The organism is Candidatus Eisenbacteria bacterium (genome assembly GCA_035577985.1).
In the GTDB taxonomy this organism is placed as follows: Bacteria; Desulfobacterota; Binatia; order DP-6; family DP-6; genus DATJZY01.
The window spans coordinates 1-55,368 of record DATJZY010000104.1 but is presented as its reverse complement, the minus strand read 5'-3'; the positions used below and the strand labels follow the sequence as shown (position 1 = coordinate 55,368).

46 protein-coding genes are annotated in these 55,368 nt (G+C 69.4%); 28 read left to right on the top strand and 18 right to left on the bottom strand.

Annotated elements, in window-relative coordinates; all coding sequences use genetic code 11:
- Positions 1 to 454 precede the first annotated feature (454 nt).
- Both VMS22_14620 and VMS22_14615 read left to right on the top strand, forming a co-directional pair.
- Complete coding sequence (locus VMS22_14620; GenBank protein ID HXJ35263.1) at positions 455 to 3,178, top strand: response regulator; 2,724 nt, start codon at positions 455 to 457, stop codon at positions 3,176 to 3,178.
- Positions 3,179 to 3,238: 60 nt separating this feature from the next.
- Complete coding sequence (locus tag VMS22_14615; GenBank protein HXJ35262.1) at positions 3,239 to 4,192, top strand: hypothetical protein; 954 nt, start codon at positions 3,239 to 3,241, stop codon at positions 4,190 to 4,192.
- A gap of 353 nt (positions 4,193 to 4,545) precedes the next feature.
- Here the strand turns inward: VMS22_14615 and VMS22_14610 are convergent, their stop codons facing one another.
- Both VMS22_14610 and VMS22_14605 read right to left on the bottom strand, forming a co-directional pair.
- Complete coding sequence (locus VMS22_14610; protein ID HXJ35261.1) at positions 4,546 to 5,211, bottom strand: alpha/beta family hydrolase; 666 nt, start codon at positions 5,209 to 5,211, stop codon at positions 4,546 to 4,548.
- Complete coding sequence (locus VMS22_14605; protein HXJ35260.1) at positions 5,208 to 5,678, bottom strand: YetF domain-containing protein; 471 nt, start codon at positions 5,676 to 5,678, stop codon at positions 5,208 to 5,210. The genes VMS22_14610 and VMS22_14605 overlap by 4 nt, the downstream gene beginning before the upstream one ends.
- A gap of 84 nt (positions 5,679 to 5,762) precedes the next feature.
- Here VMS22_14605 and coaE point away from each other — a divergent pair, with 84 nt between their 5' ends.
- Together coaE and VMS22_14595 are read left to right on the top strand one after the other, a co-directional pair.
- The gene (gene coaE / locus VMS22_14600; GenBank protein HXJ35259.1) at positions 5,763 to 6,365 is read left to right on the top strand and encodes a dephospho-CoA kinase; all 603 of its coding nucleotides are present in this window, start codon (positions 5,763 to 5,765) and stop codon (positions 6,363 to 6,365) included.
- Entirely contained in the window at positions 6,344 to 7,264 is a 921-nt protein-coding gene (locus VMS22_14595; GenBank protein HXJ35258.1) for a hypothetical protein, read from the top strand. Before coaE ends, VMS22_14595 begins: the two co-directional genes overlap by 22 nt.
- A 10-nt stretch (positions 7,265 to 7,274) precedes the next feature.
- Here VMS22_14595 and VMS22_14590 read toward each other — a convergent pair whose 3' ends face one another.
- Entirely contained in the window at positions 7,275 to 7,406 is a 132-nt protein-coding gene (locus VMS22_14590; GenBank protein HXJ35257.1) for a hypothetical protein, read from the bottom strand.
- Positions 7,407 to 7,431: 25 nt separating this feature from the next.
- Here VMS22_14590 and VMS22_14585 point away from each other — a divergent pair, with 25 nt between their 5' ends.
- Together VMS22_14585 and VMS22_14580 are read left to right on the top strand one after the other, a co-directional pair.
- Complete coding sequence (locus tag VMS22_14585; protein HXJ35256.1) at positions 7,432 to 8,604, top strand: MFS transporter; 1,173 nt, start codon at positions 7,432 to 7,434, stop codon at positions 8,602 to 8,604.
- Between the two features lie 8 nt (positions 8,605 to 8,612).
- A complete protein-coding gene (locus VMS22_14580; protein ID HXJ35255.1) occupies positions 8,613 to 10,019 on the top strand; it encodes a sigma-54 dependent transcriptional regulator in 1,407 nt (468 codons plus the stop codon).
- Here the strand turns inward: VMS22_14580 and VMS22_14575 are convergent.
- The 3 genes from VMS22_14575 to VMS22_14565 form a co-directional block, all read right to left on the bottom strand.
- Positions 9,987 to 12,407 carry an MMPL family transporter gene (locus VMS22_14575; GenBank protein ID HXJ35254.1) on the bottom strand — a complete coding sequence of 807 codons (2,421 nt, stop codon included), beginning with the start codon at positions 12,405 to 12,407 and terminating at the stop codon, positions 9,987 to 9,989. The two genes, VMS22_14580 and VMS22_14575, sit on opposite strands and share 33 nt — an antisense overlap.
- A gap of 232 nt (positions 12,408 to 12,639) precedes the next feature.
- Entirely contained in the window at positions 12,640 to 14,187 is a 1,548-nt protein-coding gene (locus VMS22_14570; protein HXJ35253.1) for a hypothetical protein, read from the bottom strand.
- A gap of 44 nt (positions 14,188 to 14,231) precedes the next feature.
- Positions 14,232 to 16,307 (bottom strand): ATP-binding protein, encoded by a 2,076-nt coding sequence (locus tag VMS22_14565; protein ID HXJ35252.1) that lies wholly within the window; start codon positions 16,305 to 16,307, stop codon positions 14,232 to 14,234.
- 172 nt (positions 16,308 to 16,479) lie between these two features.
- Here VMS22_14565 and VMS22_14560 point away from each other — a divergent pair, with 172 nt between their 5' ends.
- On the top strand, positions 16,480 to 17,970 hold the full coding sequence (locus VMS22_14560; GenBank protein HXJ35251.1) for a D-aminoacylase: 1,491 nt from the start codon (positions 16,480 to 16,482) through the stop codon (positions 17,968 to 17,970).
- Between the two features lie 77 nt (positions 17,971 to 18,047).
- Positions 18,048 to 19,073 (top strand): fatty acid desaturase, encoded by a 1,026-nt coding sequence (locus VMS22_14555; GenBank protein ID HXJ35250.1) that lies wholly within the window; start codon positions 18,048 to 18,050, stop codon positions 19,071 to 19,073.
- On the opposite strand, the gene VMS22_14550 is transcribed toward VMS22_14555, so the two are convergent.
- The gene (locus VMS22_14550; protein ID HXJ35249.1) at positions 19,070 to 19,837 is read right to left on the bottom strand and encodes a hypothetical protein; all 768 of its coding nucleotides are present in this window, start codon (positions 19,835 to 19,837) and stop codon (positions 19,070 to 19,072) included. The genes VMS22_14555 and VMS22_14550 overlap by 4 nt on opposite strands.
- 91 nt (positions 19,838 to 19,928) lie before the next feature.
- Between VMS22_14550 and VMS22_14545 the strand changes: the two genes are divergently transcribed.
- The 3 genes from VMS22_14545 to VMS22_14535 are packed head-to-tail and all read left to right on the top strand — an operon-like array spanning position 19,929 to position 21,741.
- Positions 19,929 to 20,870 carry an SDR family oxidoreductase gene (locus VMS22_14545; protein HXJ35248.1) on the top strand — a complete coding sequence of 314 codons (942 nt, stop codon included), beginning with the start codon at positions 19,929 to 19,931 and terminating at the stop codon, positions 20,868 to 20,870.
- Positions 20,867 to 21,358, top strand: a complete 492-nt coding sequence (locus tag VMS22_14540) for a hypothetical protein (protein HXJ35247.1) — start codon at positions 20,867 to 20,869, stop codon at positions 21,356 to 21,358. Before VMS22_14545 ends, VMS22_14540 begins: the two co-directional genes overlap by 4 nt.
- A gap of 2 nt (positions 21,359 to 21,360) precedes the next feature.
- Entirely contained in the window at positions 21,361 to 21,741 is a 381-nt protein-coding gene (locus VMS22_14535; protein HXJ35246.1) for a hypothetical protein, read from the top strand.
- Positions 21,742 to 21,747: 6 nt separating this feature from the next.
- Here the strand turns inward: VMS22_14535 and VMS22_14530 are convergent, their stop codons facing one another.
- The 3 genes from VMS22_14530 to VMS22_14520 are packed head-to-tail and all read right to left on the bottom strand — an operon-like array spanning position 21,748 to position 23,206.
- The gene (locus tag VMS22_14530; protein ID HXJ35245.1) at positions 21,748 to 22,404 is read right to left on the bottom strand and encodes a DedA family protein; all 657 of its coding nucleotides are present in this window, start codon (positions 22,402 to 22,404) and stop codon (positions 21,748 to 21,750) included.
- A 54-nt stretch (positions 22,405 to 22,458) separates the two neighbouring features.
- Entirely contained in the window at positions 22,459 to 23,016 is a 558-nt protein-coding gene (locus tag VMS22_14525; protein HXJ35244.1) for a hypothetical protein, read from the bottom strand.
- Entirely contained in the window at positions 23,003 to 23,206 is a 204-nt protein-coding gene (locus VMS22_14520; protein ID HXJ35243.1) for a hypothetical protein, read from the bottom strand. The genes VMS22_14525 and VMS22_14520 overlap by 14 nt, the downstream gene beginning before the upstream one ends.
- A 91-nt stretch (positions 23,207 to 23,297) precedes the next feature.
- On the opposite strand from VMS22_14520, the gene VMS22_14515 reads away from it, so the two are divergent.
- The 3 genes from VMS22_14515 to VMS22_14505 are packed head-to-tail and all read left to right on the top strand — an operon-like array spanning position 23,298 to position 26,709.
- Positions 23,298 to 24,338, top strand: a complete 1,041-nt coding sequence (locus VMS22_14515) for a rhodanese-like domain-containing protein (GenBank protein HXJ35242.1) — start codon at positions 23,298 to 23,300, stop codon at positions 24,336 to 24,338.
- A gap of 53 nt (positions 24,339 to 24,391) precedes the next feature.
- Positions 24,392 to 25,639, top strand: coding sequence for a cytochrome P450 (locus VMS22_14510; protein ID HXJ35241.1), 1,248 nt, complete (start codon positions 24,392 to 24,394; stop codon positions 25,637 to 25,639).
- Positions 25,636 to 26,709 carry a type III polyketide synthase gene (locus VMS22_14505; protein ID HXJ35240.1) on the top strand — a complete coding sequence of 358 codons (1,074 nt, stop codon included), beginning with the start codon at positions 25,636 to 25,638 and terminating at the stop codon, positions 26,707 to 26,709. Before VMS22_14510 ends, VMS22_14505 begins: the two co-directional genes overlap by 4 nt.
- Before the next feature lie 13 nt (positions 26,710 to 26,722).
- Here the strand turns inward: VMS22_14505 and VMS22_14500 are convergent, their stop codons facing one another.
- The 4 genes from VMS22_14500 to VMS22_14485 all read right to left on the bottom strand — a co-directional run bounded on the left by VMS22_14500 (position 26,723) and on the right by VMS22_14485 (position 31,906).
- On the bottom strand, positions 26,723 to 27,766 hold the full coding sequence (locus VMS22_14500) for a Fic family protein (protein ID HXJ35239.1): 1,044 nt from the start codon (positions 27,764 to 27,766) through the stop codon (positions 26,723 to 26,725).
- Positions 27,767 to 27,977: 211 nt separating this feature from the next.
- Positions 27,978 to 28,709, bottom strand: coding sequence for an ABC transporter ATP-binding protein (locus tag VMS22_14495; GenBank protein ID HXJ35238.1), 732 nt, complete (start codon positions 28,707 to 28,709; stop codon positions 27,978 to 27,980).
- Positions 28,706 to 31,267 (bottom strand): ABC transporter permease, encoded by a 2,562-nt coding sequence (locus tag VMS22_14490; GenBank protein ID HXJ35237.1) that lies wholly within the window; start codon positions 31,265 to 31,267, stop codon positions 28,706 to 28,708. The genes VMS22_14495 and VMS22_14490 overlap by 4 nt, the downstream gene beginning before the upstream one ends.
- 3 nt (positions 31,268 to 31,270) lie before the next feature.
- Entirely contained in the window at positions 31,271 to 31,906 is a 636-nt protein-coding gene (locus VMS22_14485; GenBank protein ID HXJ35236.1) for a PadR family transcriptional regulator, read from the bottom strand.
- 483 nt (positions 31,907 to 32,389) lie between these two features.
- Here VMS22_14485 and VMS22_14480 point away from each other — a divergent pair, with 483 nt between their 5' ends.
- From VMS22_14480 to VMS22_14445, 8 genes are all read left to right on the top strand, one after another.
- Positions 32,390 to 33,061, top strand: coding sequence for a CerR family C-terminal domain-containing protein (locus VMS22_14480; GenBank protein HXJ35235.1), 672 nt, complete (start codon positions 32,390 to 32,392; stop codon positions 33,059 to 33,061).
- A gap of 2 nt (positions 33,062 to 33,063) precedes the next feature.
- A complete protein-coding gene (locus VMS22_14475; GenBank protein ID HXJ35234.1) occupies positions 33,064 to 34,242 on the top strand; it encodes an MdtA/MuxA family multidrug efflux RND transporter periplasmic adaptor subunit in 1,179 nt (392 codons plus the stop codon).
- On the top strand, positions 34,239 to 37,349 hold the full coding sequence (locus tag VMS22_14470) for an MdtB/MuxB family multidrug efflux RND transporter permease subunit (protein ID HXJ35233.1): 3,111 nt from the start codon (positions 34,239 to 34,241) through the stop codon (positions 37,347 to 37,349). The genes VMS22_14475 and VMS22_14470 overlap by 4 nt, the downstream gene beginning before the upstream one ends.
- Positions 37,346 to 40,456, top strand: coding sequence for a multidrug efflux RND transporter permease subunit (locus VMS22_14465; protein HXJ35232.1), 3,111 nt, complete (start codon positions 37,346 to 37,348; stop codon positions 40,454 to 40,456). The genes VMS22_14470 and VMS22_14465 overlap by 4 nt, the downstream gene beginning before the upstream one ends.
- An 11-nt stretch (positions 40,457 to 40,467) precedes the next feature.
- Positions 40,468 to 40,683 carry a hypothetical protein gene (locus VMS22_14460; protein ID HXJ35231.1) on the top strand — a complete coding sequence of 72 codons (216 nt, stop codon included), beginning with the start codon at positions 40,468 to 40,470 and terminating at the stop codon, positions 40,681 to 40,683.
- A 78-nt stretch (positions 40,684 to 40,761) separates the two neighbouring features.
- Positions 40,762 to 42,267 (top strand): AAA family ATPase, encoded by a 1,506-nt coding sequence (locus VMS22_14455; protein HXJ35230.1) that lies wholly within the window; start codon positions 40,762 to 40,764, stop codon positions 42,265 to 42,267.
- 161 nt (positions 42,268 to 42,428) lie between these two features.
- A complete protein-coding gene (locus tag VMS22_14450) occupies positions 42,429 to 43,016 on the top strand; it encodes an HdeD family acid-resistance protein (GenBank protein ID HXJ35229.1) in 588 nt (195 codons plus the stop codon).
- A gap of 18 nt (positions 43,017 to 43,034) precedes the next feature.
- Positions 43,035 to 43,874, top strand: a complete 840-nt coding sequence (locus VMS22_14445) for an aldo/keto reductase (GenBank protein HXJ35228.1) — start codon at positions 43,035 to 43,037, stop codon at positions 43,872 to 43,874.
- 4 nt (positions 43,875 to 43,878) lie between these two features.
- On the opposite strand, the gene lon is transcribed toward VMS22_14445, so the two are convergent.
- Complete coding sequence (lon, locus tag VMS22_14440; protein HXJ35227.1) at positions 43,879 to 46,161, bottom strand: endopeptidase La; 2,283 nt, start codon at positions 46,159 to 46,161, stop codon at positions 43,879 to 43,881.
- A 250-nt stretch (positions 46,162 to 46,411) separates the two neighbouring features.
- Here lon and VMS22_14435 point away from each other — a divergent pair, with 250 nt between their 5' ends.
- A complete protein-coding gene (locus VMS22_14435; GenBank protein ID HXJ35226.1) occupies positions 46,412 to 46,834 on the top strand; it encodes an OsmC family peroxiredoxin in 423 nt (140 codons plus the stop codon).
- 67 nt (positions 46,835 to 46,901) lie between these two features.
- Positions 46,902 to 47,696, top strand: coding sequence for an outer membrane lipoprotein-sorting protein (locus tag VMS22_14430; GenBank protein ID HXJ35225.1), 795 nt, complete (start codon positions 46,902 to 46,904; stop codon positions 47,694 to 47,696).
- 336 nt (positions 47,697 to 48,032) lie between these two features.
- Here the strand turns inward: VMS22_14430 and VMS22_14425 are convergent, their stop codons facing one another.
- Entirely contained in the window at positions 48,033 to 48,578 is a 546-nt protein-coding gene (locus VMS22_14425) for a thioredoxin family protein (protein HXJ35224.1), read from the bottom strand.
- A gap of 3 nt (positions 48,579 to 48,581) precedes the next feature.
- Positions 48,582 to 50,408 (bottom strand): glutamine--fructose-6-phosphate transaminase (isomerizing), encoded by a 1,827-nt coding sequence (glmS, locus tag VMS22_14420; protein HXJ35223.1) that lies wholly within the window; start codon positions 50,406 to 50,408, stop codon positions 48,582 to 48,584.
- A gap of 245 nt (positions 50,409 to 50,653) precedes the next feature.
- Between glmS and VMS22_14415 the strand changes: the two genes are divergently transcribed.
- The 4 genes from VMS22_14415 (at position 50,654) to VMS22_14400 (ending at position 54,443) form a co-directional block, all read left to right on the top strand.
- Positions 50,654 to 51,121, top strand: coding sequence for a hypothetical protein (locus VMS22_14415; GenBank protein ID HXJ35222.1), 468 nt, complete (start codon positions 50,654 to 50,656; stop codon positions 51,119 to 51,121).
- A gap of 205 nt (positions 51,122 to 51,326) precedes the next feature.
- Positions 51,327 to 52,634, top strand: a complete 1,308-nt coding sequence (locus VMS22_14410) for a cytochrome c peroxidase (GenBank protein ID HXJ35221.1) — start codon at positions 51,327 to 51,329, stop codon at positions 52,632 to 52,634.
- Between the two features lies 1 nt (position 52,635).
- On the top strand, positions 52,636 to 53,754 hold the full coding sequence (locus VMS22_14405) for a metallophosphoesterase (GenBank protein ID HXJ35220.1): 1,119 nt from the start codon (positions 52,636 to 52,638) through the stop codon (positions 53,752 to 53,754).
- A gap of 11 nt (positions 53,755 to 53,765) precedes the next feature.
- Positions 53,766 to 54,443, top strand: a complete 678-nt coding sequence (locus VMS22_14400; GenBank protein ID HXJ35219.1) for a hypothetical protein — start codon at positions 53,766 to 53,768, stop codon at positions 54,441 to 54,443.
- A gap of 87 nt (positions 54,444 to 54,530) precedes the next feature.
- On the opposite strand, the gene VMS22_14395 is transcribed toward VMS22_14400, so the two are convergent.
- A partial coding sequence (locus VMS22_14395) for a hypothetical protein (GenBank protein ID HXJ35218.1) occupies positions 54,531 to 55,368 on the bottom strand: 838 nt, incomplete at its 5' end.

The following is a 55,368-nucleotide window of genomic DNA, read 5'->3' as shown; positions in this document are numbered from 1 at the left end:
GCCTGCGTCGCCAGGTCGGCCGCGGTGGGCTCGGCGAAACACGGCCGACCGAGCAGGAGCAGGCACACACCCAGCAGAGTGGCGCGCACGAGCAGGCGCTGGCGCATGTGAGGGCGGAATCATGCAAGACCGTCGCCGGGGAGTCAACGCGGGTCGGGCGAGGCCGGGAAAAGCTAGACCCGGCGAGACAAAATCGGCGCCGATACCGCCTCGAAGCGCCACATTGCTGACGCAAGCGAGCCGGATCACGTTCACTTTTCGCCAGCGGTGACGATCCGAAAGCGCTGATCCTCCGGCCCTGCGTCGGCCGATCGTCGGCACGGGGGTTGCTGCCTGTCCTCCGAGGCCCATGGCACTTTTCCGCAGGCACCGCCGTCATCGGTCCAACGACGCCTCGAAGGGGAACCGCCGGGAGACCCGCCCCAACCCGCCGACGACACCCCTGCTGGAGCAGTTGCGTGCCATCTCGGCTGCGGCGGCGGTCCCCGAGGACGCCCTCGAGCCGGCCCTGCGGGCCATCGTCGACTCGACCAGCGCAATCGCCGGGGCGCTGTGCCTCTTCGATCAGCGTCATCAGGTGCTGCGGCTCTCGGCCGAGGTGGGGTTGTCGGACGAGGGGTGCCGGAAGCTGCGGACGATCCGGCGTGCCGATCCGAGCTGCTGGGACATTCCTCTGCACGGCGTCGTCAACCGGCGCGCGTATCTGATCGAGAACGCGTCCCAGAACCGGTACGTTCCGCCGCTGCTCGGCAAGCAGGTCGCGATGCGCACCATCGCCTGCATCCCGGTGCACGTCGGGCTGACCCCGCTCGCCTCGGTGGTGCTGGTCACGACACCGCCGCGCGCGTTCGCCGAGCGCGACATCACGATGCTGTGGAAGCCGCTCCGCGAGCTCGCCGCCATGATCGAGCGAGTGCGGCGGCAGGCCGGACCGGGGGACACGCCGAGCGAAGCCGCGGCGCACGTCCCGCTCGACGTGCTCGCGCTCTCCGCCGAGCGCGATCGCCTGCGGGCGGAGCTGGCGGGTCGCGCCGCGGAGTTCGAGCGCCTCACCACCATGCTCGGGGCGAGCCGCGAGGAGATCGCGCGCATCAGTACGGCGCTCGACACGGCGGTCGCCGAGCGTGGGGAGATCGCGCGCGACCTCGAGCGGCTGCGGACCCAGACCGAGGAGACGAGCACCCTCGCGCAGGCGCTGGCGGAGGCGGAGCGCGAGCGGCAGCGGCTCGTCGAGTCGCTCGAGACGTCGGCGCGCGACGCCGAGGCGCGCGAAGCACGCGCAATCGCCCAGGCGCGCCGGGACGCGGAGAGCGCCGGGGCGGCGCGGGATGCCGAGTGGGAAGCGGCCCGGCGCACGCACACCGAGCAGCTCGCCGCGGCGGCACGCCTGGCCGAGGAGCGGGCGCACGAGATCGCGCGCCTGTCGGCGCGCGTCAGCGAGCTCGAGACGGGGGCGGTGGCGGAGCGGGGCGGCACGCATCGGCGCGACGGGGAGATTGCGCGCCTGACGGCCGCTCTCGAGGCCGCAGCGTCGCGGGAGACGGACCTCCGCGCGCGCCTGGCGGCCCGGGAGGCGGAGCGTCTCGCATCGTCGGACCCGGAGCTGGCGACGGCGCGGGAGGCGCTCGAGGCAGCCGAGGCCGCGCGGGCGCGTGCCGAGGAGCGCGCGGCGAGCGTCGATGCGGAGCTGGCGGTCGCCCGCAGCTCGGTCGACGAGTTGCAGGCGGAGCTCACGTCGGCGCGCGAGGAAGTGGCGCGGCTGCGCGAATCCGAGCGGACGGCGACGGCCGAGGCGGAGCGGCACTCGGCTTCGCTCACCGACGCGCAGAGCCACGAGGCCGAGCTGCGCGCCCGCCTCGAGGTCGCCGAGCGGGTTCTCAGCGACGTCACCGCCGAGCGGGACCGGGCGAACGAGGAGGCACGGGGACACCAGAGCGCGATCACGCACGTGGAGGTGCGGCTCGAGGCGATCGCGGCCGAGCGGGATCAGCTCCGCGAGGCGCTCGCGCGCAGCGAGGCCGAGTGCGCGCGCCTGCGCTCCGCGCTCGAGTCGGCGCGCTCGGAGGACGCCCGCGTGGAGTCGCTGCTGTCGCAGGAGCGCAACGAGCAGGCGCGGCTGGGCGAGCGCCTCGCCGAGGCAGAGGCCGCCGTCATCCGACTGGAGGCGATCTCCAACGAGCAGCGCAGCGAGCTCGCCGAGCGGGAAGCGGAGATCGTCCGCCTCACGGCCGACAACGCGCAGCTCCTGATCGAGCGCGATCAGCTCCTGTCCGACCGCGAGCACGTGACCGAAATCGCGGTCGACACCGTCGACCTCGAAGCCGCGGCGATCGTCGCGCCGGACGCCGCGACCGTGACCCGCACGGACGCCGTCACCGTGATCAACGTGCACGCGACCGAACCCGAGCCCGAGTTCGTCGCGACCGGCCAGCCGGTCGTGGTCGTCATCGACTCGGAACGCACGTGGAGCGGGATCGGCATCACCGGGCACGACGTCGCCGTCATCCGGCCGGGCGCGAACTCGGTGAGCAGCGTGACCGAGCTCTCGCCGGTTCGCATCATCGCGAACCTGGCGGCGCCGGGCGCGATCACGGCGCTGCTCGCCCTGCGAGCCGGCGGATCGACCACCCGCTTCTGGGGCTGCATCGCGGACGCCTCGAGCGATCGCGCGATCGCCCTCGGCGCGATCGAGCCGGTGGTCGGGCCGATCGATCCCGACGCCGTGGTGGCGGCCCTCGGCTCGTACGCCGGGCGCGACGGGCGCATCGTCACGACCGGCGCCGACGTCGACGCCCTCATGAGCCTGCGCCAGGCGCTGTCGCGCCGGCGCGCCTCGGTGTCGATGGCGTGGGACGCCAAGCAGGCGCGCGAGATGCTCGGTGTGGTGCGACCGCACGCGGTCGTCGTCGACATGAGCATGCCGAAGCGCGACGGCTGCGCGATCGTCTCGGCCCTGGCCGCGCTCGACCCGCTGCCGCTGGTCGTGCTCGTCGCCGGCCAGAACGACCCCGCGCTCGACTTCACGCAGCTCCTGGCCGATCCGCCTCGCGACACGCAGATCTCGCGCATCCGCGAGGTGGTGACGAAGCTGTCGAACTGCAGCGAGGAATCGCTGCCGCAGCTGGGTGCTCCTGCAAAGCCCGCGCAAAAGGTCGCGAACACGCGCTGGGTCGGGTAGCTCCGACGGTTTGACAGCCCGCGGACCAGCCCGTACCGTGCGCCGCAGCACGGAGCGGTGATGCTGGCGAGACGAGCGAGCCCGCAAGCACTTCTCGACGAGCTGCAGGCGGCGGAGGCGGCGGGGGCGGACGCCCTGGGCCATTGGCTGGCGACGTGCAGCGACCCCGCGCTGCGCGGTGGCCTGCGGGTGATCCAGGCGCGCGACGCGGCCCACGCACGGATGGCGCAGCGGCGCCTCGCGGCGCTCGGTGCGACGCCCCGGCAGGAGGTGAGCCGGCAGCTCGCGCAGCTCTGCGGCGTGCTCGCCGCCCCGGACGTGTCGAACCGATCGAAGCTGGCGATCCTCCTGTCCCGCTTCCCGTCGGAGAAGAGCGACCCCGTCTCGACCCTCCTGCACGAGCTCGACGACGACGAGACCCGCGCCCTCCTGGAGACGATCCGGGACGACGATCGCGCGAGCGTGCGCTGGCTCCACGACGTGGGCGCGATGCTCGGCACCGGCGAGGAACCCGCGCTGCCGTCGCCAACCGCGTCGCTGCTGCGCTTTCTCGATGCCTATCGCGCCGCCGAGGAAGCCGGGGCCGCGGTGATCGGCGCGTGGGGCGGCGTGTGTGCCCTCCCCGGTCTGCGTGGCGGCCTCGATACGATCGCCGAGCGCGAGGCGACCCATGCGGCGCTGCTCGCCGCGCGCCTCGAGGAGCTGGGCGGCGTCGTGCTGATGAACCTGCGCGACGACGTGCTCGACGCCGCGCACGCGCAGCTCGCCTCGCGCGACGTTCCCGATGAGGAGAAGCTCGCGACGGTCCTGGCGCGCTTCGCGGACGACGATCTCGTGGCGCGCCCCGTGCGCGAGGTCGCCGACGCCCTCGACGACGACCCGGAGACGCGCGAGATGCTGCGCGTGATCGCGGCCGGCGAGGCCGCGACGTTCTCGTGGCTGCGGTCCTACCGGCGCGCGATGAGCGAACAGCCGCGCGGCGTCTCGCTGCGCGTGCTGGACGGAGGACGGTAGAAATCCGCCCCGAGCTACAGCTCGGGGCGGGAGAGGACGCGAGGGTGGAGCGGGGGTGGTACGCGCGACCGGTATGCCGCGGCCAGCGAAGCTGGCGCGGCACCCGAGGCACGCACGCCGCGGCGCTCGGTCCGCTCGCGCCCACACCATCTCGGGCACCTGACGCGCATCCGGCTCGATGACCCATCGCCAGGGTGGGCGAGGGCGCCGGGTGGGTGCGGGCGATCTCCGCAGCGCGGTGGGCGGCAGTGCGGCGGAGCGGGGGTGCGCGAGGACCGTGAGCCCGCACCCACCCGGCGCCCTCGCCCGCCCGCGCATGAAGGGCTCGCCGGAGGCGGTTCGGGTGGCGCGGATCAGCGCGTGTGCGTCACCCAGCGCCCGATGACCTCGGCGACGTCCGCCAGCACCTGGGCATCGGTGCGGCCGGTGCGCTTGGGGACGTGGAAGCCGTGGTCGGCGTCAGGGATCGCGTGCAGGGTGGCGGCCGGGAGGTGCGAGAGCACGCCTTCGAGGAGATCCCATTGCGCGAAGGTGTCGCGGGTGCCCTGCACGAAGAGCATGGGCGGAACGATCTTCGCCAGGTGGGCCGCGCGGCTCGTGCCGGGTTTGCCCGGCGGGTGTAGCGGAAACGCCAGGAAGACGAGCCCGTCGACGGCCGTGCCGGCGGCGGCGACGTGGGAGGCGACGCGGCCACCCAGCGAGCGCCCGCCGATCGCAAACGGGCGCGGCGCGCCGGCGCGGACGGCGTCGATCACGGCCGTGTACGCCGCGACCAGAACGGGCATCCGGTCCGGCGCGCTCGGCCGGCCGCGCGCGCGGTACGGAAAGTTGAACGTCACGGCGACGAGCCCTGCCGTCGCGAGGAGGCCCTGCAAGCGTACCAGCGCCGGATGATCCATGTCGGCGCCGGCGCCATGCGCGAGGACGAGCGTGCCGCGCGGCGGCGTCGCCCGGGGCGGCGCGACGACGCGAACGGGCAGCACCGTCCCGTCCGGCAACGCGACGCGATCGACGCTCATGTCGTGTGCATCGCGCCGGCCGTGATCCGCCCCGTGCTCTCGAGCATCGCGAAGCGCGCCTCGGTGACGTGCGGAATGCCCGCTTCGCGTAGCGCGGCGCGAAGCTCGGCGTGGGTCACGAGCTCCTTGCGCATCGCGGCCTCGTCGATCTTCCCGTCGTGGACGAGGCGCGTCGCCTCGCCTTCGATCAGGCGCTCCAAGCGACGGCTCTTGAACGTGAGCCAGGCGAGCGCGCCGTTCATGACGAAGATCGTGAGCGCGCCGATGACGCCGCCGGTCACCGAATTGTCCGGGCCGATCATGGCGTTCTGGAGCACGTTGCTGATGATCAGGAGCACGACGAGGTCGAACGGCGTCAGCTGGCCCACCTGGCGCTTGCCGGAGATCCGGAACGCGACCAACAGGAAGAGGTAGCCGATGGCGCCGCGCGCGACACGCTCGAGCACCGAGACTTCGGGAACCCACATGTGCGATGTCCTCCCGCCGCCGTGCGTAGCAGAGAAGCCGCGCTGCCTCGACTTGCGGGGTCGATTGCGGTAGCGACGGCCGCGATGACGAACGGCCCGCTGATCGGGCTCACCGGTGGAATCGGGTCGGGCAAGAGCACCGTGGCGACCATCCTCGCCGACCTCGGCGCGCACGTGATCGACGCCGACAAGATCGGGCACGAGGTCTATCTGCCCGGCACCGAAGGCTGGGAGCGCGTCGTCGGAGCCTTCGGGCGCGGGATCGTCGCACCCGACGGCACCATCGACCGCAAGCAGCTCGGGGCGCGCGTCTTCGCCGATCCGGCGGCGCTCCGACGCCTCAACGCGCTCGTCCATCCGCTGATCGGCGAGGAGATCCGGCGGCGCATCGCGGCGGCCCGGGCGAATGCCGACGGCCGTCCGATCGTGGTCGAGGCCGCGATCATGCTGGAGGCCGGGTGGCGCTTCTTCGACCGGATCTGGGTGGTCGTGGTCGAGCGCGACACGGCCGTCGTGCGCTGCACGGCGTCGCGCGCGCTCACCCGCGAGGACGTCGAGCGGCGGATCGACGCCCAGATGTCGAACGCGGAGCGCCGTCAGGCCGCCGACCTCGTCATCGACAACAACGGATCGCTCGCCGAGCTGCGGGCGCAGGTGGAGAAGGCATGGCACGCATTGCGGGCGTGATGGGCGTCGTCGCCGTCCTCGGGATCCCGGCCGCGTTCGCGGCGAATCCGTGCGACGAAGGGCGTGAGCGCACGGGGATCGGCGTGGCGGTACGCGACGGCGTGCTCGTCGTCGATGCGGTCGACGCCGGCTCGGCGGGCGCGACCACGAGCGCCCGCGCCGGCGACCTCGTGCTGCAGGTGAACGGCGTCGTGCCGCGCTCGTGCGCCGAGTACGCCCGCGCGGTTCGGGACGCGCGCGACGGCGACAAGGCGCTCCTCCTGCTCGTCGGGCGTGCCGACGGCGAGGTGGCGCTGGCGCTCGGGCGCCGCACGTGGGGCGGACCGGGAGGCGCACCCGCAGCCGTCGCCATCCTGCCGACGCCCGCCGTCGCGGCGCGCCGCCCCCCTCTCCCGGAAGCGCCACCGCCCTTCCCGCCCGACGTCGCGGTGTCGGTCGACTCGGTCGTGACCGACCTGGGCGCCCTCGTGGGGCAGACGCGCGCCGGGCTCGGACGCTATCGCGAGGCGGTGACGAATGCGCGCCGCGGTGTCGAGACCCTCGCCGTGCGCAAGGACGCGACGCCCGAGACCATCACGACCCTGCGTCGCGTGGCGCGCCTGCACGAGGTGGCGGTCATCGCGTGGGGCGACATGGACAAGATCCGCGAGCGCAACGGAATCCCGCAGCGGCTTCCCATCCCCGATGCGATGACGGCGCCGTTCTTCTCGGGATCGCCCGAAGAGCAGGCGATCGACGAGTTCGAGTTCCTGCGCGAGACGGTGGCTTCCGAGCCGAGCGGGGGCCGCTTCAGCGAATCGTCCGGCGAGTGGCGCCCGACGGTGGCGCGACGGCTCGCGTGGGAGCAGGCGGGCGGAACGCTGGGCGGCGTGGCGTCGACGCTCGCGACGGCGCCGTAGGGGGGCCGGCTCAGCCCCGGCCGCTCTTGCGGGTGGCGCGCTCCTTGCGCACTTCCTTCGCGCGCTCGCGGGCGGTGACCTTGCGCCGTTCCTTCCGGCGCTTGCGCCGGCGTCGAATCTCCCGCTGACGTTCGGATCCCATCGGGGGCCATGTATATTGCACCGCCGTGGGCGGCAAGTCGGATGCGAAGCTTCTCTCACCCGCCTTCGTCCGCCTGACGGTCGCGAACTTCTGCTTCTTCCTCACGTTCGCGTCCTTCTTCCTGCTGCCGCTCCACGTGCGCGCGCTCGGCGGAACGGAGCGGACCGTCGGCTTCGTCATGGGAACGAACGGGGTCGCGGGCCTCGTGAGCCTCTTCCTGCTGGGACCCGTGCTCGACCGCTTCGACCTGCGCTTGTTCCTGCGCGGCGGCCTCGCGCTCATGGCCAGCGCGACGCTCGGCTTCCTGTTCATCGACCGCATCGGCGTCGCGCTCTTCGCGCTCCGCGTCGCGCAGGGATTCGCGTTCGCGGCCGGCTACAACGCCGCGTCGACGCTCGCGGTCGAGCTCGCCCCCACGGGCCGGCGCGCGGCGGCGCTCGGTCTGTTCGGGGTCTCGACGCTCGGCACGCACGCGCTCGCACCGGCGATCGGCGAGGGTCTCGTCCATCTGGGGGGCTTCCGGCTCCTGTTCCTCGTCGCCGCGGCGTACTCCGCGGTGGGCCTGCTCCTCACGATCGGCCTGCCGCCGACCGTCGGACATGCCGCCGCTCGTCCCGCCCCGCTGATCCTCGGCGAGACGCTCGTCGCGACCATCGCCACGACGGCCCTCATGGGCTTCGCGTTCGGCACCGTCATCACGTTCGCGCCCACCTTCGTGCACGACGCGCATCTCGGCTCGGTCTCGACGTTCTTCCTCAGCTACACGGCGGCGGCGATCGGCACGCGCTTCGGCGCGGCCGGTATCGGCGACACCCTCGGTCACCGGCGCGTGGTCATGCCGGCCCTCGCCGTGCTCGGCGGCGCGATCGCCGGGCTCGCCACCGTCCACAGCGCGGTGACCCTGGCCGCGGTCGGCGTCGTGTTCGGAACCGCGCAGGGCATCGTCTACCCGACGTTGAACGCGTTCACGATCGACCAGGCCGCGCCCGGGCAGTTCGGCCGCGTCCAGACCCTGTTCAACGGCTGCTTCAACCTGGGCGTGACGACCGGCGCGTTCGCGCTCGGCGCCGTGGCCGACGCCTGGGGGCACCGCGTCGTGTTCCTGTGCGCGGGCGCCGTCGCGGGGCTGGCGCTCGGGCTCTTCATCGTCGGGACGCGCGACCCCGCGCTTGACAGAGCCGGGAGCGCGAGCGGATAGGACGCCGCGTGACGCTGGACTATCGCAGCGTGCCGATCCTCGTCGTCGACGACGAGCCCGACATCCTCGCCTCGTTCGAGTTCAGCTACGGCGACGAGTTCACGGTGCTGAAGGCGACGGGCGGCGTCAAGGCGCTCGAGATCCTCGCCAGCGACGACGTGGGCGTGATCGTCGCCGATCAGCGCATGCCCGGCATGGACGGCGCCGAGTTCCTCGAGCGGTCGATGGAGATCCGCCCCGACGCGATCCGGATCGTGCTGACCGGCTACACCGACGTCGATGCGCTGGTGCGAACCGTCAACCGCAGCCGCATCTACCGCTACCTGAGCAAGCCCTGGGACGACGAGGAGATGCGCTCGGCCCTCGCGCGCGCCGTCGAGCTCTGCCACCTGACGCGGGAGAACGCGCGCCTGGTCGAGGAGCTGCGCCGCGCCAACGAGCGCCTGGCGGCGGAGAACGCGTATCTCCGCGACGCCCGTCCCGATGCCGGCCGCATCGTCGGCGACAGCCCGCCGATGCGCGAGGTGATGGCCCTCGTCGCGAAGGTGGCGCCCGCCCCCACGACCGTGCTCCTCGAGGGCGAGACGGGAACGGGCAAGGAGCTGGTGGCGCGCGCGATCCATGCCGCGAGCCCGCGCAAGGAGCGCCTGTTCGTCGCGGTCAACTGCGCCGCCCTGTCCGAGGGGATCCTCGAGAGCGAGCTCTTCGGACACCGCAAGGGCGCGTTCACCGGCGCGCTCGCCGACAAGAAGGGCCTGTTCGAGGTCGCCGACGGCGGGACGCTGTTCCTCGACGAGATCTCCGAGACGAGCCAGTCGCTCCAGGCGAAGCTCCTCCGCGTGCTGCAGGAGGGCGAGATCCGGCCGGTCGGCGACACGCGCGATCGCAAGGTCGACGTGCGGATCATCGCCGCGACCAACCGCAAGATCGACGAGGAGCTGAAGGCGGGGCGGTTCCGCGAGGACCTCTTCTATCGCCTGAAGGTGTTCCCGATCCGGCTGCCGCCGCTGCGCGACCGCATGGAAGACCTGCCGGCGCTCGCGAGCCACCTCGTGCGCCGGCTCGCCGCGCAGGTCGGCAAGGACGCGCGCGACCCGACGCCGGAGGCGCTGGCCGCGCTGCAACGCTACGCGTTTCCCGGCAACGTACGCGAGCTCGAGAACGAGCTCGAGCGCGCCATCCTGCTCGCCGAGCCCGGCGCGCCGATCACCGAGGACCTCCTGTCCGACCACGTCACTTCGACGCCCGTGCCCGGTGCGCCGCCGAGCGTCCTGCAGTCGCGCACCGACGGCTTCGAGCGCGAGCAGATCCTCGACGCGATCGAGCGTGCGGGCGGCGTCAAGACGAAAGCCGCCGAGGCGCTCGGGATCACGTATCGCGGGCTACTGAAGAAGATGCGGCGGCTCGGCCTCTGAGCCGGCCTCGCCCAGGGCCGTCGCGGGCTGCGGTACCGGCACGATCGGCAGCCTCGGTACGATCCCCTCGCCGATGCCGAGGAAGCGCGGCCGCAGCACCTCGACCAGCGCCGGGAGCAGGATGAGCGCGCTGGTCGACGAGACGACCATCGCGACGGCGATGAGCGCGCCCATGCGCACGTAGTACGAGAACCCGGACAGGCACAGCGTCGCGTAGCCGGCCGCGATGGCCGACGACACGAACAGCACGGCCTTTCCCGACGTCATGAGGGCGCGGCGGAGCGCGGTGTCGAGCACCGGCTCGTGCGTCAGCTCCTCGCGCAGGCGGAAGAGGAAGTAGATCGCGTAGTCGGCACCAATGCCGACGGCGAGCGCGGCGATGGTGGAGGTATTGGTATCGAGCGCGAGGCCGAAGAGCCCCATGAGCCCGAAGTTCACGGCGAGCGTCAACGCGAGCGGCGTCGCGACCAGGATGCCGCCGACCACCGAGCGCAGCAGCAGCCCGGCGACCACGACGATGATGACGGCGATCTGCGCGATGTTGCGCGCCTTGCCCTCGACCATCGACTGCGTCGCCGCCGACATGTTGGCGAGCGAGCCCGTGTAGCGCACGCGGTAGCCGGGCGGGAACGTCGTGCGGACGACGTCCTCGGCGACCTTCACCAGCCGCTCGCCGTCCCGCGTGCTGTCCTCGCGGGTGAGGAAGCGGACCTTCGCCGTGTCGTGCGCGGGCGTGAGCAGCGTATCGAGGCTCTCGCCGCCGCCCGAGATCGAGTACAGGAAGAGGTACTGCGCGACGAGGGCGCGCTTGGCCGGCAGATCGCCGGCGTCCGGGCGGTCGGCGTTGAGCGTCTGGTGCATCGTGCGCAGGAAGTCGACGTAGGACATGCCGGATCCGACGCCGGGCTCGGCGCGCAGGCGGCGCTCGAGCCCGTCGATCGCCTGCACGATCGCGGGCTCCTCCATGCTGCCCTCGCCCGGCCCTTCGACGAGCGCGATGAAGGTGTTGGTTCCGGCCAGGGTCGCGTTCGCGCGCGCATCGCCGATCTGCACCGGATCGGTCGCGCCGAGCACGCGGCGATAGCTCATGTCGATGCGCACGCGCAGGGCGAGGACGAGACACACGGCCACCAGCAACGCCGAGGCGACGAGCGTGCGCCGCGCCGCGCGCCCCGTCGTGAGCCGGCCGCAGGTGCGCAGGAAGGCGTCCATCCACGGATGCGCCTCCGCTTCACGCTCGCGCTCGCGCGCGGCGGGCGGGGGCAGCATGGCGCGGAGCGCGGGGATGCCGAAGAGCTCGATCACGAGCGCGGACACGATGCCGAACGCCGTGAGCAGACCGAAGGTGCGGATGCTGGCGAGGGCGAACGTCGCGAGCGAGCAGAACGACAGCGCGGCGACGACCCCCGCCGCGAGCATGACCGGCCCCACTCGCCGCATCGCCTCGACGATGGCCTCCTCCACGTCGCGCGTGCGGTCGTACTCCTCGTAGAAACGCTTCAGCACCTGGACGGCGTGTCCGGCGGCGATGGCGAGGATCAGGATCGGGGTCGCGATGTTCGCCGGATCGAGCGCGATGCCGGTGAGCCCCATCAGCCCGAGCGCCCACACGACGGCCATGAGGGCGGTCACGAGCGGCAGGACGAGACCCTGCACGGTGCGGAACGCGTGGTAGTGGACGAGGCCGATCACGAGCAGCGCCAGCGGGAAGAACAGGAGCGTGCGCGCCGTCAGCTGCGTCATACGCGCGGCGTAGACGACGATGCCGGAGTACGTGGTGTCGAACGTCCCGTCGTCGTTGGCGGCGACGGCATCCTGGACGGCGCGATAGAGGCTCACCCAGTCGGGCGTCTTCTCGGTGAGGTCGAAGCTCGCCTGGATGCTCGCCGCGGTCTCGTCCTTCGAGACGAGCGTTCCGACGTACATGTCGTGGGCGAAGACGCGCTTCCGCACCGCCTCGGCGCCGGCGGCGTCGGTCGGCGGCGTCTCCATCACCGGCTCGACCTCGATGCCGTCGGCGGTGCCGCGGATGTCCTTCACGTGGTCCGCCGCGATGCTCTGGACGAGCGCGCGGTTCACGCCGGGGACCTTCTCGATCTGCGCCGTGACGTTGGCGACCGTCTTCAAGAACGCGGGCGTGAAGACCTTGCCGTCGTGGGGGAAGAGCCCGACCACGATGAGGCTCTTGTCGCCGAAGATCCGGTAGAGGTCGTTCAGCGTCTGGATGTACGGATGCTCCTGAGGCACCAGGTGGTCGGGGTTGGCCTCGATGTGGAGCGATCGCGCCGAGCGCGCGAGGAAGGCCGTCAGCAGGACGAGGGCTGCAAGTACCATCCATCGCCGCCGGATCACGAAGCGCGTCGAGCGGGCGATGGCGTCTGCCAACATGTTGGAAGTCCTACGAAGTTGCGGCCTTGCCCGACGTCGGCGCCGGGGCGTCTCTCTCCTCCCAAAGGGGCGACGCGGCCGCAAGCGCAGGTGGCATGGCGTCGGTCAACCCCGCTGGTTGCCCTATTTGGAGCAACCAGCATACCCGACGTTCGCGCCCGTCTGCTCGTGCTTCGATAGGAACGAGCGTTCCGATCGAGCCGGTGACGCGAACGCCCGGACCTTTCGAGCATCAGAAGATGTAGCGTGCTTCCATGACGAACTCGTCGTTGGCGTGGTACTGGCCGATCACCGAATCCTCGGGTCCCCCGATCCCGAGGTAGCCGAAGCGAAAGCGCCAGTTGTCGCCGTAGCGATAGGTCACGCGCGGAAAGACGAACCACGCTCCCCGCTCGATGGCGTACACGCCGCGCATCTCGACCTCGAGCGTGTCCTGCAGGAAGCGCCGGCGGATCGATCCCAGCAGCCGGGTCTCGGGATCCGACAGCAGCTCCTCGGGTCCCGAGTCGGTGAAGACCACCTGGTTCACCTGGAGGAGCGGCAGGAAGCCGTTCACCAGGTAGTCGACCCCGACGCCCCACTCGACGCTGTCGCGATCGGGGAAGAGCTCGCCGATCGGCACGGGCGTATGACCCTGGAGCACCAGGGCGGGGCCGTACTGCTTCACCTTCTTCGGCTTGAGCACGTTGTCGATGAGCTGGCTCGTGATGCGGAGGTACGGACGGTTCTGGAACACCGCGACCTCGCCCCGCAGCGTCGCGCCGCCGAGGACCGTCGACATGTCGGCGCCCGTCATGTGGACCGTGTCGTGCGACTGCCGGAGATACGTCGTGGCGGTCACCGGGAACCGGTGGTTCGCGAGGTTCGCGATGCAGTTGCGGCAGAACGCGTGCGTGATGAGCCGCGCGTCGGGGCCGGTCTCCGGACCGGTGTAGTGCGAGATGCTCCAGTCGACGGTGCGGAACGTCCCGGACAGACGAAAGGCGCCGCCGCCGGCGTTGAAGGCGACCGGCGGGCGGTGGTTCAGCGTCCGGAAGGTGAGCGGGATGTTCACGGGCCCGTCCAGCTCGATCGGCGGCGCGCCCGGAACCGTCGCCTGCAGCACGCCGTTGAGGAGCTGCTCGGCCCGGCGCTCCGGAATGGTGGGGATGCCCGCACGGACCGACGGCGGGAACCACCGCTCTTCGGCGAGAGGGAGGCGTGGCGGAACGGCGAGCGGAATGTACGCGACGCTCGCGCGCAGCTCGCTCAGATCCATCGAGGGTAGCGCCGGCAGGAAGTACGTCGCCAGCACGGCCGGGATGCCGATCTTGCTCTCCTCGAAGTCGCGCACGAACGGGTCGTGGAGGTCGCGCGGCGTCAGGATGTCGGTCGGCGGGACGCCGTCGAGCTTCCCCCACGCGAACTTCTGGATGCCGGCGCGGACCTGCAGGTTGCCCTCGCGCAGCTCGGCGTAAGCCTCGTTGAACTCGAGCGACGGCGTGCGGTTCTGGAACTCGTGGTCCAGGTTCATGATGCCCGGATGCCCGCCCTCGAACGGCCCACCGATGCGATTGCGGAGCGTGAGCTGCAGCCGCAGCGCTTTGGAGGGCCGGGCCTGGAAGCGCAGCTCGGTGATGGCCTGCGGGCGCTGGCGCGGACCGCCAAGCGCGCCGATCGCGAGGCCGTCGACGTAGCCCGAGGCGTCGACGTGCGTCTCGGTGCCCGGAACCCGCAGATCGATGGCGCCGGCGATGCGTGTCGTCGCGAGCAGCAAGCAGACGACGACCGTGCGGGTCACGGGCGAGCTTCATAGGGGCCCGCCGCGCTCGGCGTCAACCGGAGCTACGTGCCCGTCGACTGGAGCGGGACGTCCGAGACGGGCAGCGTCACACGGAACACGGTGCCGTGCCCGACCTCGCTGTCGACCGCGATCTCGCCGCCGTGCTCGACCACCATCTGGTGGACGAGCGACAGCCCGAGACCCGTGCCCGTCTCCTTGGTGGTGAAGAACGGGTGGAAGATGCTCTCGAGCTGCTCGCGCGGAATGCCCGTGCCGTGGTCGCGCACCTCGATCGTCACCTGGTCGTCGGGGCCCGCGTAGAGCGCGAGCGACACCACGTCGTCCGCCGCGCTGGCGTCGATCGCGTTCAGCACGAGGTTGAGGACGATCTGCTTCACCTGATCCGCGTCCGCCCACACCGGCGGCACTCCCGAGTCGGCGTGCAGCTCCAGGCTCACCTGGCGCTTGCGCGCGGTCGACTCGAGGAGCCGCACCACCTGGTCGAGCGTCGGGGCAAGATCGACCGCCCGGCGCTCCGCCGAAGTCGAGCGCCCGAAGGCCAGGAGCTCGTTGATGAGGTTCGTCACGCGGCGGAGCTCGTTCAGGCTGAGCTCCCGGAAGCTCGACACGAAGTCGGGGTCGTCGAGGCGCTGCGGCAGGAGGTCCAGGAACGTCTTCACCGCCGTCAGCGGGTTGCGGATCTCGTGCGCGATGCCGGCGGCCAGCGTCCCGATCGACGAGAGGCGATTCGCGCGCTCGAGCGCCGTCTCGGAGCGTCGCAGCTCGCGCGACAGGCGCGCGTTCTCGAGCGCGACGCTGGCGGCGCTCGCCACGGCGGCGAGGAGCGTCAGGTCCTCGCGCGACACGATGCGGAAGTCGCGGTTGCGCGTGAGCGCGACGAGACCCGTGAGCCGGTTGTTCACGCGCAGCGGCAGCGCCACCTCCCATCCGCGCGCGACGAACAGGGGCGCCGCAGGCGACCGGATCGCTTCGAGCTCGGCCGTGAGCATCGGCTCGGTCAGCGCGTCGAGGGCGCTGAGCGCCGACACGTCGAGCTTGTCGCGGGGCTCGGGGTACACCTGCGCGAGGGCGCGGCTCCGCTCGTCGCGGAGCAGGATCGCGCAGCTCTCCACCTCGAGGATCTCGGTAAGCGCCTCGCCGAGGCGACGGACCAGCTCGCGCTCGTCGAGGATGTGGACGAGGTCGGAGCTGAGCACGCGCAGCCGCAGCCGATAGTCGTAGCGGTGGGCGAAGATCGCCTCCTGCACGCGCGTCTCGATCGCCTGCTGGAGGGTGGGGATGAGGACGGCCGAGAGCAGCCCCACGGCCGACACGATGCACGCCACCAGGATCGGCGCGTCGACGCCGATCGCGCGCGCAATGGCCACCACGACGAGGCTCGAGGGCACCAGCACGCAGAGGCCCGCCATCGACAGGCTCACGACCTTCCGCACCACGTAGTCGAGGTCCATGAAGCGGTGGCGCACGATCGAGTAGGCGATGATCGCGAGCCAGAGAACGTTCCCGAGGTTGCCGAGCGGGTAGACGTTCATGCCGTAGATCGGCAGGAAGTTCGTGAGCACGAACGCCACCTGGATGACGCACGCGACGAAGAAGAACTTCGCTTGCAGGCGGTGCCGCGCCGAGACCGGAACCTTGTACCGGCGCCAGACGACGAGGAGCGACATCACGAGGTACACGACGCCGAACGCGCCGTAGGCCGCGTACAGCCTGGTCGGGATCGGGTACCAGCCCCACTGGTGGGGGGCGACGTCGCGGACGAGCGTTCCCTTCACGAGGCCGACGGCCGCGAAGGTGAGGCCGATCGCGTGCCCGATCCAGGCGATCTTGCGCGCCCCGGGGCTGCGCTCCTCGGCGACGAACAGCGTCGAATGGAAGACGGCGCTCGGGGCGAGGAAGAGGCCAGTGCGGAAGAGACGGCTCCAGAACTCCGCCGCCGCCGGATCCTCGAAGTAGTAGAGGGCGAAGACGTCGACGTTCCAGAGCGCGACCATCGCGGTCATCCACGCGAACGTCCGCGTCGTCGGACCGCGCGCCCCACGCCAGAGCACCGTGCCGCCGATGAGCAGATTGGCGACTGCGGCACCCAGCGGGACGATCCAGTCGTGACCCAACATGGGTAGCTCGATTCTGTGACCACCCCCACAGAGTCTCAAGCAGGAGGCGTCACAGCGCCTGCGTCTGTTCCGTCTGTCGTGCAGCCCAGGCAGTAATTTGACCAGCGAGAGGGCGCGCCGAGCGGTGGAGACACGATCGTGACCCTCGTATGCTGGAAGCTCTCTTCGGGCGATGACCTACGACCTGGCGATTCGAGGCGGGATGGTGGTGGACGGAACGGGCGCGCCCGGCCGTCGCGCCGACCTCGCGATCGACGGCGATCGGATCGCGGTCGTCGGCTCGCCGTCGGGCGACGCGCGCCGCACGATCGACGCCACCGGCCGCGTCGTCGCGCCGGGCTTCATCGACGTCCATTCGCACGACGACTTCGCGCTCCTCGGTCGACCCGCGTGCGAGGCCAAGGTCATGCAGGGCGTGACGTCGGTCGTGATCGGGAACTGCGGCTTCGGCGCCGCGCCGCTCGGCCCGGCCTATCTCGGTTTTCTCCGCAGCTTCGGCCCCACCCTCTTCGGCCCGCTGGGCGACCCGTCGTGGCATACGACGGACGACTTCTTTCGCCTGCTCGAGCGCGAGCCGCCGTCGGTGAACGTGGCCGCCCTCGTCCCGCACGCGACGGTGCGCATGGCCGTGCTCGGCGGATCCAAGCGCGAGCCGAACCCGAGCGAGCTCGAGGCCATGCGCGACATCGTGCGTGAGGCCATGCAGGCGGGTGCGGTCGGCATGTCGACCGGTCTCTTCTACGCGCCGGGCAGCTACGCGACGACCGAAGAGGTGATCGAGGTCGCGCGCGTCGTCGGCGAGGGTGGCGGCGTGTACGCGACGCACCTGCGCGACGAAGCCGACGGCCTCCTCGACTCGGTCGCCGAGGCGCTGCGCATCGGCGAGGAAGCGGGCGTGGCGGTGCAGCTCTCGCACCACAAGGCGATGGGCGAGCGGAACTGGGGGATGGTCGAGCGGAGCCTCGCCATGATCGACGCCGTGCGCGGGCGCGGCGCCGACGTGACGCTCGACGTCTATCCGTACACTTCGCTCAGCACGACGCTGGTGGCGCTCCGCGACGCGGGCGTGCTCGAAACCGTGCCGCCGGCCGCCGTGTGGATCGCGACCATGCAGACCCTCCATGAGCTCGAGGGAAAGTCGCTGGCCGACGTCTGCATGATGTGGGGGGCGACGTCGGCGCGCGAAGCCGCCGACCTGCTCTTCGAGCGCGACGGGCGCGGCATCATCGCCATCGTCGCCGCCATGGACGAGCGCGACGTCCGGCGCGTCCTCGCGCATCCCGCGACGATGATCGGCTCGGACGGCGTGCCCTCCGTCGACGGAAAGCCGCATCCACGGCTCTACGGGACGTTCGCGCGCGTGCTCCAGGTGTACGTGCGCGAGCAGGGCGTGCTGTCGCTCGAAGAGGCCGTCCATCGCATGACCGGCCTGTCCGCCCGGCGATTCGGGCTCGCGGATCGCGGCATGATCGCCGAGGGACGACACGCCGACGTCGTCGTGTTCGATCCGAAGACCGTCGCTACGCAAAGTACATACGAGGACCCGCGGCAGTACCCGGTCGGGATGGACGCGGTGGTGGTGAACGGCGACGTCGTCGTCGATCGCGGCGCGCACACCGGCGCGCGTGCGGGACGAATGCTGCGGAGTCGCGCCCGAGCTTGACAGCTTGATCGCAGCCTGCGTATGCCCTGCGCGAGATGGCTGCGGTCTCGCACCGACCATCCGAGCCACCCCCGACCGTGGCGCAGGGCCGTCCGCGGCTCCCGCGCGAGATCTACGAGGTCCGATCGGCCGAGGGTCTCCTGTTCGTCGGCGTGAGCCTCGCGGCATTCGTCGGGTTCGGGCTCCTCGCGGCCTGGGTCGCAGCGCGACCCTGGTCGCTCGCGCTTCGCATCGTGCTCGCCGCGCCGCTGCTCGTCCTGGCGGCACAGGGGGCGCACCTGCTCGGTTTCGTCGGACACGAGGGCATCCACCTGCTGCTCCACCGCAACAAGCACGTGAGCATGATCCTCGGCTCCCTCTTCTCGGCGATGACGAGCTTCAGCGCCGTCGGCTACGGCATCGCGCACTGGAACCACCATCGCTACACGAACCAGGCCTCCGATCCCGACGCGCGGCTCTACCCGCAGTTCCGCACCTTCTGGACGCGGTGCCTGTTCGCCCGGAGCGCCGGAAGCCGATCGCATCTGCGCAACACCGTGCAGGTTGCGCTCGGCAGGACGCTCCCGCTCGGCTACCGCCTGCCGTTCTCGGCACGCGAGCAGCAGGTGCTCGCGTGGTGCAACCTCGGCTTCCTCGCGATGTGGGCGATTCTCTACCTCGGGCTCGCGTACGTGAACCCGTGGCTCGCGCTGTTCACGGTCGTGCTGCCGCTCGCGCTCGTCGTACCGATGTCGGGACTCCGCGGCTACGTCGAGCACGCCGGCACCGGGATCGGCGTCTTCCGCGACTCCCGCAGCTACGCGTCGCCCTTCTACACGCTGCTGTTCTACGGCAACAACTTCCACCTGGAGCATCACCTGTATCCGGGCGTGCCCTGCTACCGCCTGGCGGCGGTGCACCGCATGTTGCGCGACGGCGGATACTACGAGCGCTGGCAGTCGCCCGTCGACGCAACCATCCTCGGGCCGCTGCGGCACACGACGAGCGCCTCGCAGTATCCCAGCCCGGCCGACGCCGACCTCGCGTACGATCCCTTCGCCGACACGCCGCGCGGCGCCGCGGCGCCGCGGGGCGCGAGCGCGGTTCCGCTGCCACACGCCTAGGAGGCCGAGCTCTCCGCGCAGCACTCGGGACGCGGACCGCCCGCCGTTCCGAGCTTCCCGTCCGGCGCGCGCACGAGCACCCGCGTGTCGTCGCAGCCCCACTGGATGCTCACGTCGTAGCGGCGATCGCCGCGCTGGCGCACGTCCGTCGTGGTCGTGCCCTTCTTCGCCCGCACGTCGGGACACTCGATCCCGTCGAACACGATCCGTGCGATCTCGTGCGCCTCGGCCGAGAACGTCGTGCGGTCGATCCGCACGACCGAGAGGAACGCCCACACGCAGAAGACCGTGATCGCGATCGGAACGGCGGTCAGCAGCCGCCCGAGCAGGGGCCGGCGCGCACGCAGGTCGAACCACCAGTCGCGCGTGAGCGTGAACGCGTTCACGGTGTTCCACGCGCCGCGCCCGAGGAACACGAACGCCATGAGGCCGATCTTCGCGTCCGGACCCCAGTCGAAGAGCTGGTAGACGTACCGCCCCGGCGTCCACGCCATCCACGACTGCCCGACGTCGGGGAAGAACACCAGGAAGAGATAGGCGCCGAGCGCCTTCACCACGCCCAGGTGCGGCGCGAAGCGGGTCCTGCGCACGAACGCGTGGAGGACGAGCGCGTAGAAGCCGATGTAGGCGAGCACGAACGAGTACGCGTCGTGATAGTGCGCGTGGTACGCCGCATCGAACAGGTTCGAGCCCAGCACCGCGACGCCGCTCGCGAGTGCGACGAGCGCGCCGACGACGTTCAGCGCCTGGATCGTGCGGGGCATGCGCCGCGGGTCTTAACGGGCCGACGCCGGTGTTGACAAGGCGCTTCCCGTCGGGGCAGGTTCTCCGGATTAACTCCAAGGAGGCTCTTTGATGCTGCTCGAAGGGAAAGTCGCAATCATCACGGGCGCGGGTCGCGGGATCGGCCGCGAGCACGCGCTCCTCATGGCCAAGCTCGGCGCCAAGATCGTCGTGAACGACCTGGGTGCCCACTTCGACGGCACCGGCGCCCCCACCGCCACCCCGGCACAGGAGGTCGTCTCCGAGATCAAGAAGATGGGTGGCGACGCGATCGCGAACGGCGACAACGTCGCCGACCACAAGGCCGCGAAGAACATCGTCGACACGGCCATCAAGACCTTCGGCAAGCTCAACATCGTCGTCAACAACGCCGGCATCCTCCGCGACCGCATGATCTTCAACATGGACGAGGAGAGCTGGGACGCCGTCGTCGCGGTGCACCTGAAGGGCACGTTCAACATGTGCCGCCACGCGACCGAGTACTGGCGCGAGGAGCACAAGAAGGGCAACCAGCTGAACGGCCGCATCATCAACACCGCGTCCGACGCGGGCCTGCTCGGCAACGTCGGCCAGACGAACTACGGCGCCTGCAAGGCCGCCGTCGCGACGATGGCCATCATCATCGGGCAGGAGATGAAGAAGTACGGCGTGACGGCCAACGCGATCGCCCCGGTCGCGCGCACGCGCCTCACGGTCGACGCGACGCCGTCCACCGCGGCCCTCATGGGCGGCGAGGTGAAGGCGGGCGAGTTCGACGTGTGGGGTCCGCAGAACATCTCCCCGCTGGTCGCCTGGCTCTCGAGCGACGACGCGGCCGGCTGCAACGGCCAGGTGTTCCGCGTCGGCGGCCGCACCGTGTGGCCCATGAAGGGCTGGCACTCGGCCACGCGCGTCCAGAACGAGAAGCAGGCCACGTGGGACGCCGCCGCGCTCGGCAAGAAGATCAAGGAAGCCCTCGCCACGGGCGTCACCAAGCCCGAGACGATGAACGACATCTTCGCCGGAGGGATGTGAGCACGACGCCGTCGCCCCGGCGCATCCTCATCATCTGTCACGCGAACACGAGCCGCAGCATCATCGCCGAAGCGGTGCTGCTGCGGCTTCTCGCGTCCAGGGGTGTCGCCGACCGCTATGCGGTGCGCTCGGGCGGCATCGCACCCTTCGCGCGCGACGGCAGCCTGGTCTCGCTCGACGCGCGCTTCGTGCTGCGCGACATCGGCATCCATCTTCCGGAGGGCGCGGGCGCGACCGACCTCAAGCGGCAGCGGCATCTGATCGTAGAGGCCGACGTCATCCTGGCCATGACTGACGAGCAGCGCCGCATGCTCGCCAAGGACTTCCCGGAGGCCGGCGGCAAGCCGGTCGTCCTGCTGCGCGAGCTCGCCGGCGAGAGCGGCGACATCGCCGACCCCGCGATGCAGAGCGAAGACGTCTTCCGTCACTGCCGCGACGAGATCGTCCGGTGCCTGGAGCTGGGGCTGCACCGCCTGCTGGAGGGATGAGCATGTTCGGTCTCTTGAAGAAGACTCCGAAGCTCGAGCTGACCTTCACGCCCACGATCGCCGTCGCGCGCGAGCTGGCGAAGGAGGTCGAGGTGGCGGGCGAGCTGGTGGTGAAGAACGTCGGCAAGGACGCCGAGGTGAGCGACCTCGAGGTGGTGCTGGTCGCCGGCGGCACGCGCCGCATCGACCTGGACCTGCCGGCCGCGTGGAAGGGCACGCAGCGCATCCGGGCGGGTGGCGAGCTGCGCGCGCAGGCCGCGTGGAAGGTGGCGCTGGCGGCCCCGATGCGCGCGCCGGCCGCGGAGATCCAGCTCAACACGACCGCCGGCGGCAAGCACGAGCCGCTCGCGCGCTCGGCGCGCTTTCCGCTCGCGAACCAGTAGCGCCGCTCAGGACGCTTCGCGCGCGGCCTTCATGTGGCGGTGCACGAAGAGATAATAGAGCGCGCCCACGACCACGAGGAATCCGGCGAGCCAGAGCGTGACCCGGTGCATCTCGCCCTTGCTGATGTCGGCACCGACCTGCACGCCGAGGTAGCAGAGGACCGCCGACCACAGGGCCGAGCCCACGAGGGTGTAGATGGAGAACGAGAGGTAGCTCATCCGCACGATGCCGGCGGGAATGCCGATCAGGTGGCGGACCACCGGCAGCAGGCGCGACGCGAAGATGCCGAACGGGCCGTACGTCTCCGCCCAGCGCTCGGCGCCCTCGACCTTGTGCGGGGAGATGAAGACGTACTTCCCGTAGCGCATGACGAGCGGGCGCCCCGCGATGCGCGAGAACCAGTACATGGCCGTGGCGCCGATCCACGAGCCGACCGCGCCCGCGATCACGAGCGTGATCTGCCCCGTCCAGCCACCGAGACGGACGCCGAGGAACGGGATGCCGCTCGTCCACGCGAGGTGCGCCGCCGGCGGCACGACGACCTCGCTCGGCAACGGCACGATGGAGCTCTCGATGGCCATCAGCAGCGCCACCAGCGGATAGCCGCCGGCCTCGAGCGAGCGCAGATACCAGTCGAGGAGTGGTTGCAGCAGCTCCGTCACGTTGGCGCGCTGCCTTACAGGGGAACGTAGCGGGTCGCAATTGCTGAGAGATCCTCAGGCTTGCGCTCGCGCCCACTGCTCTTCCAATCCCATACGGCGCAGCCAGTCGGCGAGGGCGGTCCGATCCAGCTCGTCACCCGAGACGCTCACCATCGTGCGGATGTCGCGCAGGTGCTTCTCCGAGCCCCCTTCGCGAAAATACTCGAGCTTTCGAAGAATGACGTACTCGAGCGGCGCGACGGTGACCTCACTGCCCTCCAGCGAGAACGTGCGCGCTCGTCCTATCGCCCAGTCGTGTAGCTCATCACGATTCGACGTGTAGAGGTCCGCCTTCAGCCCAGACCTCATGTGGATCACGTTGAAGTGCCCACGGCGCTCGCGCGCGATTTCGACGGCAATGACTTCGGGTGGAGGAAGGTAGTAGTCGGATGGCGGGAAAACGCGCGAGAGCCCTGGAACGTCCGCCGGGGTGAGGAAGACCACGAGATCGATGTCGTTCGTGAAACGCGGCTCGCCGAACAACATTGCCGCGATGCTCCCGCTGACCATATAGCGAACCCCGAGCTGGGACAGGGGCCGCACGAACAGTGCGATCAGGTCAGGATCGGGCATGGAGGAAGCAGCGCTTCACTTCATCCTCGATCTGCTCCGCCGACCAGTCAGGGTGCAGATCGCGCAGAAACGCCGCCTTGAGTCGGCGGGCGGACCAATAGAGCTCGCGCGCCACGGCCCATCGCTCCTGCGGCGTCATCCGACGCAGCACGGCCATCTGCTCGGGGCGCAGCTCCTCGTCGGGCAGCACGTTCGACTTGTGCCTCAAAGGCCACGTTCCCAGCAACCCGTGCGGATCGCACCCCTGGAGTCGGGAACGAAAACCAAGCTATAGCCCTCGCATGATCTTCGAGGAGATCCGCTCCGGTGGCTGCTGCTCGTACGTGATCGCGTGCGGCGACACGTGCGCCGGGGTGGTGGTCGATCCGGAGCTCTCGCAGATCGACCGCACGCTTGCCCTCGTCGGCAAGGCCGGCGTCCGCATCCACTACGTGATCGACACGCACACGCACGCCGATCACTTCTCGGCGTCGCTCGAGCTGGCGCGACGGCTGGGCATCCCGCGGGTCATGCACCGCGCGAGCATCGCGCCGGACGTCGACGTGAGGATCGACGACGGCGAGACGCTGATCGCGGGCAAGCTGCGCATGCGAGCCATCGCCACGCCGGGCCACACCGACGACTCGATCTCGCTCGTCCTCTCGGATCGCGTGCTGACCGGCGACACGTTGCTGCGCGGCGCCACCGGGCGCACCGATCTACCGACCGGCGATCCCGAAGTGCTTCACGAGAGCCTGTTCGGAAAGCTGCTGCGGCAGGGCGATTCCCTCGCCGTGTACCCGGGGCACAACTACAAGAACACGCCGCCGACGACGATCGGCCAGGAGAAAGCCGAGAACCCGCGCCTCCAGAAGCGCGATCGCGCCGCCTTCGTCGAGCAGATGCGCGCCCTCAACCTCGGCATGCCGGATCACCTGACCGAGGCGCTGCGGACCAACCGGACCGGCGGCAAGACGGTGGCCCAGCTCCTCGACGAGGCCGCGCAGCGCATCGCGTTCATGTCGATGGAGGCGCTGCGTGATCGCGTGGAGGGCGGCGGCGGGATCGTCGTGCTCGACATCCGCGAGCGGGACGCCTTCGACGCCGGACACATTCCCGGCGCGCGCCACGTGCCGCGCGGCCAGCTCGAGCTGCGCATCGACCAGGTGCTTCCCGACCCGACGGTGCGCGTCGTCACGTGCTGCGAGTTCGGAAAGATCTCGACGCTCGCCGCGGACACGCTGCGGACGATGGGCTACGTGCGCGCGGTGGCGCTCGACGGCGGGATGAAGGCGTGGCGCGAGGCGGGGTATCCGATCGAAGCCACGGCGCCGAAAGGGTAGACGCCGTCCCCCCGCAGCTTGACGGGGCGCCGTCCGGTGGGGTTCATGGGCGCGTGACACCCATCCCCACCACCGATCTTCCGCTGGACGAAATCAAGCTCGGCTCGCCCGAGGTCTGGGCGCGCAAGGATCGCGCCGGCATCTTCGCGAAGCTGCGCGCCGAGCGTCCCGTGTCGTTCCACGCCGAGCCCGAGTTCATCGGCTTTCCGGCCGGACCCGGCTTCTGGTCGCTCACGCGCTACGCCGACGTGGTGCGCGCCTCACGCGACTCGGAGACGTTCATCTCGGGCAAGGGCTCCAACATCGGCGACCTGCCGATCGAGCTGCTCGAGTTCTTCGGCTCCATGATCAACATGGACGCCCCGCGCCACACGAAGCTGCGCAAGCTGGTGAACCGCGGCTTCACGCCGCGCATGGTGGCCTCGCTCGAAGAGAGCGTGCGCGCGACGACGCGACGGATCGTCGACGCCGTGGCGCCCAAGGGCTCGTGCAACTTCGTCGAGGAGATCGCGGCACCGCTGCCGCTCAAGATCATCTGCGACATGATGGGCATTCCCGAGGCCGACAACCGGCGGATGTTCGAGCTGTCGAACACCATCCTCGGCATCGGCGATCCGGAGTTCGGCGTCACCATGGACGTGCTCATGGCGGCGGCCATCGAGCTGTCGCAGTACGCGCAGGCCCTGGGCGAGGAACGGGCGGCCAAGGCGCGCGAGGACATCACGAGCGTGCTCATGACCGCCGACGTCGACGGCGACCGGCTGACGACGGCCGAGTTCGCGTCGTTCTTCATCCTGCTGGTGGTGGCTGGCAACGAGACCACGCGCAACGCCATCAGCCACGGCATGAAGGCCCTCACGGACTTCCCCGACGAGCGCCGCAAGTGGATGGCCGACTTCGACGGCGTGGCCCCGACGGCGGTGGAGGAGATCGTCCGCTGGGCGACGCCCGTGATCCACTTCCGCCGCACCACCACGCGCGACGTCGAGCTGTCCGGCCAGAAGATCCGCGAGGGCGAGAAGGTGGTCCTGTGGTACACCTCGGCCAACCGCGACGAAGCCGCGTTCACCGACCCGTACCGCTTCGACGTGACGCGCACGCCGAACGAGCACGTGGGCTTCGGCGGCGGCGGCGCGCACTACTGTCTGGGCGCGAACCTCGCGCGCCAGGAGATCCGGGTGATGTTCCAGGAGCTGTTCCGGACGCTGCCCGACATCCACGTGGTGGGCGAGCCGGACATGCTGTTCTCGGGCTTCATCCACGGCATCAAGCGGATGCGGGTGGAGTGGAAGCCGCGGTGACGGCGCCGCCGCAGCTGCTGAGCCTCGTCACACACGCGCCACCGTGGAGCATCTCGCAGCAGGACACGCTCGCGATACTCCCGCGGCTCGCCGGCGGCGCCGAAGGCGCTGCACGCTTTCGACAGACTGTCGAGCGGTCGCGCATCGAACGACGCCTCGTCGAGACACCCCTCGACGAGCTCGAGAAAATGGGGCCCGGGGCGCGATCCCGTGTCTATGAACGCCGGGTGTGCGAGGTCGCCGAACAGCTCGGGCGCCGCGCTCTCGAGGCCGCGGGGATCGATGCGGTCGACGTCGCCACTGTGATCACGGTCTCGTGTACGGGCTACATGCTGCCGTCAGTGGACGCCTACATAATCCCGCGTCTCGGCATCCCGCCACACGCGCGACGTGTGCCGATCACCGAGCTCGGTTGTTCAGCCGGCGTCGGAGCCATAGGGCTGGCAACCGAGCTGCTCACTCGACGCGCTGGTCATGCGTTGGTGATCAGCGTCGAGCTCTGCTCGTCGTGCATGCAAACCCGCGACGTCGCGCCGGCTGATGTCATCGGCAACATACTCTTCGCGGACGCGGCCGCGGCTGCCGTCGTCGGACTCGCCGCTACACGCAACGGGCCGGAGATTCTCGCAGCGCGAACCGTCCTGTGGCCGAACACCACCGACGCGCTGGGAATGCGGCTTTCGGATACCGGACTTCGCCTGTGTCTCTCCCCCGATCTCCCCGAAATCGTCGGTGACCGCCTTCCTGGGACGCTCGAAGACTTCCTCCTGGCGGACAACGTTCGACGAGATGACGTGAGCTTTTGGATCATACACCCCGGCGGTCCTCGCGTCCTCGAAACTGTCAGTGAGCGACTTCACCTCGCCGCACACGAAGTCGCGGCGTCGTGGGAGGTGTGGCGTGCCTTCGGCAACGTGTCCTCCGCAACGGTCTTCTTCATCCTCGAGGCGCTTCGACGCCGACCCATTGCGGAGGGCCAACTGGGCGTAATGATGGCGTTCGGGCCTGGTCTAAGTTGCGAACTCGCCCTGTTGCGTGCGCAGGGTTGGCTGGCTCGGACCGACACCTGACTTCGACACTCCTCTATCCCTTTTCGAAGGCTTTCAATACGTCGGGCGCCCAATAGAGGCGCCCTCGGCGACGCTCCTTGGACATGAGGCGCACCATGCCGAGCCGCTGAAGGCGGCCCAGGATCTTTTGTGCGCCTCGATAGGTGATGCCCAGGCTCTTCGCGATGGCAGTCGCCGTCGTGATCGGCAGGACGAAGAACTCATCCACCGCACGCGCCGTCAAGGCAGTTTGTTTCGCCGATCGCAGTTGGTCGTGGTACGTGTCGCGCAGCGCATTGATCCTGTGAATGCGGTCCATGGTAGCCTGCGACTCGGCAACGACGGCGTCCAGAAAGTAGTCGAACCATCCCTCCCAATCGTTGTGAGTGCTGACGCGGCGAAGGGCGTCGTAGTACCTTTCACGATTGGCCTCGAAGAACGCGCTCAAGTGCAGAAGCGGCGTGGGAAGGATCTGATATTCGCACAAGAGCAAGCTGAGTAGGAGGCGCCCGACGCGACCATTGCCGTCGAAGAACGGATGAATGGCTTCGAACTGGTAGTGGATCATCGCGAGCCGGATGAGTGGAGGGATCGTGTTGCTCGCGTGCAGGAACTTCTCGAAGTCATCGAGACACGCGTGCATCTGAGGAACCGGTGGCGGAACGAAGCGCGCCTCGAGTGGCCGTCCCGGCACGCCGATGAAGTTCTGCTCCCTACGAAACTCGCCCGGCGTCGGATCCGATCGGGGCACGTCGTGCATCAGGATGCGATGGAGCTCTCGTATGAGCCGTAGGCTCATCGGAACTGCCCGATGGGGATCCAGCCCGTGTTGCAGCGCCTGGTGATAGTTGAACACTTCGACCGCATCCGGAGGCGCCGGCCCGCCGGCTCGGGCTTCGAAGAGGGTCAGTTGTTCGAGGGTCGTCGCCGTACCTTCGATCCGACTGGAGAGAACCGCCTCGCGGCGTGCCAGCGGCCGCAGCAAAAGAGTGGGACTCAACTGGGAGACCCCCACGCCGCCGAGCCTCCCGACGGTACGGTCCGCGCTGGACAGTTTCCAAATTAAATTCGGTGACATAGCGACTATACGCGGCAGAGGTGGGGGCACGAATGCACAGCCGGTGTGCTGCGCCTTGACCAAGGAGCCCCTACATTCCGCAGAGAAATCAGTCGGTTGCATTATTGGTAGGCCCCGTAGTTCCACAAGGGCGCGATTATGATACCAGAGTGGTGATTGGTATCATAAGGGGTCCTCGGTCTGGACCCGCCGGTTCACGAACGCCGGGCGTTCACTCGCGAAGCGGAAGTACACGCCCGCTCGCGTCGGCTGGCGGGCGCACATCGCGAATGATCCGACCATCGCGAAGCTCGACGGTTCGGTCGCCGTAGGTGGCGGCCAGCGCGCTGTGAGTGACCAGGATCACCGTGAGCGGCACTTCGCGATTCAACCGCCGCAGCAAGTCGAGGACGCGTTGCCCGGTGCGTGAGTCGAGATTTCCCGTGGGTTCATCGGCAAGGATCAACGTCGGCCCCCCCACGAGGGCGCGCGCGATCGCCGCCCGTTGTTGCTCTCCTCCCGACAGCTCCGACGGGCGACGGCCGTATGCCGCAGGACTCAGCTCGACTTGATCGAGGACCGCCCTCGCACGTGTGAGCGCGTCTCGTGTTCCGACACCGCTGAACTCAAGGGGCCACATGACGTTCTCTTCGATCGTGAACGTCGGGAAGAGATTGAAGCTCTGAAACACGAAGCCGATGCGTCGAAGCCGAAGATCGCTACGCTCGTCGTCAGGAATCGACGTCATGTCCTGTCCTTCAACGACGATGCTCCCCGTCGTCGGGGTATCCAGGCCGGCGATGAGATTGAGGAGAGTGCTCTTCCCAGAACCGCTCGGCCCCATGATCGATACGAACTCGCCCGCGGGGACGCTGAGACTGACTGCGTTGATGACGGTCGCAGTATTGGCGCCGTGGCCGTAGCACTTCGTCACGCTGTCGAGAACAACGGCGAAATTCATCATTGCTCCGCTCGAAGCACCGTGGCTGGGTCCAGGCGAATAGCCCGCAGGGCAGGCAGACAAGCGGCGACCAAGCAGATGACGATGGCGACGATCGCCAGTTCGGCCGTCTGCGCGACCGGCGTGTGCAGCGTGAGTGTCCAGCCGAGCAGAGCGGGGAACGTCGACTCGACCCACAAGACGCCGAGACTCAGTCCGATGACGATCGCGACGACGACACCAATGACGCCGAGAATCAAGGCCTCGCCCACGATGATCCACCCGAGTACGCGACGTCGCACCCCCAGCGCCCGGGCGACACCAAGCTCGCGAGTTCGCTCCAGCATCCCGAGCGCAAGCGAGTCGCCGACCCCAACGAGGACGACGACGAGCACGAATCCCGCGAGCACGTCGAGCCCGGTGAAGGCGCGACGGACCTGCTCCGCAAACCACTCTACGAGCTCGCCGAGTCGAAGCACCCGAATGTGGTATCGCGTTCCAAGGGATCGCTGGATTTCGTCGCGGACCGCCTCGGGGGTTGTGGTGGGCGATACGCGTACCAGGGCGTGGGTTACGTGAGTGTCGCGCCAGACTTCGCGATACAAGTCCCGACTCAGGATGACCGTTCCTCGCGGGGAGAGGAAGTCGCGTGTCATCCCGACTATGCGCAGACTCACGGGTCCGTTCGGGGTCTCGAGCGTGAGCAAGTCGCCGACGCCCTGCTCCAAATTGCGCACGAAGTTTTCCGAGACCAGGACACCGTCGCCTCGCGAGACTGCGTGCATCGCGTTCGGAAGCGACCGCCCGACGAGCCGCCATTCGCCGAAGACCGAATCCGCGAAATAGCTGGGATCGAACGCATTGAGTGCAATCGGGCCATCGGCATAGTGCCAGTCGGCAGTTTGTTCACCGACGATCGCTGCCACGCCAGGGACTGCAGCCAGTTCGCCCAGAATGACGTCGTCGACGGGAGCTTCGACGTATCCGGCGCCCACGTTGGCCGAGCTGACCACGAGATCCCCGCGCAGCACCCCGGGCATGACCGCGATCACCGATTGTTCGAAGCTCCTCGCAAGCGTCCACAGCCATAGTACCGTGCCGAATCCGACCCCCAAGGTCGCGATGGTCAATGCCGTGTGGCGTGGGGCTCGCAACAGGTTCGCGACGGCGAACCGCCCTGGTGCGCCCCCGATCCGCACCCCGAGTACGCCGAGAGGGGTCGCGAGTAGGGTAAGTAGCGAGCGACTCAGCACTGCAACCGAAACCACGACGAGTGCACTGGCGACGAGGCCCGTGCTCGCCGATCCCAATGCCAGGTGCAGCGCGACGAGGACGCCAGCGACGCACGCCAAGACGGGGCCCAGGACGCTCTGCGAAGACGCGCGGGTGTCTTCGACACTCTGGTTGCGAAGCGTCTCCACCACCGGGACGGTCGCTGCCCTTCGTGCCGGGATCAGGGCGGCGAACACCACGGACGCGAGCCCGAGACTCGCGGCAAGCAGAATCGACTCGGGACGCACGGCGATGATGGCGTCGGCGGTGACAAGCTTGGCTCCGATCGCCGTCGTCGTGGCGATAACCGGTAGAAGACCGTGGCCAAGGGCAATCCCCGAAGGTACCCCAAGCGCGATACCGGCGAGCGCGACGAGGGCACTTTCCTTCAGGAGCTCCCACCGGACCCGGCTCGTTCGGACACCGACGGCTCGCAGAATGGCGAGTTGCCCTACTCGGGCCTCGAATACGGCCGAGAGCCGACTGTAGGCGATCAGGAAGGCCGCGAAGAGACCGAAGATGCCTACGGCTTGCAGCAGCGTCTGGACCGATCGCATCACCTTGTGCAGATCAAGGCGGCGCTGCTCCGGTGCTTCGCACCGAAGACCTGGCGGAAGAACGGAAAGGATCCCGAAGCGAACGGTTGAGACGTCGACGTCGCGACGAACCACGACGTCGATCCGATTCACGAGGCCGCGTCGCGTGAACGCAAGCTCCGCAGCGTCGATGTCCATCACGAGCAGGTTGCCACCTTGTATTCGTGCGATTCCCTTTGGCGCCAGGAGCCCACGCACGACGAAGCGTTGGCGGCCTGTCGGTGTGTCGAGGTCGATTGCATCACCGATGGCGAACCCGTGCCGACGTGCGAAGACCTCCGTCAGGACGACCGAGTCACGGTTGTTCAGAAATACGATCGGGTCGTCGAGGTCCGGCGATGACTCACCGGGCTCGTAGACGCGGATCGCGTCATCACTCGTGACGTCTATGCCGTGGACCGTGAGCTGCTCGCCCGTTCCATCCGTCGTGAAGGCCCAAGAGCTGACGACCGGGACCGCGAGCTCGACGCCCGGAACCTTTCGAATCGTCTCTGCGACGTCCTCCGGCAACAGCGCTCCTCCCCCCGCCGAGACGTGCAGGGACGCGCGCCCAGCCATCGTATCGAGGATATCGACGAAGGATGCGTACACCGCGCGATTCACGAGGTCGATCGCACAGACGAGCGCCACGCCACAGGCCACGGCTGCTACCGTGAAGAGCATTCGCGTCATGCCGCCGCGGAGAAACCGTCGCGGCATTCGCAAAAAGCCCATCATCTACCTCCGCCGCGACTTGGCCTCAGCTCGCGGACGCGCAACCGGCTTTGCACCGGACGCGGGCATCGAATCGCACGCTGCCGCCCCGTCGGTGAGCCATGAATCGTAGGTCTGCCGAAGATCCGCCAAAAAGGCCAGCTCTGCCGCAATGTGGCGAAGACGGCGAGCAAGGACAATTGCACGCACAGGGAGGCCATGCGTTTCCTGCTTGGCGGCATCCATCAGGGCTACGCTTCGCGCGCGCTCGAGTGCCTTCGTTCTGATCCAGAGGTCGTCCTGCACTTGGTCGAGCACTGCAACGGCCTCGGTCGGGGACACGTCGGCGAGAAACGCAACGCGCTCCGAAAGCTCGTCCTCGTGGTTTCCCCCGGTCGTCACCTGCGTCACGTCAGTGAACCAGCGGCGAAACTCTGCTCGTCCAGGCTCGGTGATCTGATATGGCGTGCGTCTTGGATCGCTGTCCGATGCACGATCGACGACGCGAACGAAGTCGTTCGCAACCAGCCACTGGAGGTCGCGGTAGAAGCTGCCCGTGCTCATCTGCACGCCGACGCGATCGCGATACTCCTTCATGAGCGCGTAGCCATGCTTGGGCGTTCCTTCGTTGAGGAGGCCCAGCACGACGTACCGGAGCATACGCTCGCGCGTAACAGCTTCGCGCGCGATTCGTCAAGCGGTGAATGACTTGGGAAATGCCTGCGCTGGATAGAGTTGGTGCTGCCATCGCGTGAATCGCTTCGGGCGGGACTGGTAGCTCTTTATCGTCCCCGAAGCTCCGCTTGCCGCAGTTCGACTCTCCACGCCGCAACGATTCGGTCGCGCAACATGTCGAAGCGATCCGATCGGCGAATACTGTGGCGTGACGTCGATCTTACGCGCCGGGACCATCCGCCCGATGGCGGCAAGGCGAGGACCCAGAAGCCATCTGTTTGGAGGTAGACCTCATCCCGAGAGGGTGGAGGGGCGCTGCTCACTGGAGAGCACGCCGCAGAGGAAGTGCCTTGGGCTTACCCATGGGGTGCGGTCAGAACAAAATCGCGGTCAGGCGCGCGCATCCCCACCCTGCTTGACACTCCCCACCTCTCATTTTAATCGTGTATTTGAAATGAGGATTTTACGTTGACCCAGCCGGGGTCCAGGTCGGCCGAGACCCGCCGGCGGCTGCTCGAGGCCGCGGGCGAGGTGTTCGCGGAAGAGGGCTTCCGGGGCGCCACCATCCAGCAGATCTGCGGGCGCGCCGCGGCCAACATCGCCGCCGTCCACTACCACTTCGGCGACAAGGAGCGGCTCTACACCGCCGTCGTCGACTACGCCGACGAGTGCGCCCGCGCGCACGCGGCGGCCACCGAGGCGCCGGCGGCTTCCGGCGCCAAGCCCCAGGTGCGCCTGCGCGCGCACGTCGAATCGTTCCTGACCCGCCTGCTGGATCGCGGGCGGCCCGCCTGGCACGCGAAGCTCATGGCGCGCGAGATGATCGATCCCACCGCAGTGCTCGACCGCCTGGTGCGCGAGCGCATGCGGGCGAACCACGAGAACCTGGCCACCATCGTGCGCGAGCTGCTCGGGCCGGACGCCGCCGCCGACACCGTGCGCCTGTGCGTGCTCAGCATCGTCGGGCAGTGCGTGTTCTACCGGCACTCCGCCGCCGTCATCACCCGGCTCTATCCCGACCTCGTTCCCGCCAAAGAGATCGCGCGCATCGCCGATCACGTCACCCGCTTCTCCCTGGCGGCGATCCGCGGCCTGCGGACCGCACGCAACGGCAGCAACGGCTCCGGCACGAAGGCCTGACCATGGACTCGAACGCGACCGTCTCCACCTATCCCGCGATCCTCGTCCGCCGCCGATGGCTGTGGCTCCTCGTGCTGGGGCTCCTGGTCGTCGCCGGCTACCGCGTGCTGGCGCCGACGGCGGGCGGCCCGGCGCCCGGCGCGGTGCCCGGGCACGGCGCGCCCGCGGTGCCGGTCGTGGTCGCGACCGCCCGGCGCGGCGACATGCCGGTCTATCTCTCGGGTCTCGGGTCGGTCACCGCGTTCAACACGGTCGCCGTCCGCAGCCGCGTCGACGGCCAGCTCATGCGCGTCGCGTTCGAGGAAGGCCAGCTCGTGCACGAGGGCGACCTCCTCGCCGAGATCGATCCGCGCCCGTTCCAGGTCCAGCTCGAGCAGGCCGATGGCCAGCTCGCCCGCGACACGGCGCAGTTGACGGCGGCCAGGCTGAACCTGACGCGCGATCGCGAGCTGATCGCGCGCCAGCTCATCGCCAGGCAGCTGGTCGACGACCAGGCCGCCACGGTCGGACAATTCGAGGGCGCCGTCAGGTCGGACCAGGCCGCGGTGGACAACGCCAAGCTCCAGCTCGACTACGCGCGCATCACCGCCCCGATCACGGGGCGGGCCGGGCTGCGCCTCGTCGACGCCGGCAACATGGTGCACGCGACCGACCAGAACGGTCTGGTCGTCATCACGCAGGTCCAGCCGATCGCGGTCCTCTTCACGATCCCCGAGGACGATCTGCCGCCCGTGCTCGCCAAGCTCCACGCCGGCGAGACGCTGGTGGCCGAGGCGTACGACCGCGCCGGCCAGCACGAGATCGCGAAGGGACGCCTGGTCACCGTCGACAACCAGATCGACCAGAGCACCGGCACGAGCCGGCTGAAGGCCGTGTTCGAGAACCAGGACGGCGCGCTCTTCCCGAACCAGTTCGTGAACGTCCGCCTCATGCTCGACGTCCGCAAGGACGCCGTCCTCGTGCCGTCGGCGGCGATCCAGCGCGGACCGCAGGGAACGTTCGCGTACGTCGTGAAACCGGACAAGACCGTCGAGGTGCGGCCGCTCACGATCGGCGCCACCTCGAACGACGCCGCCGCCGTCGAGACGGGCCTCGCCGCCGACGAGGTGGTCGTGGTCGACGGCGTCGACAAGCTGCGCCCCGGCGCCACCGTGCAGGTCCGCGCGCCGGGCGGCGCATGAACCCCTCGCGCCTCTTCATCCTGCGGCCGGTCGCGACCTCGCTGCTCATGGTCGCGGTCGTGCTGACGGGCATCACCGCGTATCGCCAGCTTCCCGTCTCCGCGCTCCCGCAGGTCGACTATCCCACCATCGAGGTGCTGACGTTCTACCCGGGTGCGAGCCCCGACGTGATGGCGTCGTCGGTCACCGCGCCGCTCGAACGTCAGTTCGGGCAGATGCCGGGTCTGGGGCAGATGACGTCGACCAGCTCCTTCGGCAGCTCCGTCATCACGCTCCAGTTCACGCTCGACATCAACATCGACGTGGCCGAGCAGGAGGTGCAGGCCGCCATGAACGCGGCGGCGACCTACCTGCCGCGCGACCTCCCGAACCCGCCCATCTACAGCAAGACGAACCCCGCCGACGCGCCCGTCCTGACGCTCGCGCTCACGTCGAAGACGCTGCCGCTCTCGACCGTCCAGGACCTCGCCGACACGCGCCTCGCGCAGAAGATCTCGCAGCTCCCGGGCGTCGGCCTCGTGACGCTCTCGGGCGGCCAGAAGCCCGCCGTGCGCATCCAGGCGAATCCCACGGCGCTCGCCGCCTACGGGCTCGGCCTCGAGGATCTGCGCGCCGCCATCGCGCAGGCGAACGTGAACCAGGCCAAGGGCACGTTCGACGGCGCGGCGCAGGCGTACACCATCGCCGCCAACGACCAGCTCCTGTCGAGCGAGGACTACCGTCCGCTCGTGGTCGCGTATCGCAACGGCGCGCCGGTGCGGGTGGACGACGTCGCCGACGTCGTCGACGCGCCCGAGAACGTGAAGCAGGCCGCCTGGATGAACGACGAGCCCGCCGTCATCATGAACATCCAGCGGCAGCCGGGCGCGAACATCATCGGCGTCGTCGACCGGATCGAGAAGCTCCTGCCGCAGCTCACGGCGGCGCTGCCGTCGGCGGTGCAGGTGACCGTGCTGACCGACCGCACGACCACCATCCGCGCCTCGGTCGCCGACGTGCAGTTCGAGCTGATGCTCACCATCGCCCTCGTCGTGATGGTGCTGTTCCTGTTCCTGCGCAGCGTCTCGGCCACCATCATCCCGAGCGTCGCAGTGCCGCTCTCGCTGGTCGGCACGTTCGGCGTCATGTACCTGCTCGGCTACAGCCTCGACAACCTCTCGCTCATGGCGCTCACCATCTCGACCGGCTTCGTGGTGGACGACGCCATCGTCATGATCGAGAACATCGCCCGCTACATCGAGGCGGGCGACACCCCGCTCGAGGCGGCGCTCAAGGGCTCGGAGCAGATCGGCTTCACGATCGTGTCGCTCACGGTGTCGCTCATCGCCGTGCTGATCCCGCTCCTGTTCATGGGCGACATCGTGGGACGCCTCTTCCGCGAGTTCGCCGTGACCCTCAGCGTGACGATCCTCGTCTCGGCGATCGTCTCCCTCACCCTCACGCCGATGATGTGCGCGAAGCTCCTGCGCCACGAGCCCGAGGCCGCGCAGGGCCGCTTCTACCGCGCGTCGGAGCGCTTCTTCGAGACCGTGATCGCCCGCTACGGGACGTCGCTGCGCTGGGTGCTCGAGCGGCAGACGGCGACGCTGTGGGTCGCGATCGCGACGCTCGCCGCCACGATCCTGCTCTACGTGGTCGTGCCGAAGGGCTTCTTCCCGGTCCAGGACACCGGCGTCATCCTCGGCGTCTCCGAGGCGCCGCAGACGACGTCGTTCAGCGCCATGGCGGAGCGCCAGCAGGCGCTCGCCAAGGTGATCCTGCGCGACCCCGCGGTGCAGAGCCTGTCGTCGTTCATCGGCGTCGACGGCGTCAACACGACGCCCAACAGCGGCCGCATCCAGATCAACCTCCGGCCCCTCGAGGAGCGCGGCGTGGGCGCGACCGAGGTCATCCGCCGCCTCCAGCCCGAGCTCGCCACCGTCGGCGGCATCACGCTCTTCATGCAGCCGGTGCAGGACCTCACGGTCGAGGACCGCGTGAGCCGCACGCAGTACCAGTACAGCATCGAGTCGGCGAACGCCGTCGAGCTGCACGAGTGGGCGCCGCGCCTGGTCGAGAAGCTCCGCGCGCTGCCCGAGCTGCGCGACGTCGCGAGCGATCAGCAGACCGGCGGGCTCCAGACGATGCTCGTGATCGATCGCGACACCGCCTCGCGGCTCGGCATCACGCCGCAGATGATCGACGACGCGCTCTACGACGCGTTCGGGCAGCGCCAGGTGTCGACGATCTTCACGCAGCTGAACCAGTACCACGTCGTGCTGGAGGTGAACCCGAGCTACCAGCAGGGTCCGGGCGCGCTGGAGCACGTCTACGTCCGGCCGCCGAACGGTGAGCCGGTGCCGCTCGCGACGTTCACGCACGTCGTGCCGACGACGACCGCGCTCGCGGTGAACCACCAGGGACAGTTCCCGGCGGTGACGCTGTCCTTCAACCTGGCGCCCGGCACGTCGCTCGGCGCGGCGGTGACGGCGATCACGGACGCGGGGCGCGAGATCGGCCTTCCGCCCGACATCCAGGCGAGCTTCCAGGGCACGGCGCAGGCCTTCCAGGCCTCGCTCGCGAACCAGCCGCTCCTGATCCTCGCCGCGCTCGTCACCGTCTACATCGTGCTCGGCGTGCTGTACGAGAGCTACATCCACCCGCTGACGATCCTCTCGACGCTGCCGTCGGCGGGCGTCGGGGCCATCCTGGCGCTGCTGCTCTGCCGCAACGATCTCAACGTGATCGCGCTGATCGGCATCATCCTGCTCATCGGCATCGTGAAGAAGAACGCGATCATGATGATCGACTTCGCGCTCGAGGCGGAGCGCAGCGAGGGGAAGCCGCCCGAGGCGGCGATCTACGAGGCGTGTCTGCTGCGCTTCCGGCCGATCATGATGACCACGATGGCGGCGCTCCTGGCCGGCCTGCCGCTCGCGCTCGGCACCGGCGTGGGCGCGGAGCTGCGCCGCCCGCTCGGCATCACGATCGTGGGCGGCCTCCTCCTCTCGCAGCTCTTGACGCTCTACACGACGCCGGTCGTCTACCTCGCCTTCGATCGCCTCGCGCGGCGTCTCGCGTCGCGGCGGGCCGCGCCCCCGCACCGGGTCGGGCTGGAGGCGCGGTGAACATCTCGGCGCCCTTCGTCCGGCGGCCGGTCGCGACCACGCTGCTGACGCTGGCGCTCGCTCTCGCCGGCGCGATCGCGTTCCGCCTCCTGCCCGTCTCGCCGATACCGCAGGTGGAGTTCCCGACCATCCAGGTCTCCGCGGCGCTGCCCGGCGCGAGCCCGGAGACCATGGCCTCGGCGGTGGCGATGCCGCTCGAGCGTCAGTTCGGTCGCATCGCGGGCGTGACCGACATGACGTCGACCAGCTCGCTCGGCTCGACGACGATCGTGCTGCAGTTCGACCTCGGCCGGAACATCGACGCCGCCGCGCGCGACGTGCAGGCCGCGATCGTCGCCGCGCGCGGGCAGCTTCCGACGACCCTCCCCAACAATCCGCAGTACCGCAAGGTGAATCCGGCCGACGCGCCCATCCTCGTCCTGGCGCTCACCTCGGACACCGTGGACACGGGGCGCCTGTACGACGCGGCCGCCTCGATCCTGGCGCAGAAGCTCGCGCAGGTGGAGGGCGTCGGCCAGGTCTTCGTCGGCGGCAGCGCGCTCCCCGGCGTGCGCGTCGACCTCAATCCCGGCGCCCTCGGCCGCTACGGCATCGGGCTCGACGAGGTGCGCACCGCGCTCGCCGCCGCCAACGCGAACCGTCCCAAGGGCGAGGTCGCGCGCGGCAACGACGCGTGGACCATCGCGACGACCGATCAGCTCCTGAAGGCCGAGCAGTACAAGCCGCTCATCGTCACCTATCGCAGCGGCGCCGCCGTGCGCCTGTCGGACCTGGGCGAGGTGACGGACGCGACCGAGGACGTGCGCACGGTGGGCTTCGCGAACGGGAAGCCGGCGGTGGTGATGATCCTCTTCCGCCAGCCGGGGGCGAACATCATCGCGACCGTCGATCGCGTGCGGGCGCTCCTGCCGCTGCTCCGCGCGTCGATCCCGGCGGCGGTCGATCTCGGCGTCATGGTCGATCGGAGCGTCATCATCCGCGCGTCCATCGCCGACGTCGAGGTGAGCCTGCTCATCTCGATCGCGCTCGTGATCCTGGTCGTCTTCGTCTTCCTGCGCAACGTGTGGGCGACGGTGATCCCGAGCGTCGTCGTGCCGCTCTCGCTCATCGGCACGTTCGGCGTCATGTACCTGCTCGGCTACAGCGTCGACAACCTGTCGATGATGGCGCTCACCATCTCGACCGGCTTCGTGGTCGACGACGCGATCGTGGTGATCGAGAACATCTCGCGGCACCTCGAGCGCGGCCTGTCGCCGATGGACGCCGCGCTCCAGGGTGCGCGCGAGATCGGGTTCACGGTCCTCTCGATGAGCGCGTCGCTGGTGGCGGTGTTCATTCCGATCCTGCTGATGGGCGGCATCGTCGGCCGCCTGTTCCGCGAGTTCGCGGTGGTCTTGACGGTCGCGGTCGCGATCTCGCTCGTCGTCTCGCTCACGACCACGCCCATGATGTCGGCGCGCTTCCTGCGCCCCGACCACGAGGTCCGGCATGGCCGCTTCTATCGCCTGAGCGAGCGGGGCTTCGCCTGGCTCCTCGCCCGCTACGAGACAAGCCTCGCGTGGGTCCTGCGGCACGCGCGCCTGACGCTCGCCGTCGCGATCGCGACCGCGTGTCTCAACGTGTACCTCTTCACCGTCGTTCCCAAGGGATTCTTCCCCGAGCAGGACAACGGGCGGCTCATGGGCGCGCTCCAGGCCGATCAGCACATCTCCTTCCAGTCGCTCGAGCAGAAGCTCGAGGAGTTCGTGAATATCCTCATGGCCGACCCCGGCGTCGCGTCGGTCGTCGGCTTCACGGGCGGCGGTCAGGGGACGGGCAACACGGGGCGCGTGTTCGTCGCGCTCAAACCGCGAGACGAGCGCCAGGCCACCGCCAACGAGATCATGGGACGCCTGCGCCCGAAGCTCGCCGCCGTTCCGGGAGCGAGCCTCTACCTCCAGGCGATCCAGGACATCCGCGTCGGCGGGCGACTCAGCAACGCCCTCTTCCAGTTCACGGTCCAGGACGACGACCTGCAGGAGCTGAACCTGTGGGCACCGCGCATCCTCCGCAAGCTGCAGACGATCCCGCTGCTCACCGACGTGTCGAGCGACCAGCAGGACCGCGGCCTCGAGGCGAACCTGGTCATCGACCGCGACACCGCCGCGCGCCTCGGCATCAGCGCCAAGACGATCGACGAGGCGCTCTACGACGCCTTCGGCCAGCGCCAGGTGTCGACGATATACACGCCGCTCAACCAGTACCACGTGGTGATGGAGGTCGCGCCGCGCTTCTGGCAGAGCCCGGAGGGGCTGAAGAGCATCTACGTCCGCTCGTCGAACGGCACCCAGGTGCCGCTGGGCGCGTTCACCCACTTCGCGCCGACGACGACGGCGCTGCAGGTGAACCATCAGGGGCAGTTCCCCGCCATCACGATCTCGTTCAACCTCGCGCCCGGCGTCGCGCTCGGCGACGCGGTGCAGGCGATCGAAGCGGCCGAGCGCGAGCTGAACATCCCCGCCGGCATCCACGCGACGTTCCAGGGCACGGCGCAGGCGTTCCAGGCCTCGCTCGCGAACCAGCCGCTGCTCATCCTGGCCGCGCTGGTCACGGTCTACATCGTGCTCGGCATCCTCTACGAGAGCTACATCCACCCGCTGACGATCCTCTCGACGCTGCCGTCGGCCGGCGTGGGGGCGATCCTGGCGCTCCTGCTGTGCGGGACCGACCTCAGCGTGATCGCCCTCATCGGGATCCTGCTGCTCATCGGCATCGTGAAGAAGAACGCGATCATGATGATCGACTTCGCGGTCGAGGCGGAACGCGAGCACGGGAAGTCGCCCGAGGCGGCGATCTACGAGGCCTGCCTGCTGCGCTTCCGGCCCATCATGATGACGACCATGGCCGCCCTCCTGGGGGGCCTGCCGCTCGCGCTCGGGACGGGCATGGGCTCGGAGCTGCGCCGCCCGCTCGGGATCACGATCGTGGGCGGGCTCATCGTGAGCCAGCTCCTGACCCTCTATACGACCCCCGTCGTCTACCTGTACATGGATCGCTTCCGCCTCTGGGTCGCGACGCCACGAAAATACCCCGAAAGTCACCGGACTCCGCAAACGATCCGGGGCTAGAAAGGCCGGGTATGGAGCCTTCGGACCGAAACCCTACCCATCCTGCCGACCGAGCCTTCGTCGTCCGCTTCCGGGCCAACGCCGACCCGACGCTCGAGCGCGTGGACGGGCAGGTCGAGCACGTCGTGTCGGGTCGCACCGTGCGCTTCGGCTCCTACGCGGAGATCGTCGTCTTCATCCAGCGCGTCCTCGCCGAGCAGCGGGCCGCCGCCGCGCGCAGCGCCTGATCGCGCCGCGCGGGCCCGCCCTGGTTGACAGATGCGCCGGGCCCCTCACTATGAGCACGAGGCCAGGGATCGCCGCTCATGACCGACGCAACCGAGAGCCGCGCGCTCCGCAGCCTGCGCGACATCACCGAATCGGGACGCCCGCTGGCCTACGTGCGCTCGGCCGAGGAGCGCCGCATCATGGCCCTGCTGCGCGAGGCCGCGGGACGATCCAAGCCGGCCCTGCCGGTGTGGACCTGGAGCCTCACCGAGGGAATGCGGCGCGACGGCGCCAAGAGCGGCAAGGAGATGGGCCCGCGCGCCGCGCTCGACTTCGTCACCGCGCACGAGGGTCCGGGCTACTTCCTGTTCAAGGACTTCCACGAGCCCATGCGCGAGAGCGCGGAGGTCCGCCGCCGGCTGCGCGACCTGTACGAGCAGTCGCTCGACACGGGCAAGCTGCTCGTCATCTGCGCGCCCGTGAAGTTCATCCCCGAGGAGATCGAGCGCTCGATCGTCTACGTCGAGCTCGCGGTGCCCGACCTGCCCGAGCTGGTGGGGTTCCTGCACCGCGAGGCCGAGGCCATCGCGGCCGGCGGCGGCACCGTCGACACGACCGAGGCCACCCTGGTTCAGCTCGCGCGCGCTCTCCAGGGTCTCACCCTCGACGACGCGCATCACGCGGTCCGCCGCGCGGTGGCGGCACGGAAGGCGCTCGACGCCGGATCGGTTCCGCTCCTGCTCGAAGAAAAGCGCTTGCTCGTCAATCGCGCCGGCCTCATCGAGTACATCCCGACCGAGACAGGCCTCGAGCACGTCGGCGGGCTCGACATCCTGAAGAAGTGGCTCCTCGAGCGCCACAAGCTCTTCGAGATGCGCGACCGCATCAGCGCGGAGATCGTGCCGAAGGGCATCCTCGTGATGGGCATCTCGGGGTGCGGAAAGAGCCTGTCGATCAAGGCGATCGCGTCGTGCTTCGGGCTGCCGCTCTACCGCATCGACATGATCGAGATCTTCTCCGGCCAGCACGGAAAGCCCGAGGGCGCCTTCGCGCGCGCCTGCCACATGCTCGAGTCGATGGCGCCGGCCGTCGTCTGGTTCGACGAGATCGAGGCCGGCATCAACGCGCAGGCGAAGGAGGGCGAGCTCGGCCGCATCTTCGCCTTCTTCCTCACGTGGATGCAGGAGAAGGCCCGTGGTCTCTTCGTCGGCGCGACGGCGAACCGCATCGACCTGCTGCCCGCCGAGATGATCCGCAAAGGCCGCTTCGACGAGGTGTTCTTCGTGGACCTCCCGCTCGACGAGGAACGGATGGAGATCTTCCGGGTCCACCTGCAGCGCCGCGGCCTCGATCCGTCGCGGTTCAACCTCGAGCCCTTGAAGAAGTTCACCAAGGGATGGACCGGGGCCGAGATCGAGCAGTGCGTCGTCTCGGCGCTCACGACCGCGCACCTCCAGGATCGCGAGCTCACCGACGCCGACCTCTTCAACCTGACGGCCAACGTCGTCCCCCTCTCGAAGACCATGAAGGAGCAGGTGGAGATGATCCGCAACTGGGCCTTCGACCGCGCCGTGCGCGCGTCGCCGCGGGAGTCGGTGCGATAGGACGAGCAGCGCGACGGTGCCTCGGCCGCCGTCGGCGCAGACGTCGACGGCAACGCGTCCGCGTGGCCGGGACCCCCTGCGGCAATCCGACCCCTATTCGACCGATCGCGGCGGTGCTACGTTGCGATCGACCGTACCCGTAACCAGAGGAGGGTCACTCGATGCCGATCGCAGGCGTGGATCTCGAAATGCTCGTCCGCAACTGGTGGGCCGTCGTGCTGCGCGGCGTGGCGGGCATTCTGTTCGGAGTCTTCACCTTCGTCGCGCCGGGCATTTCGCTCGCGGCGCTCGTCCTGCTCTTCGGCGCCTACGCGTTCGCCGACGGCACCTTCGCCATCGTGGCCGCCGTCCGCCGGCGTGGCGAAACCGACCGGTGGTGGGTGCTCCTGATCGAAGGGATCGTCGGCATCGGCGCCGGCCTGGTGACGCTGGCCTCGCCCGGCCTCACGGCGATCGCGCTGCTCTACGTGATCGCCGCCTGGGCGCTCGTGACCGGCGTGTTCGAGATCGCCGCGGCCATCCGCCTGCGCAAGGTCATCACCGGCGAGTGGCTGCTGGCGCTGAGCGGCGTCGCGTCGATCGCGCTCGGCGCGCTGCTCATGGCCTATCCCGGCGCCGGCGCCCTCGCGGTCGTCTTCTGGATCGGCGCATACGCGTTCGTCGCGGGCACCGCGCTCGTCGTGCTGGGCTTCAAGCTGCGCGCCCGAGGACGATCGCACACGCCGCACGCCGCGCCCGCCGTCGCGTAGCGCTCGGATCCCTCGAGCGTGGAACTCCGTCCGTTCGCCTCCACGCGGCGGGAGGTGCCCGCGATCGGGCAGGGGACCTGGCAGATGGACGGCGACGATCGTGCTGCCGCGGTCGCCGCCCTGCGCCGGGGTCTGGACCTCGGTGCGACCCACGTCGACACCGCCGAGCTGTACGGCGCTGCCGAGAACATCGTCGGCGAGGCGATCGCGGGACGGCGAGACGACGTCTTCCTGGTCTCGAAGGTCCTCCCCGAGCACGCCTCGCGCCGCGGCACGATCGCCGCCTGCGAGAAATCGCTGCGGCGGCTGCGAACCGACCGGCTCGACTGCTACCTGCTGCACTGGCGCGGCCGGCACCCGCTCGCCGAGACGATCGCCGCCTTCGAGGAGCTCGAGCGCGGGGGAAAGATCCTCTCGTGGGGCGTCAGCAACTTCGACGTCGCCGATCTCGAGGAGACGCGGGCGATCGCCGGTGCGGGGCGACCCGCCTGCAATCAGGTCCTCTACCACTTGCGGGAGCGCGCCATCGAGCACGCCGTGATCCCCTGGTGCGAGGGGCACGGCGTCGCCGTCGTCGGCTACAGCCCGTTCGGCAGCGGCAGCTTCCCCGGCGAGCGCACGGCGGGCGGTCGCGTGCTGCAGGAGATCGCCGACGCGCACGGAGCGACTGCGCGCCAGGTCGCGCTGCAATTCCTGGTGCGCCGCCCTTCGCTCTTCGCGATCCCCAAGGCGGCGAGCCCCGCCCACGCCGCCGAGAACGCAGCGGCGGGGCAGGTGCACCTCACGCGCGCCCAGCTCGGGCGGATCGACGGGGCGTTCCCGCTGGGCCCGCCCCGCCGCCGCCTGCCGATGCTGTAGGAGTCTACGCCGCCAGGACGTTCGTCTTGGGCTCGAGCGCCAGCGCGAGCACCTCGTCGACGGTGCCGACCGGGTGGAAGCGGAGCTGCTCCCGCACCTCCGCCGGCACCTCGTCGAGATCGCCGCGATTGCGCTCGGGCAGGATCACGTCGGTCAATCCCGCCGCGTGCGCTGCCAGCACCTTCTGCTTGACGCCGCCGATCGGCAGCACGCGACCCTGCAGCGTGACCTCGCCGGTCATGCCCACGGTGTGCTTCACGGGCCGGCCCGTGAGGAGCGACGCCAGAGCCGTCACGATCGTCACCCCGGCGCTGGGGCCGTCCTTCGGGATGGCGCCCGCGGGCACGTGGACGTGGAACTCGCGCCGCCGGAAGGCCGGCTCCTCGATGCCGAGCGACCCCGCGTGGCTGCGCACGTAGCTGAGCGCGATGCGCGCGGACTCCTTCATGACGTCGCCGAGCTGGCCCGTGAGGACGAGCCCGTCGCTGCCGTTCATCGCGGCCGCCTCGACGAACAGGACCTCGCCGCCGGTCCCCGTCACCGCGAGGCCGGTCGCCACGCCGGGGACGGCCGTGCGGACCGCCGACTCCTGGAAGAACTTCGGACGTCCGAGGGCGTCCCGGACGGCCGCGGCGTCGATCGAGACCGGCGCCGCCGCCTCGCCCGACGCGATGCGCGTCGCGGTCTTGCGGAGAACCGTGCCGAGCTCGCGCTCGAGCTGCCGGACGCCGGCCTCGCGGGTGTAGTCGGCGATCACGGCGCGGAAGACCGCGTCGTCGATCGTCACCTCGTCGGGACGCAGCCCGTTGCGCTCGATCTGCCGCGGCCACAGGAAGCCGCGCGCGATCGCCACCTTCTCTTCGACCGTGTAGCCGTCGAAGCGGATGGTCTCCATGCGATCGAGCAGGGGGCCGGGGATGGAATCGGCCACGTTGGCGGTCGCGATGAAGAGCACGTGCGAGAGATCGAGCTCCACGTCGAGGTAGTGGTCGCGGAAGGAGTGGTTCTGCGCCGGGTCGAGCACCTCGAGCAGCGCCGAGGACGGATCGCCCCGCCAGTCGGAGCCGAGCTTGTCGACCTCGTCGAGCATGATGACCGGGTTCATCGTCCCCGCGTCGCGCAGCGCGCGCACCAGGCGCCCGGGCAGCGCGCCGATGTACGTCCGGCGGTGCCCGCGGATCTCGGCCTCGTCGCGCACGCCGCCGAGCGACATGCGGACGAACTTCCGCCCGGTCGCCCGTGCGATCGACTCGCCGATCGACGTCTTGCCGGTGCCCGGAGGTCCGATGAGCGTGAGGATGACGCCGGAGCGGCGATCGTCGGGCACGCCGCGCTCGGCGCGGAGCTTCCGCACCGCCAGGTACTCGGTGATGCGCCGCTTCACGTCGTCCAGACCGGCGTGATCGGCGTCGAGGACGGCCCGCGCGTGCACGGGGTCGAGGCGCTCCTCGGAGCGCTCCTTCCACGGCACCGCGAGCAGCCAGTCGAGGTAGGTGCGGATCATGGAGGATTCGGGGCTCGACTCGCCCATGCGCTCGAGGCGTCCGAGCTCGCGCTCGGCTTGCGTGCGAACCGCTTCGGGCATCCCGGCGTCCGCGATCTTCTTGCGGTACTCGTCGGCGATCGAGGCTTCGTCCTCGCCCAGCTCCTTGCGGATCGACTGCAGCTCGCGGCGCAGGATGTAGTCGCGCTGCTGCTTGTCGGCGCCGGACTGGACGTCTTCGCGGATGCGCTTGCGCACCTGCAGCTCGGCCAGCCGATCGCGCTGGAAGCCCAGGGCGAGCGTCAGGCGCTCGACCACGTCGAGCGTCTCGAGGAGCTTCACCTTCTGGGCGAAGGTGAGATCCGGGGCATAGCCCGAGGTGTCGGCGAGGGCGCCGGGATCGGTGATCGAGCGGACGAAGGCCGCCACGCGGCCGTCGTCTCCCCGCAGCTCGAGGATCTCGAGCACCACGGCGCGGTAGTCCTGCTCGAGCGCGCGGGTGCGTGCCGCGGGCGGGATCACGTCGGGACGCGGCTCGACCTCGACGCGGAGGTGGCCGGCGGCATCGTTCCGGGCGGCGCCGGCGACCCCCCGCGTGCGGCCGGTCAAGACCACGGCGCGGCCGCCGCCGGGAAGCCGAACGCGCTCGGACACGTCGGCCACGACGCCGACGCTGGCATATTCGGTCTCGTGGCGGGGGACCAGGAAGACGCGGGCCTCGTCGCCCACGTCCACCGGGAGGGTGGCGGTCATCGACGGGAAGACGACCGTTTCGTCCAATGCGATGAGTCGGAGGGTCTCCATCGGGTGGGACCGATAAGTCGGGTCTGCTCATTGTCAAACCCGCGGCCGCCGTACGACCGCATGGCGTGAGAAAAGGGGTTGCCTCGGCTGTGCGCGCGGGCTCAAATGAAAGGAGGTCGCGACGGCGATGGAGCGCTCCGCATCGGAGGTCGACATCGACGAGACGCTCGACGAATCGTTCCCCGCAAGCGATCCGCCGAGCTGGACGCTCGGCAAGGCGCCGGCGGCCTTGCGGATCGGAGGAGCGAGCATGGCGATCGCCAAGGCGGAAGCGAGCTGGACGGGCACGCTCAAGGAGGGCGCCGGCACGATGACGGGCGCGAGCGGCCACCTCTCGGGCCCGTACACGTACCGCTCGCGTTTCGAGGGCGATGCCGGCGGCACGAACCCCGAGGAGCTGATCGGCGCCGCGCACGCCGGCTGCTTCTCGATGTTCCTCGCGGCGCAGCTGACGACGGCCGGCTTCAAGCCCGGGCGCATCCACACGACGGCGAGCGTCCACCTGGAGGCCGGGCCCACGATCGCCCGCATCGATCTCGTCACCGAGGCGGAGGTCCCCGGCCTCGACGAGAAGACCTTCCAGGAGAAGGTCGAGGCGTCCAAGCGCGGCTGCCCGGTCTCGAAGGCGCTGGCGAGCGTCCCGACCGTCACCGTGACGGCGCGCCTCGCGTAGTCGATCGACGTCGCATAGCGTCCCGTTGACGGCGGGCAGAGGCCGCGACTATGAAGCCCGCGGCACCATGACGCGCTACGCACTGCTCGCCCTGCTCCTTCTCGGCGTTCCCGTGGCGCGCGCCGACACCGCGCGACAGATCCTCGATCGCCGCGAAGCTCTCGACAACGGCGAGCGGCACTGGACCGATCGCCGGCAGAAGCTGACCTTCAAGATCCTCGACCGCCGCGGCGGCACGCGGACGCGGGAGCTCGAGCTGTCCGAGAAGCGCTACCCCGAGGACGAGCGGAAGGCGATCGTGTTCTTCTCGGCTCCGGCGGAGGTGAAGGGCACCGCGTTCCTCGCCTTCGAGCACAAGGGCAAGCCGGCCGACCAGTGGCTCTATCTGCCCGAGCTGCAGCGCGTCCGGCAGATCACCGCCAACACGCGCAACCAGAGCTTCGTCGGCACGGACCTCACCTACCACGACCTCGACCTCCTGACCGAGATGACGTCGTGGACCGAGGCGGACGCCGCCTCGAACCTGCGCGGCGAGGAGATCGTCGACGGCGTCGTGTGTCAGGTGATCGAGCTCACCACCAAGCGCGAGGACATCGGCTACAAGAAGATCGTCCTCTGGCTCGGCCGCGACGACCTCGTGCCACGGCGGTACGAGTTCTATGGCGACGAGGCCGAGCCGGCAAAGCGCATCACCCAGAGCGACATCCGCAAGATCGGCGCGATCCCGGTGGCCTTCCAGACCAAGGTCGAGACGCCGGCCGCCGGCACGTCGACCGAAGTGGTCGTGGTGGCGACGCAGTTCAATCAGAACATCGCCGACGACGCCTTCTCGCAGGGCGCGCTCGAGCGAGGCCCCGAATAATAATTCGACCCAAGACTTCGTCTTGGGTCGGGAGCGAGGGTGGAGCGTGGGTGGCACGCGCGACCGGCATGCCGCGGCCGGCAAAGCCGGCGCGGCACCACGGGAACGTCCGGGAACTACACCCGGCGGAACGTGGTCACGTCGAGTTCCCGTCGCCCGTACGAATCCCAGCGCGCCCTCGCCTGCTCCGGTGTCGCCGGCTCGAAGCCGCGCGCTTGGCTATTTCGTGCGTACCTCGCGTTGCCGCGCCGGCTTTGCCGGCCGCGGCATGCCGGTCGCGCGTACCGCGGACGCCACACTCTCGCCCCCGACCCAAGACGTAGTCTTGGGTCGGAATTACTTCCATTTGATCGAGCAGCCGAGCGAGGGGAGCTGCTCGCGCGACGGCGCCGTGCCGGCGAGCACGGCGTCGAGGGCGGCGCGGAGCTCGTGGCGCTTCACCGCCGCGGCGTCCTTCCAGTTGTCGTCGATGCGGCCGTGGTAGGCGAGCCGGCGGGCGCGGTCGTAGACGTAGATGTCGGGGGTGCAGACGGCATCGAAGGCGCGCGCGACGTCCTGCGACTCGTCGACGAGGTAGGGAAAGCCGTAGCCCTTCGCGCGCCAGCGGGCGAGGAGCTTCGGCGGCGCGTCGTCGGGGTAGTGCGTCGGATCGTTCGAGCAGATCCCGACCACCTGCACCCCCTTCGGCGCGTAGTCCCGCGCGAGGGCGATCAGCCGGTCCTCCACCGCCTGCACGTACGGGCAGTGGTTGCAGATGAACATGACCACGAGGGCCGGCTTGGCGCGGAAGTCGTCGCGCGCGACGGTCGCGCCCTCGACCGAGCGCAGGTGGAAGTCCGGACAGGGCGTGCCGAGCGCGACGTCGCCGTTGGGCGTCGGCATCGCTCACTCCACCGTCACGCTCTTGGCGAGGTTGCGCGGCTGGTCCACGTCGGTGCCGCGACGGACGGCGACGAAGTAGGCGAGGAGCTGGAGCGGGATCGAGTGCGGGATCGGCGACAGCAGCTCGTTCGTCCGCGGCACCGTGAGAATGTCCCACGAGGACTGGTCGAGCTCGTCCGCGCTCCCGTCGGTGACCACGATGATGTTCCCGCCGCGCGACTCGACCTCCTTCAGGTTGGAGAGCGTCTTGTGGAAGACGCGATCCTGCGGGATCACCAGCACCACCGGCACGTCGTCGTTGATGAGCGCGATGGGGCCGTGCTTCATCTCGCCCGCCGGATAGCCCTCGGCGTGGATGTAGGACAGCTCCTTCAGCTTGAGCGCGCCCTCGAGCGCCAGCGGATGGCTGATCCCGCGCCCCATGAACAGGAAGTCGCGGGCGTGCGAGTACTTCTTCGCCAGCTGCTCGACGCGGTGCTCGTGCGCGAGGCACTCGGTCACGAGCGACGGCAGCGCGACCAGGTCGGCCATGAGCTGGCGGCCGCGCTCGGCGTCGATGACGCCGCGGCGGCGCCCGAGGTGAACGGCGAAGAGGTAGAGCGCCGTCAGTTGCGTGGTGAACGCCTTGGTCGACGCGACGCTGATCTCGGGGCCCGCGTGCGTGTACAGGACCGCGGACGACCGCCGCGCGATCGACGAGTCGACGACGTTGCAGATGGAGAGCACCGGCGCCCCGCGCTCGCGCCCCGTCTCGACCGCCGCCAGCGTGTCCGCCGTCTCGCCCGACTGCGAGATCGCGATCACGAGCGTGCGATCGTCGAGGATCGGGTCGCGGTAGCGGTACTCGCTCCCGTAGTCGACCTCGCACGGGATGCCGGCGAGCCGCTCGATCATGTGCTTGCCGATGAGGCACGCGTGCCACGCGGTCCCGCACGCGACCAGGACGCAGCGCTTGGGATCGGTCGGAATGTTGGCGGCGATCGCGTCGTCGAGCTGGACGTCGCCCGCTTCCTGCAGGATGCGGCCGCGCATGGTGTCGATGATGGCCTGCGGCTGCTCGTGGATCTCCTTCAACAGGAAGTGCTTGTAGCCGCCCTTCTGGGCCGTGACGGCGTCCCACTGGATCACGCGCGGCTTGCGCTCGACGGGCGTGCCGTCGAACGTGGTGATGCGGACCTCCTCCGGTGACAGCTCGGCGACCTCGCCGTCCTCGAGGAACGCCACGCGCCGCGTGTAGTCGAGGACGGCGGGGATGTCGGAGGCGACGAAGTTCTCCCCCTCGCCCAACCCGAGCACGATGGGCGTCGCGCTCTTGGCGGTGACGATCCGCTTCGGCGCCATCTCCGACATGACGACGATCGCGTACGAGCCGACCAGCTCGCGCACCGCGCGGCGCGTGGCGTCGGCGAGGCTCATGCCCTTCTCGACGAACTCGTCGATCAAGTGCGAGATCACCTCGGTGTCGGTCTCGGACGCCATCTTGCGACCGCGGGCCTGCAGCTTGGCGCGGATCTCGAGGTAGTTCTCGATGATCCCGTTGTGGATCACGACCACCTTGCCCGCCCGGTGCGGGTGCGCGTTCTGCTCCGAGGGCCGGCCGTGCGTCGCCCACCGCGTGTGGCCGAGCCCCGGCGTGCCGCCGACGGGCTGCTTGGCCAGCAGCGCCTCCAGGTTGTCGAGCTTCCCGACCGACCGGCGCACCTCGATGTGACCGTTCGAGAACACGGCGACGCCCGCGGAGTCGTAGCCGCGATACTCGAGCTTGCGGAGACCCGCGATCAGGATCGGGCTCGCTTCACGCGGCCCGACGTAGCCGACGATGCCGCACATGGATCAGCGCGCGAGCGCGCCCGGAACGGGCGCGAAGGGAGCGGTGCGGACGTCGTCACGAATGGCCTGCATACGCACGCGTTTGTCGCACCGGTGGTGCGGAAAGGCAAGGGTATCGCCGCGCGCGCGACGGCCGAAGATGCGCTCGCACGCGCAGGCGCCACGCCATCCTGCACAGTGACATCCGCCGCGACGCAATTCGTGCTCGTCTCGATATGCCGTCCGATCCGGCGTACTACCGCGCCATGCGGAACCTTCGCCGGATCAGCTTCGGCGCCACCTCGGCCACCGTGACGAGCATGGGCCTCATCATCGGGTTGGGCGCCGCCGCGGCGGAGAAGGCGACCATTCTGAGCGGGCTCCTGATCGTCGCCCTCGCCGACAACCTCACCGACTCGTTGAGTCTCCATGTCTATCAGGAAGCGGAGCGGCTGAACGACCGGGCTGCCTTTCGGGCGACCTTGACGAACTTCGGCGCGCGGGTCCTCGTGGCCTTGACGTTCGTCCTGGTCGTCCTGCTGCTGCCCGCGCCCTACGCGGGAGTGGTCGCGCTCGTCTGGGGCGTCCTGCTCCTCGCGACGCTGTCCTATCTGGTTGCCCGAACGCGCGCGGTTCCTCCCTGGTCCGAGGTCGGCAAGCATGTCGGCGTCTCTGCGCTCGTGATCGGCGCGAGCCGGCTCATCGGCACGTGGATCGCGCAGTACGTCCAATGAAGCTCCGGCGCCGACCCGCAGACACGTCGCCCCGGAACGTGATAGGCGGTCCCTATCACAGCGATCGAAAAGAGGTCTTGGACGATCCCGGGGCGTGCAGCTAGTCTCGCGCGCCGAGATCACCCAACCGACCCCTAGGGGTCGATCGATTCCCGACCGGCGTCGCGCGGGCCACCGAGCCGAGCCGGGCGGGAGAGGAGGACGGATGGCGGAGAGAAGAACGCTCTGGACGGCGCTCCTGCTCGCCACGACGCTCCCGCTCCTCGCGAGCGCAGCATCGGCCGAGCAGGGACCCCACGGCGCGATGGCAATGGCGGAGCAGCAGGCACGCTTCGCGACGCTCCTCCCGGAGACGGACGTGACCAAGCCCCCGGCGGGCTTCGATCCCATCGTGTGGGCGTCGATCGTGCCGAAGGACAACGCGCAGACCCCCGAGCGCGTGGCGCTCGGAAAGAAGCTCTACTTCGACACCCGCCTGTCGCGCGACGGAACCGTCGCCTGCGCGACTTGCCACGACGTGAGCCGCGGTTTCACCGATCGGCGCAACGTCTCCGAGGGCATCGACGACAAGCTCGGGCGCCGCAACGCCCCGACGACCCTCAACGCGCTCTTCTTCCAGACCATGTTCCTCGACGGCCGGGTGCCGACCCTCGAGGACCAGGCGAAGCTGCCGCCCGTCAACCCGGTCGAGATGGGGCAGCCCGACGGTGCGGCCGTGGTGAAGGCCATCGCGGGCGACCCGCAGTACGTCGAGATGTTCCAGAAGGCGTACGGGCGCGCGCCCAACTACGATGACGTCGGGCGCGCGATCGCGGCGTTCGAGCGCACGTTCGCCTTCCTCGACTCGCCGCTCGATCGCTTTCTCGCCGGCGACCCGCAGGCCCTCTCGCCGAACGCGCAGCAGGGCTGGATCCTCTTCAACGGCAAGGCGCGGTGCGTCTCCTGCCACCAGATCAGCGGCGCCAACCCCCTCGGCAGCGACAACCGCTTCCACAACATCGGCGTATCGGCGCGGCATCAGGATTTCGAGAAGCTCGCCACGCAGGCGCAGAAGGCCCTCGAAGGCAAAGAGGGCAAGGGAGCGACGGACGTGATCGACAAGCTCGCGCTCGAGACCGATCTCTCCGAGCTGGGACGGTTCCTCGTGACCCGGAACCGCTCGGACATCGGCAGCTTCAAGACGCTCCAGCTCCGCAACATCGGGATCACCGCGCCCTACATGCACGACGGATCGCTGCAGACGCTCTGGGACGTGATGGACCACTACAACAAGGGCGGCGAGGCCAATCCCTACCTCGACGGCGGCATCGAGCCGCTCGCGCTGTCGGAAGGCGAGATCGACCAGCTCGTCGAGCTGATGTTCGCGATGACCGACCGCCGCTTCGGCGACGACAACGCGCGCGAGATGACGCGCCAGCGCGAGGCGGCCACGGCCAAGCGCCCCTTCCGCGACGAGGCTCTCGCGACGCGGAAGGTGTTCCCCTTCGAGCAGCGCCTCCAGAAGGAGAAGTGACATGGCGACGCGCAAGGATCCGGAGACTCGGTGGTACGAGGAGCGCGACGAGCTGTTCCGCGGCCTGCGACGGCTGGACCGCCGGAGCTTCCTCAAGGTCGCCACGGCGGCCGCGGGCGCGGCCCTCGCGAGCGGCGTCACCGTCTACCCGCGCTCGTTCTCGATGGTGCGGGTGGCCGATGCGGCCAAGACCGGCGAGGGGTTCAGCTTCGCCTACATCTCGGACTCGCACCTCTATAAGCGCACGCTGAACGATCGGTTCGTGAACGCCCTCATGCGCGCCGTCGACGACGTGAACGCGCTCGATCCGCAGCCGGACTTCGTCCTGTACGGCGGCGATCTCGCGCAGCTCGGGCAGGCCGAGGAGCTCGATATGGGCGCGCAGATCCTCAAAAGCCTGAAGGCGCCCGTGCGCATGATGGTCGGCGAGCACGACTGGTTCCTCGACATGGGCGATAAGTGGAAGTCGCTCTTCGGCCAGGAGACGTACTCGTTCGATCACAAGGGCGTGCACTGCGTCGTGCTCATGAGCGTCAACGAGAAGGACTTCTGGACCGAGCGCGGCATGACCCCGGTGCAGCGCATGCAGACGGTCGCCGGGCTCGACAACGGCACCCAGAGCCGCTTCGAGGTGGGCGAGCCGCAGCGCGAGTGGCTGAAGCAGGACCTGGCGAAGGTTTCGCCCGACACGCCGATCATCGTCTTCTCCCACTCGCCGCTCTACCACTACTACGAGCCCTGGAACTTCTGGACCGTCGACGCCCCCGAGGTGCAGGCGATCTTGAAGCGCTTCCGCACCGTGACGGTGATCCACGGGCACACGCACCAGGTGCTCAGCAACCGCATCGGCAACATCGACTTCCACGGCATGCTCTCGACCGCCTGGCCGTGGCCGTACGCGCCGCAGGGCCTGCCGGCGCTCACGGTCCAGATGAACCGGCCCGACCCGTTCGACCCGAACGACGGCCTGGGCGACGGGGTCGCGAAGGTCAGCGCCGACGGGCTCGTCGACAAGGTTTACAATCTCTGGAACCGCAACCCCGTGCAGGTGCGAAGCAGCTACCTGGCGTCGAACGGCAAGAAGGACCGCCCGGCCGAGACGACGCTCAAGAGCTTCTGAGGAGACGTCCCATGCGCAAGATCATCGTTCTCGGAACAACCTGCGCGCTCGGGACCGTGGTGGCGATCGCGCTCCTCGGCGCGCGCGGCACGGCGGTGGCGACCGACGCGCGCACCGCGCCCGGGTCGATCGAAGTGGAGCTGTGCGACGGCCAGACGACGGTGCAGGTCGCGCAGAACACCCCGCCGACGCCCGAGCAGGGCAAGAAGATCGCCGACGAACTGATGGCGAAGTGGAAGGCGAACAACCCGTCGACCGACTGGATCGACGAGGAGAAGACGCGCCACGCCCTTCTCCCGCCCGCCGACAACAGCGATCTCGTCGGGATGGGCCAGGGCCAGACCTACGGCCTCATCTCGAAGGAGGACGTCCTCGTCTGGCAGCGCGAGACGCTGGCGATGGTGGCGCGCGGCTCGCAGATCTTCCACAACGGCGACGAGCTCGGCAGCACCGTCGCCGTCTCGTGCGACATGTGCCATCCGAACGCCGCCAACACGCACCCCGAGACGTACCCCAAGTACCAGGTGCAGCTCGGCCGCACCGTGCTGCTGCGCGACATGATCAACTGGTGCATCCAGCACCCGGTGCGCGGCACGAAGCTCGCCGAGGACGACCCGAAGATGCGCGCCCTCGAGGCCTACATCCTCTCGGCGCGCAAGGGGACGCCGCTCAACTACGGCCGGCGCTGAGCCGGGCGGCCGGGGCGATCGTCAGCTCGACGCCGCCGGCGCCGGCCTCACGCGCCAACGAGCGACGCGGCCGTGTCCGCCACGCGGCTACGGATGGTTCGAGAACGTTGCCGAATAGGCGAACGGGCCGATGTTTTCCGCGCTCACGGTACCGTCGGCCTCCGTGAATTCGCCGCGCGCGTGGGTGAGCTGGCGAAGGTGCGTCCCGTCCGGGTGGATGGCGAAGAGCTGGTCGCCGTCGGGGTTCGTCCCGAAGGGATCGCAGCTGGAGTAGAACACGAGCGTTCCCGTCACCGGATCCACGCCGGCTGGGGTAATGGCGCACCCCGGAGGGAAGAACGCATTGCACCCGTCGACGGAGTACTCGGGCTGCGAGAAGCGCGTAAGCTGGCGCAAGCCCGCCGCGACCGTGTCGATGGAGAAGAGCTGGCAGGTCCCGGAGGAATTCTTGCCTTTGGGATCGGCAGACGCCACGAAGATCACGCGTCGTCCGTCCGGTGTGAGCGCCGCGATGGAGGTATCCACCCGGTCAAATTTCGTCAGCTGAAGAACGCTCTCTCCATTCACGAGGAAGATCTCGGATATCGGAGCACCGAAGGCATTGGGATTCTTCGGCATGCCATTTACTGACAGTGCGACGGCGTTCCGCCCAACGCTCGCGCCCGCGATGCCGAAGGTCGTCACCAGCCGGCTGCCGGGCCCCGCCACGGGGAGCGGCACGCTCTGAAGCTCGGAGCCGTCATGGTTCATGACGAAATTTCGCAGGTTGCCTTCCTTATTGGACCCGTCGAGATCGCCGAACGACTGGAACGTGATTCTCCCGTCAGGGACGAAGCAAGGATAACCGGTACCCGGGTACAGAAGATTGGCCCCCAGTGCGCGATTCGCGACGACGGGCAGGTGCGTGAGCTGCTTGCGGTCCCCG

Excerpts from the sequence above, each read along its gene's own strand:
- VMS22_14400 (HXJ35219.1), top strand. The coding sequence starts at position 53,766 with ATGCGCAAGATCATCGTTCTCGGAACAACCTGCGCGCTCGGGACCGTG.
- VMS22_14490 (HXJ35237.1), bottom strand. The coding sequence starts at position 31,267 with ATGGGCTTTTTGCGAATGCCGCGACGGTTTCTCCGCGGCGGCATGACG.
- VMS22_14475 (HXJ35234.1), top strand. The coding sequence starts at position 33,064 with ATGGACTCGAACGCGACCGTCTCCACCTATCCCGCGATCCTCGTCCGC.
- VMS22_14455 (HXJ35230.1), top strand. The coding sequence starts at position 40,762 with ATGACCGACGCAACCGAGAGCCGCGCGCTCCGCAGCCTGCGCGACATC.
- VMS22_14495 (HXJ35238.1), bottom strand. The coding sequence starts at position 28,709 with ATGATGAATTTCGCCGTTGTTCTCGACAGCGTGACGAAGTGCTACGGC.
- VMS22_14515 (HXJ35242.1), top strand. The coding sequence starts at position 23,298 with ATGATCTTCGAGGAGATCCGCTCCGGTGGCTGCTGCTCGTACGTGATC.
- VMS22_14615 (HXJ35262.1), top strand. The coding sequence starts at position 3,239 with ATGCTGGCGAGACGAGCGAGCCCGCAAGCACTTCTCGACGAGCTGCAG.
- VMS22_14485 (HXJ35236.1), bottom strand. The coding sequence starts at position 31,906 with ATGCTCCGGTACGTCGTGCTGGGCCTCCTCAACGAAGGAACGCCCAAG.
- VMS22_14575 (HXJ35254.1), bottom strand. The coding sequence starts at position 12,407 with ATGTTGGCAGACGCCATCGCCCGCTCGACGCGCTTCGTGATCCGGCGG.
- VMS22_14415 (HXJ35222.1), top strand. The coding sequence starts at position 50,654 with ATGCGGAACCTTCGCCGGATCAGCTTCGGCGCCACCTCGGCCACCGTG.
- VMS22_14595 (HXJ35258.1), top strand. The coding sequence starts at position 6,344 with ATGGCACGCATTGCGGGCGTGATGGGCGTCGTCGCCGTCCTCGGGATC.
- VMS22_14565 (HXJ35252.1), bottom strand. The coding sequence starts at position 16,307 with ATGTTGGGTCACGACTGGATCGTCCCGCTGGGTGCCGCAGTCGCCAAT.
- VMS22_14450 (HXJ35229.1), top strand. The coding sequence starts at position 42,429 with ATGCCGATCGCAGGCGTGGATCTCGAAATGCTCGTCCGCAACTGGTGG.
- VMS22_14525 (HXJ35244.1), bottom strand. The coding sequence starts at position 23,016 with ATGCCCGATCCTGACCTGATCGCACTGTTCGTGCGGCCCCTGTCCCAG.
- VMS22_14610 (HXJ35261.1), bottom strand. The coding sequence starts at position 5,211 with ATGAGCGTCGATCGCGTCGCGTTGCCGGACGGGACGGTGCTGCCCGTT.
- VMS22_14535 (HXJ35246.1), top strand. The coding sequence starts at position 21,361 with ATGTTCGGTCTCTTGAAGAAGACTCCGAAGCTCGAGCTGACCTTCACG.
- VMS22_14430 (HXJ35225.1), top strand. The coding sequence starts at position 46,902 with ATGACGCGCTACGCACTGCTCGCCCTGCTCCTTCTCGGCGTTCCCGTG.
- VMS22_14410 (HXJ35221.1), top strand. The coding sequence starts at position 51,327 with ATGGCGGAGAGAAGAACGCTCTGGACGGCGCTCCTGCTCGCCACGACG.
- VMS22_14590 (HXJ35257.1), bottom strand. The coding sequence starts at position 7,406 with ATGGGATCCGAACGTCAGCGGGAGATTCGACGCCGGCGCAAGCGCCGG.
- VMS22_14460 (HXJ35231.1), top strand. The coding sequence starts at position 40,468 with ATGGAGCCTTCGGACCGAAACCCTACCCATCCTGCCGACCGAGCCTTC.
- VMS22_14435 (HXJ35226.1), top strand. The coding sequence starts at position 46,412 with ATGGCGATCGCCAAGGCGGAAGCGAGCTGGACGGGCACGCTCAAGGAG.
- VMS22_14425 (HXJ35224.1), bottom strand. The coding sequence starts at position 48,578 with ATGCCGACGCCCAACGGCGACGTCGCGCTCGGCACGCCCTGTCCGGAC.
- glmS (HXJ35223.1), bottom strand. The coding sequence starts at position 50,408 with ATGTGCGGCATCGTCGGCTACGTCGGGCCGCGTGAAGCGAGCCCGATC.
- VMS22_14500 (HXJ35239.1), bottom strand. The coding sequence starts at position 27,766 with ATGTCACCGAATTTAATTTGGAAACTGTCCAGCGCGGACCGTACCGTC.
- VMS22_14550 (HXJ35249.1), bottom strand. The coding sequence starts at position 19,837 with ATGCCCCGCACGATCCAGGCGCTGAACGTCGTCGGCGCGCTCGTCGCA.
- VMS22_14545 (HXJ35248.1), top strand. The coding sequence starts at position 19,929 with ATGCTGCTCGAAGGGAAAGTCGCAATCATCACGGGCGCGGGTCGCGGG.
- VMS22_14560 (HXJ35251.1), top strand. The coding sequence starts at position 16,480 with ATGACCTACGACCTGGCGATTCGAGGCGGGATGGTGGTGGACGGAACG.
- VMS22_14405 (HXJ35220.1), top strand. The coding sequence starts at position 52,636 with ATGGCGACGCGCAAGGATCCGGAGACTCGGTGGTACGAGGAGCGCGAC.
- VMS22_14470 (HXJ35233.1), top strand. The coding sequence starts at position 34,239 with ATGAACCCCTCGCGCCTCTTCATCCTGCGGCCGGTCGCGACCTCGCTG.
- VMS22_14605 (HXJ35260.1), bottom strand. The coding sequence starts at position 5,678 with ATGTGGGTTCCCGAAGTCTCGGTGCTCGAGCGTGTCGCGCGCGGCGCC.
- coaE (HXJ35259.1), top strand. The coding sequence starts at position 5,763 with ATGACGAACGGCCCGCTGATCGGGCTCACCGGTGGAATCGGGTCGGGC.
- lon (HXJ35227.1), bottom strand. The coding sequence starts at position 46,161 with ATGGAGACCCTCCGACTCATCGCATTGGACGAAACGGTCGTCTTCCCG.